This is a genomic window from Thiomonas sp. 13-64-67 (genome assembly GCF_002282795.1).
GTDB classification, from domain to species: domain Bacteria; phylum Pseudomonadota; class Gammaproteobacteria; order Burkholderiales; family Burkholderiaceae_C; genus Thiomonas; species Thiomonas arsenitoxydans.
The window spans coordinates 1-55634 of sequence record NZ_NCKP01000003.1; the positions used below are offsets into that span (position 1 = coordinate 1).

Annotated in this window: 53 protein-coding genes and 2 pseudogenes (1 of these 55 running past the window's edge); 22 read left to right on the forward strand and 33 right to left on the reverse strand. The window is 65.6% G+C overall.

Going from position 1 to position 55634, the window contains the following annotated elements; all coding sequences use genetic code 11:
* Positions 1-121 precede the first annotated feature (121 nt).
* The 7 genes from mtgA to B7X30_RS01355 form a co-directional block, all read right to left on the reverse strand.
* Positions 122-838 carry a monofunctional biosynthetic peptidoglycan transglycosylase gene (gene mtgA / locus B7X30_RS01325; protein WP_156053397.1) on the reverse strand — a complete coding sequence of 239 codons (717 nt, stop codon included), beginning with the start codon at positions 836-838 and terminating at the stop codon, positions 122-124.
* A complete protein-coding gene (gene aroE, locus B7X30_RS01330) occupies positions 835-1701 on the reverse strand; it encodes a shikimate dehydrogenase (RefSeq protein ID WP_286728681.1) in 867 nt (288 codons plus the stop codon). The genes mtgA and aroE overlap by 4 nt, the downstream gene beginning before the upstream one ends.
* 14 nt (positions 1702-1715) lie before the next feature.
* Positions 1716-2600, reverse strand: a complete 885-nt coding sequence (locus B7X30_RS01335; RefSeq protein WP_156053395.1) for a cell envelope integrity TolA family protein — start codon at positions 2598-2600, stop codon at positions 1716-1718.
* A 47-nt stretch (positions 2601-2647) separates the two neighbouring features.
* The gene (locus tag B7X30_RS01340) at positions 2648-4720 is read right to left on the reverse strand and encodes a ribonuclease catalytic domain-containing protein (RefSeq protein ID WP_286728682.1); all 2073 of its coding nucleotides are present in this window, start codon (positions 4718-4720) and stop codon (positions 2648-2650) included.
* Complete coding sequence (gene fabG / locus B7X30_RS01345) at positions 4717-5457, reverse strand: 3-oxoacyl-ACP reductase FabG (RefSeq protein ID WP_156053393.1); 741 nt, start codon at positions 5455-5457, stop codon at positions 4717-4719. Before fabG ends, B7X30_RS01340 begins: the two co-directional genes overlap by 4 nt.
* A 12-nt stretch (positions 5458-5469) precedes the next feature.
* Positions 5470-6102 carry a YqiA/YcfP family alpha/beta fold hydrolase gene (locus B7X30_RS01350; protein ID WP_156053392.1) on the reverse strand — a complete coding sequence of 211 codons (633 nt, stop codon included), beginning with the start codon at positions 6100-6102 and terminating at the stop codon, positions 5470-5472.
* 66 nt (positions 6103-6168) lie between these two features.
* Positions 6169-6663, reverse strand: coding sequence for a CBS domain-containing protein (locus B7X30_RS01355; RefSeq protein ID WP_156053391.1), 495 nt, complete (start codon positions 6661-6663; stop codon positions 6169-6171).
* 113 nt (positions 6664-6776) lie between these two features.
* Between B7X30_RS01355 and B7X30_RS01360 the strand changes: the two genes are divergently transcribed.
* A complete protein-coding gene (locus tag B7X30_RS01360; RefSeq protein WP_156053390.1) occupies positions 6777-7550 on the forward strand; it encodes an alpha/beta fold hydrolase in 774 nt (257 codons plus the stop codon).
* Here B7X30_RS01360 and B7X30_RS01365 read toward each other — a convergent pair.
* Positions 7466-7843 (reverse strand): DUF2917 domain-containing protein, encoded by a 378-nt coding sequence (locus B7X30_RS01365; RefSeq protein WP_156053389.1) that lies wholly within the window; start codon positions 7841-7843, stop codon positions 7466-7468. The genes B7X30_RS01360 and B7X30_RS01365 overlap by 85 nt on opposite strands.
* Positions 7844-7995: 152 nt before the next feature.
* On the opposite strand from B7X30_RS01365, the gene B7X30_RS01370 reads away from it, so the two are divergent.
* Positions 7996-9009, forward strand: coding sequence for a LysR substrate-binding domain-containing protein (locus B7X30_RS01370; protein ID WP_156053388.1), 1014 nt, complete (start codon positions 7996-7998; stop codon positions 9007-9009).
* A gap of 27 nt (positions 9010-9036) precedes the next feature.
* On the opposite strand, the gene B7X30_RS01375 is transcribed toward B7X30_RS01370, so the two are convergent.
* From B7X30_RS01375 to B7X30_RS01385, 3 genes are all read right to left on the reverse strand, one after another.
* Entirely contained in the window at positions 9037-9969 is a 933-nt protein-coding gene (locus B7X30_RS01375) for a transcription factor jumonji JmjC domain-containing protein (protein ID WP_156053387.1), read from the reverse strand.
* A 104-nt stretch (positions 9970-10073) separates the two neighbouring features.
* Positions 10074-12275, reverse strand: a complete 2202-nt coding sequence (gene mnmC1, locus B7X30_RS01380; protein ID WP_286728683.1) for an FAD-dependent 5-carboxymethylaminomethyl-2-thiouridine(34) oxidoreductase MnmC1 — start codon at positions 12273-12275, stop codon at positions 10074-10076.
* Positions 12272-12892: a 5-formyltetrahydrofolate cyclo-ligase gene (locus B7X30_RS01385; protein ID WP_013106803.1), complete on the reverse strand. Its 621-nt coding sequence runs from the start codon at positions 12890-12892 to the stop codon at positions 12272-12274. Before B7X30_RS01385 ends, mnmC1 begins: the two co-directional genes overlap by 4 nt.
* A 22-nt stretch (positions 12893-12914) precedes the next feature.
* Between B7X30_RS01385 and B7X30_RS01390 the strand changes: the two genes are divergently transcribed.
* The 5 genes and pseudogenes from B7X30_RS01390 to B7X30_RS01410 all read left to right on the forward strand — a co-directional run bounded on the left by B7X30_RS01390 (position 12915) and on the right by B7X30_RS01410 (position 21140).
* Entirely contained in the window at positions 12915-15014 is a 2100-nt protein-coding gene (locus B7X30_RS01390) for a lytic transglycosylase domain-containing protein (RefSeq protein ID WP_286728684.1), read from the forward strand.
* 143 nt (positions 15015-15157) lie between these two features.
* The gene (locus B7X30_RS01395) at positions 15158-16150 is read left to right on the forward strand and encodes a complex I NDUFA9 subunit family protein (protein ID WP_286728685.1); all 993 of its coding nucleotides are present in this window, start codon (positions 15158-15160) and stop codon (positions 16148-16150) included.
* A gap of 117 nt (positions 16151-16267) precedes the next feature.
* Positions 16268-16918 (forward strand): annotated as a pseudogene (locus B7X30_RS01400) (glutathione S-transferase family protein); the annotation flags it as partial.
* Between the two features lie 432 nt (positions 16919-17350).
* Complete coding sequence (locus B7X30_RS01405; RefSeq protein WP_286728686.1) at positions 17351-19360, forward strand: ATP-dependent helicase; 2010 nt, start codon at positions 17351-17353, stop codon at positions 19358-19360.
* 109 nt (positions 19361-19469) lie between these two features.
* Positions 19470-21140: a long-chain-fatty-acid--CoA ligase gene (locus B7X30_RS01410; protein WP_286728687.1), complete on the forward strand. Its 1671-nt coding sequence runs from the start codon at positions 19470-19472 to the stop codon at positions 21138-21140.
* A 176-nt stretch (positions 21141-21316) separates the two neighbouring features.
* On the opposite strand, the gene B7X30_RS01415 is transcribed toward B7X30_RS01410, so the two are convergent.
* A complete protein-coding gene (locus B7X30_RS01415; protein ID WP_156053380.1) occupies positions 21317-23839 on the reverse strand; it encodes a sensor domain-containing protein in 2523 nt (840 codons plus the stop codon).
* A gap of 215 nt (positions 23840-24054) precedes the next feature.
* Here B7X30_RS01415 and B7X30_RS01420 point away from each other — a divergent pair, with 215 nt between their 5' ends.
* Positions 24055-25323 carry a multifunctional CCA addition/repair protein gene (locus B7X30_RS01420; protein ID WP_286728688.1) on the forward strand — a complete coding sequence of 423 codons (1269 nt, stop codon included), beginning with the start codon at positions 24055-24057 and terminating at the stop codon, positions 25321-25323.
* 5 nt (positions 25324-25328) lie between these two features.
* Entirely contained in the window at positions 25329-27692 is a 2364-nt protein-coding gene (locus tag B7X30_RS01425; protein ID WP_286728689.1) for a thioredoxin domain-containing protein, read from the forward strand.
* A gap of 55 nt (positions 27693-27747) precedes the next feature.
* Here B7X30_RS01425 and B7X30_RS01430 read toward each other — a convergent pair whose 3' ends face one another.
* Positions 27748-28206 carry a LapA family protein gene (locus tag B7X30_RS01430; protein WP_286728690.1) on the reverse strand — a complete coding sequence of 153 codons (459 nt, stop codon included), beginning with the start codon at positions 28204-28206 and terminating at the stop codon, positions 27748-27750.
* 120 nt (positions 28207-28326) lie between these two features.
* Between B7X30_RS01430 and B7X30_RS01435 the strand changes: the two genes are divergently transcribed.
* Positions 28327-29358 carry an isocitrate/isopropylmalate dehydrogenase family protein gene (locus B7X30_RS01435; protein ID WP_286728691.1) on the forward strand — a complete coding sequence of 344 codons (1032 nt, stop codon included), beginning with the start codon at positions 28327-28329 and terminating at the stop codon, positions 29356-29358.
* A 33-nt stretch (positions 29359-29391) separates the two neighbouring features.
* On the opposite strand, the gene B7X30_RS01440 is transcribed toward B7X30_RS01435, so the two are convergent.
* From B7X30_RS01440 to B7X30_RS01490, 11 genes are all read right to left on the reverse strand, one after another.
* Positions 29392-29832 (reverse strand): sulfide dehydrogenase, encoded by a 441-nt coding sequence (locus B7X30_RS01440; protein WP_286728692.1) that lies wholly within the window; start codon positions 29830-29832, stop codon positions 29392-29394.
* A gap of 15 nt (positions 29833-29847) precedes the next feature.
* On the reverse strand, positions 29848-31125 hold the full coding sequence (locus B7X30_RS01445) for a molybdopterin-dependent oxidoreductase (protein WP_286728693.1): 1278 nt from the start codon (positions 31123-31125) through the stop codon (positions 29848-29850).
* 143 nt (positions 31126-31268) lie between these two features.
* Positions 31269-32036 (reverse strand): SDR family NAD(P)-dependent oxidoreductase, encoded by a 768-nt coding sequence (locus B7X30_RS01450; protein WP_286728694.1) that lies wholly within the window; start codon positions 32034-32036, stop codon positions 31269-31271.
* Entirely contained in the window at positions 32036-32614 is a 579-nt protein-coding gene (locus B7X30_RS01455) for a DUF3833 domain-containing protein (RefSeq protein ID WP_197737900.1), read from the reverse strand. The genes B7X30_RS01450 and B7X30_RS01455 overlap by 1 nt, the downstream gene beginning before the upstream one ends.
* Before the next feature lie 15 nt (positions 32615-32629).
* Entirely contained in the window at positions 32630-33970 is a 1341-nt protein-coding gene (locus B7X30_RS01460; RefSeq protein WP_286728695.1) for an MFS transporter, read from the reverse strand.
* A complete protein-coding gene (locus B7X30_RS01465; RefSeq protein ID WP_286728696.1) occupies positions 33967-34578 on the reverse strand; it encodes a chalcone isomerase family protein in 612 nt (203 codons plus the stop codon). Before B7X30_RS01465 ends, B7X30_RS01460 begins: the two co-directional genes overlap by 4 nt.
* On the reverse strand, positions 34562-35833 hold the full coding sequence (locus tag B7X30_RS01470) for an SAM-dependent methyltransferase (protein ID WP_286728697.1): 1272 nt from the start codon (positions 35831-35833) through the stop codon (positions 34562-34564). The genes B7X30_RS01465 and B7X30_RS01470 overlap by 17 nt, the downstream gene beginning before the upstream one ends.
* Positions 35830-36648: a DUF1365 domain-containing protein gene (locus B7X30_RS01475; RefSeq protein WP_286728699.1), complete on the reverse strand. Its 819-nt coding sequence runs from the start codon at positions 36646-36648 to the stop codon at positions 35830-35832. Before B7X30_RS01475 ends, B7X30_RS01470 begins: the two co-directional genes overlap by 4 nt.
* Positions 36645-37949, reverse strand: a complete 1305-nt coding sequence (locus B7X30_RS01480) for an NAD(P)/FAD-dependent oxidoreductase (RefSeq protein WP_286728700.1) — start codon at positions 37947-37949, stop codon at positions 36645-36647. Before B7X30_RS01480 ends, B7X30_RS01475 begins: the two co-directional genes overlap by 4 nt.
* A gap of 21 nt (positions 37950-37970) precedes the next feature.
* A complete protein-coding gene (gene folE2 / locus B7X30_RS01485; RefSeq protein WP_286728701.1) occupies positions 37971-38786 on the reverse strand; it encodes a GTP cyclohydrolase FolE2 in 816 nt (271 codons plus the stop codon).
* A 41-nt stretch (positions 38787-38827) separates the two neighbouring features.
* A complete protein-coding gene (locus tag B7X30_RS01490) occupies positions 38828-39433 on the reverse strand; it encodes a glutathione peroxidase (RefSeq protein ID WP_286728702.1) in 606 nt (201 codons plus the stop codon).
* A 248-nt stretch (positions 39434-39681) separates the two neighbouring features.
* Here B7X30_RS01490 and B7X30_RS01495 point away from each other — a divergent pair, with 248 nt between their 5' ends.
* A complete protein-coding gene (locus B7X30_RS01495; protein WP_286728703.1) occupies positions 39682-40659 on the forward strand; it encodes a MerR family transcriptional regulator in 978 nt (325 codons plus the stop codon).
* An 8-nt stretch (positions 40660-40667) separates the two neighbouring features.
* Here the strand turns inward: B7X30_RS01495 and B7X30_RS01500 are convergent, their stop codons facing one another.
* Entirely contained in the window at positions 40668-42038 is a 1371-nt protein-coding gene (locus B7X30_RS01500) for a chloride channel protein (protein WP_286728704.1), read from the reverse strand.
* Positions 42039-42256: 218 nt separating this feature from the next.
* Here B7X30_RS01500 and rfaE2 point away from each other — a divergent pair, with 218 nt between their 5' ends.
* The 11 genes from rfaE2 to B7X30_RS01555 all read left to right on the forward strand — a co-directional run bounded on the left by rfaE2 (position 42257) and on the right by B7X30_RS01555 (position 49410).
* A complete protein-coding gene (gene rfaE2 / locus B7X30_RS01505; RefSeq protein ID WP_013124006.1) occupies positions 42257-42733 on the forward strand; it encodes a D-glycero-beta-D-manno-heptose 1-phosphate adenylyltransferase in 477 nt (158 codons plus the stop codon).
* Entirely contained in the window at positions 42730-43224 is a 495-nt protein-coding gene (locus B7X30_RS01510) for an HAD family hydrolase (RefSeq protein ID WP_286728706.1), read from the forward strand. The genes rfaE2 and B7X30_RS01510 overlap by 4 nt, the downstream gene beginning before the upstream one ends.
* A gap of 91 nt (positions 43225-43315) precedes the next feature.
* Positions 43316-43618, forward strand: a complete 303-nt coding sequence (locus B7X30_RS01515; protein WP_013106777.1) for an ElaB/YgaM/YqjD family protein — start codon at positions 43316-43318, stop codon at positions 43616-43618.
* Positions 43619-43630: 12 nt separating this feature from the next.
* On the forward strand, positions 43631-44026 hold the full coding sequence (locus B7X30_RS01520) for a phage holin family protein (RefSeq protein ID WP_286728707.1): 396 nt from the start codon (positions 43631-43633) through the stop codon (positions 44024-44026).
* 31 nt (positions 44027-44057) lie between these two features.
* The gene (locus tag B7X30_RS01525; RefSeq protein WP_276708118.1) at positions 44058-44441 is read left to right on the forward strand and encodes a hypothetical protein; all 384 of its coding nucleotides are present in this window, start codon (positions 44058-44060) and stop codon (positions 44439-44441) included.
* Between the two features lie 35 nt (positions 44442-44476).
* Positions 44477-44767, forward strand: coding sequence for a hypothetical protein (locus tag B7X30_RS01530; protein WP_286728708.1), 291 nt, complete (start codon positions 44477-44479; stop codon positions 44765-44767).
* A gap of 474 nt (positions 44768-45241) precedes the next feature.
* Positions 45242-45514, forward strand: a complete 273-nt coding sequence (locus B7X30_RS01535) for a type II toxin-antitoxin system TacA family antitoxin (RefSeq protein WP_156053358.1) — start codon at positions 45242-45244, stop codon at positions 45512-45514.
* Positions 45511-46005, forward strand: a complete 495-nt coding sequence (locus B7X30_RS01540) for a GNAT family N-acetyltransferase (protein WP_286728709.1) — start codon at positions 45511-45513, stop codon at positions 46003-46005. Before B7X30_RS01535 ends, B7X30_RS01540 begins: the two co-directional genes overlap by 4 nt.
* A 335-nt stretch (positions 46006-46340) precedes the next feature.
* Positions 46341-46703 (forward strand): hypothetical protein, encoded by a 363-nt coding sequence (locus tag B7X30_RS01545; protein ID WP_286728710.1) that lies wholly within the window; start codon positions 46341-46343, stop codon positions 46701-46703.
* Positions 46700-47035 carry a hypothetical protein gene (locus B7X30_RS01550; RefSeq protein ID WP_286728711.1) on the forward strand — a complete coding sequence of 112 codons (336 nt, stop codon included), beginning with the start codon at positions 46700-46702 and terminating at the stop codon, positions 47033-47035. The genes B7X30_RS01545 and B7X30_RS01550 overlap by 4 nt, the downstream gene beginning before the upstream one ends.
* Positions 47032-49410, forward strand: coding sequence for a TOTE conflict system archaeo-eukaryotic primase domain-containing protein (locus B7X30_RS01555; RefSeq protein ID WP_286728712.1), 2379 nt, complete (start codon positions 47032-47034; stop codon positions 49408-49410). Before B7X30_RS01550 ends, B7X30_RS01555 begins: the two co-directional genes overlap by 4 nt.
* 202 nt (positions 49411-49612) lie before the next feature.
* Here the strand turns inward: B7X30_RS01555 and B7X30_RS01560 are convergent, their stop codons facing one another.
* The 8 genes and pseudogenes from B7X30_RS01560 to B7X30_RS01595 all read right to left on the reverse strand — a co-directional run.
* Positions 49613-50140, reverse strand: a complete 528-nt coding sequence (locus tag B7X30_RS01560; RefSeq protein ID WP_286728713.1) for a nitrate reductase associated protein — start codon at positions 50138-50140, stop codon at positions 49613-49615.
* A gap of 23 nt (positions 50141-50163) precedes the next feature.
* A pseudogene (locus B7X30_RS01565) lies at positions 50164-50534 on the reverse strand (carbonic anhydrase); the annotation flags it as partial.
* Positions 50535-50586: 52 nt separating this feature from the next.
* Positions 50587-51237 carry a nitroreductase family protein gene (locus B7X30_RS01570; protein WP_286728714.1) on the reverse strand — a complete coding sequence of 217 codons (651 nt, stop codon included), beginning with the start codon at positions 51235-51237 and terminating at the stop codon, positions 50587-50589.
* A gap of 28 nt (positions 51238-51265) precedes the next feature.
* Positions 51266-51946, reverse strand: coding sequence for a peptidylprolyl isomerase (locus B7X30_RS01575; RefSeq protein ID WP_286728715.1), 681 nt, complete (start codon positions 51944-51946; stop codon positions 51266-51268).
* Positions 51947-51963: 17 nt separating this feature from the next.
* On the reverse strand, positions 51964-52650 hold the full coding sequence (gene narI / locus B7X30_RS01580; protein ID WP_156053347.1) for a respiratory nitrate reductase subunit gamma: 687 nt from the start codon (positions 52648-52650) through the stop codon (positions 51964-51966).
* A 4-nt stretch (positions 52651-52654) separates the two neighbouring features.
* Positions 52655-53410, reverse strand: a complete 756-nt coding sequence (narJ, locus tag B7X30_RS01585; RefSeq protein WP_156053346.1) for a nitrate reductase molybdenum cofactor assembly chaperone — start codon at positions 53408-53410, stop codon at positions 52655-52657.
* A 2-nt stretch (positions 53411-53412) separates the two neighbouring features.
* A complete protein-coding gene (narH, locus tag B7X30_RS01590) occupies positions 53413-54936 on the reverse strand; it encodes a nitrate reductase subunit beta (RefSeq protein ID WP_013106762.1) in 1524 nt (507 codons plus the stop codon).
* A gap of 24 nt (positions 54937-54960) precedes the next feature.
* On the reverse strand, positions 54961-55634 hold the 3' end of the coding sequence (locus tag B7X30_RS01595; RefSeq protein ID WP_286728717.1) for a nitrate reductase subunit alpha. The gene runs 3181 nt beyond the window's last position; only the last 674 of its 3855 coding nucleotides appear in the window; the start codon falls outside the window, past its right edge; its stop codon occupies positions 54961-54963.

Below are 55634 nucleotides of genomic sequence, written 5' to 3' on the forward strand. Positions count from 1 at the left end.
CTGGCGCCGAGCATGTACGAAGCGGGTTTCGTCTCCGCGGCGCACGATGATGCGGTGATCGAGGCCACGTTGCAGGCGGCCGACGGTGCGTTTGCGGACATGAGCAAGGGTTGATTGGCGCTTAGCGCGGCACTTGAACATCCCACAGCCGCGCGGCGATTACTGCGGTGCGGCCGTTCATGTACGGCGAGTACAGGCGCTTTTGATAAATGCGCGGGGCGGGCAGCATGACGGCCAGCCTTGCGGCCTGCGCCGGGCTGAGGCGGGCGGCGCTGGTGTGAAAGTAGGTTTGCGCGGCGGCTTCGGCGCCGTAGATGCCGTTGCCCCATTCCACGCTGTTGAGGTAGATCTCCAGAATGCGGCGCTTGCCCAGAATGCCTTCGAGCATGAAGGTGATGATCAGCTCCTGGCCTTTGCGCAGATAGTCGCGCTCGGGCGAGAGAAACAGGTTTTTGGCGAGCTGCTGGGTGATGGTAGAGCCGCCGACGACTCTTCCGCTGCGCTCGAAGCGGCGACTGTGGTTGCGATCCCAGGCGTTTCGAATGGCGTCCCAGTCCACGCCGTCGTTGGTGAGAAAGGTTGCATCTTCCGAGGCGACAACGGCGCGTTTGAGGTAAGGGCTGATGGCGTCGTAAGGCGCCCAGTCGTGCTTCCAGGGCACGGTGTCGCCGCTTTTGAGGATGCGCAGTTGGGCCGCGCGCATGAAGGTGGTACTGGACGGCGGAATGACTGTCCACAGCGCGATGCGCAGGGCGAAATAGCCTTGCAGCACTAGGCCGGAAAGCACGAATAGCCACAGCAGGCGGCGCCACAGCGGCGCGGGTCTGTCTCGTTTCATGCTGAGTGTTGGCGGGCGGCGGCGAGTTCGGCGCGCAGCGTGGCCAGCACCGGGGCGGTGGCCGGCGCTTCGCCGTGCCACAGGGTGTAGCTCTGCGCGGCTTGTTCCACCAGCATGCCCAGCCCGTCCCAGGCGCTGGCGCCCGCGGCGTGGGCCTGCGCGACAAAGGGGGTGTCGTGCGCGCCGTACATCATGTCGTAGGCCCACTGCGCGGGGCGCAGCACGCCGTCCGGCAGATCGAGCGCGCGGCCGTCGAGACTGGCGGCGGTGGCGTTGATGACGCCATCGGCCCAGTGCGTCGGCGGCTCGAGCACCACTTGCAGATCGGCGCCGTGCTGCGCGGCCAGGGCGCTGTGGCGTGCGGCCAGGGCTTGGGCCTTGTCGGCACTGCGGTTCCATAGGGCGATGGCGCGTGCGCCTGCAGCGATCAGCGGCCCGAGTACGCCGCTGGCCGCACCACCGGCGCCGAGCAGCAGCACGCGCTGCCCCTGCAGCGGGCGGTGGGTATCGGCGGCCAACACGCGGGCCAGATCGCGCACCAGGCCGATGCCATCGGTGTTGTCGCCCCACAGACCGCCTTCGTCCCAGCCGAGGGTGTTGACCGCCTGCGCCAGTTGCGCCGCCGGGCTGCGGCGGACGCACAGACGCCAAGCGTCGAATTTGAACGGCACCGTGATGTTGGCGCCCCGGCCGCCTTCGGCATAGAAGGCGTCGAGCGCGGCTTCGAAGCCATCCACCGGGGCGAGCCGCGCCTCATAGCGCAGCGCCACGCCGGTTTGCTCGGCGAACAAGGCGTGAATGCGCGGCGAGCGGCTGTGCGCGATGGGATTGCCGAACACGGCGTAGAGCGGGAGCGAAGTCATGGAGGCGTCTGCCGTCAGGGTGTGGCTTGCGCCGGGCTTTGCGGGGCCTGCACCGCGGTCTCCAGGCCCTGCGTGCGGGTGAAGCGGAAACGCGAGATCACCACGATTTGATCGGCCTGCCTGAGCATGCCCTCGGTGAACCGGCCATAGGGCTGCGCGGCCTCGACAATGGCGCGCGCCTGTCGGTCGAGCGTGGGGTTGCCCGAGCTTTGGACGATTTCGGTGGAGACCACCCGGCCACTGGCGTCGATGGTGATGGACATGATGAGGCTGCCGTACAGCTTGTTGCCCCCGCTTTGCGGAAACTCGCGCGTGCCCAGGGTTTCGATCTTGGTGCGCAGCTTGTCGTAATACAGCGCGTAGGCGGCTTCACGGGTGGACGGGCCGATGAAGCGGCGGCGCGGCTTGGCGTTCTGCTGCTGAATCTGCCGCTCGATGGCGCCCAGCATATCGAGCAACTGCCGCCGTTTCTGTTCCAGCGCCTGTTGTTTCGCCGGATCGTTTTCCTGACGCACGGTCTGCGCTAGTTGCACGATCTGCTGCCGCACCTGGGTGAGCAACTGCTGCTGCTTTTGCTCCAGCGCCGAGAGGCTGCGCTGCTGGTTGACCGCCGCGTCGCCGTGCGAGACATCGGCGGTGAACGGCAGCGGCGTGGTGGCCAGGCCCTTGTTGGCGTCGCCGCCGCCGTCGAGGTTGGCCTGGGCGATGGCTTGCGGTTTGGCCGGGGCGTCGTCGGTGCGCTGGTTCACCAGCACCACGTCGAGCGGCGCGTTGTCGAACATGCGGTTGAAGGTTTCGGGCGCTGCAAAGCGCAGGCTCAGCAGCGCGAGATGCACCCCGACCGAGGCGATCAGAGCCCAGTGCAACGGGGTGAGGGAGCGTAGGCGGAGGGGGGGCACGGAGGGGCAGGGCAGATCGGGCAGCGGCGGATCGGGCAGCGGCGATTTTACGAAGCCTGCTGCGCGGCGGGGGTGGCCGATTCGGCGTCGGGCTCATCGGTATCGACCGCCACGCTGATGGGCGCGGCCAGGGCGACGGCTTCGTCGCCCTCTTCGTCGTCCTCCTCGCTGACTTCAGCGCTGGCTTCGGTGTCCGTGGCCGCGGCTTGCTGCGGGGCGTCGAGCTGGCTGAGCACGCGGCCAAACACCTCCAGGGTGATGAGATCGGTGCCGGTGATCTGCACCTGCACCCGCGTGTTGCGCGGCAGGTCTTGCGCGCCCACGGCGGTGAACACCAGCGGCAGGCCGTCCACGCGCACCGCGCCTTCGCGCAGCACGCTGGCCTCAAACGTGTCGAGCCCTTGCTGGGCCAGATAGCGCAGCGTCCAGTAGCGTTCCAGCGCCGACTGGTGGGTGGAGTAAGCCTTGTAGGTGTCTTCGAACGATTCGACGATGGCGTACAGCAGCGGGTCGCGCGGCTTGAACGGCGCCTGCAGCAGCGCGGTCTTGCCGAAGCGGGCACAGGCGATAAGCTGGCCCTGGTTGAGCAGATCGACATAGCGCCGCAACGGCGAGGTGCACCACGCATATTGCGCCACGCCCAGCCCCTGATGCGGCGCGGGTTTGAGGCCCATGCGGGTGCGCAGATTGGCGCCAAAGCCGCTCTGGCTGCGGTAGATGCCGGGCATGCCCAGCTCGGCGAGCCAGCCGCCCCAGGTGGCGTTGGCCAGAATCATCAGCTCGGCGACGATGGTGTCCAGCGGCGCGCCGCGTCGGCGCGGTTCGATGCGCACCGTGGCGGCTTCGGCGCCTTGTTCCAGGCCGTCGATGCGGAAGGTGTAGTCCACCCCGCCGACGCGTTCGGGTTTGCCGCGCACCTGTTCTCGGCCGCGCTTGAGTTGCTGCGCGAACGTCCACAGCCACGCCAGCTCTTTGGCGTGGGGGTAGCTTTGCGTTGCCGGATCGGCCGCGAGGGCTTCTTCGGTGACCAAGGCGTCGAGCTGGTCGTGGCGCAGATTGCTGGCCATGCGCACCTGCTCCACGCGGGTTTCGAATTCGGCGGCCTGCAGATCGCTGCCGACGGTGCAGTAGAGCGACAGCGCGGGGCAGTCGCGCCCGGATTGCAGCGTGAAGGTCTGCACCAGGGCGTCGGGCAGCATGGTGATCTTGTCGCCCGGCATATATACGGTGGACAGGCGGTTGCGCGCGACCTGCTCCCAGTCGGAATCGCGGACCAGCGCAAGCGCCGGGGCGGCGATGTGGATGCCCAACCGCGCCCGGCCATCGTCCAGCCACTGCAGCGAAAACGCATCGTCGATCTCGGTGGTCGCCGAGTCGTCGATGCTGAACGCCGCAGCGGCGGCCAGCGGCAGCGCGTCGTTGAACGACGGCATCGGCAGCGCCGGGAAGGCCGTGCCCTTGGGAAAGCGTTCCAGCAAAAAGCGCTGCATGTGAAACGCCCACGGCGAGGCGATGGCCCCGGCGTCGCGCAACAGGGTGAGCGCGCCATGCCCGGTCTGCTTGACCGCCAGCGCCACGGCCTTGAACTCCGGGCTGTTTTTGTCGGGCTTGAACAGGATTTGATAGAGCTTTTCCGCGATGGGCTGCGGGCAGCGACCCGCGGCCAATTCGGCGGCGAAGGCGTCGATCTGGCGGAGCTGCTCTTCCTTGCGGGCGATAGCCGCGAGCGCGGCCTGCACCTGCTGCGAGGGTGCCTTGCGGAACTGGCCGCCGCGCCCGCGCCGCTGGAAGTAATGCGGCGCGCCGAACAGCCGCAGCAGAATGGCCGCGCGCTGCCCGGCGCCCGGCGTGCCGCCGTAGTAGTCGGCCGCGACCTGATCGAAATGGAATTCGTCTTCCGGGGCGAATTCCCACAGCAGATCGAGGTCGATGCCTTCCTGCTGCGCCTGCGCCCAGTCCATGAGTTCGGCAGGCGCCGGTTTGTCGAAGCGCACCAGCGCCTGCGCCGCCTTGATTTTCTGCCGCTTGCCCGAATCGAGCTCGACCTGCAGACTGGCCTCGGCCTCGCTCATGATGCGACCGGCGTGGAACTTGCCACCATCCTCGAACAGCACATTCATAGAGTCATACCGCCGTCAACCTCGATGACCGCGCCGCTGATGTAGGAGGCTTCGCTACTGGCGAGAAAGGCATAGACGCTGGCGATTTCTTCCGCCTTTCCCAGGCGGCGTAGCGGCACGCGCTCGGCCATTTGCTCCATGACCTTGTCGGGAATGGTGGCGAGCATGGGCGTCTGGATGAAGCCGGGCGCCACCGCATTCACCCGCACGCCCTTCGGGCCGAGTTCGCGCGCCCAGGTCTTGGTCATGGCGATGATGCCGGCCTTGGTCGCGGCGTAATTGGTCTGGCCGAAGTTGCCGTACAGCCCCACCACGCTGGACGCGCTGAGAATGGCGCCGCGGCCGCGCTCGATCATGTGCGGCGCGACGATCTGGGTGCAGCGGAACACCGCGCGCAGGTTCACGTCGATCACGGCGTCGAACTGCTCGTCGGTCATTTTCACCAGCCGCGCATCGCGGGTGATGCCCGCGTTGTTCACCAGGGTGTCGATTTTCCCGAACTGGGCGATGGCGGCATCGACCAGCGCGGTAAACGCGGCGCGGTCGGACACGTCGAGCGCCTGCGCCAGAACCTGGGCGCCGCTGCTGCGCAGTTCTTCGGCCACGGGGGCGAGGGTGGCTGGGTTGCGGTCGCATAGCACCAGGTGCGCGCCTTCGGCGGCGAATTTGCGCGCCGTGGCCAGGCCGATGCCTTGCGCCGCGCCGGTGATGAGGGCGATATGGTCTTGAAGTCGCATGAGGAGAGTCCTTTAAAAGTCGTTTGAAGCGGGGTTGAGGCACCACCGCAGAACCGGGTCGAGATGCTGCTGCGCGTAATCCGACAGCGCATGATCGCCTCCGGGCAGCACGCTGCACTTCGCGCCGCGATAGCGTTCGGCCGCCTCGCGCCAGTCCAGCACCTCGTCGCCCTGCGCAATGATGACCAGGTAACGTTGCGGATCGGGGACGGGGGCGCGCAGATCGCCCACTTCCAGCGCGTGGAGTTCGTCCACATGCTGCGCGGTGAAGTTGAATTGCAGCGCCGGGTCGTGCCAGGCCGTCAGCGTGCCGATCTGCCCGCGCAGATCGCGCGCCGGATCGACCGCCGGGTTGAGCAGCGCCGCGCGGGCCTGCAGGCTGTGCGCCAGATACGTGGCGTAAAACCCGCCGAGCGAACTGCCGATGAGACAGAGATCGTCGCCGCGCACCTTGCCCAGCAAGTCGTGGCACAGCGTCATCGCCTCGCGCGGCGAGGGCGGCAGTTGCGGGCAAAGCCAGCGCAGCGGCGGCTGACCTTGGCGGGTGCGCTGCTGATTGATTTGCTCAACGCGCTGCGCTGTGGCGCGCGCCTTGGCCGATTGCGGCGACGAACGAAAGCCGTGGAGATAGAGCAGGGTGGGCATGGGGGCGGATTCAGCGCGGCGCGAGCGGGCGCCGCCCCTGAATGCTACCCGCCCATAGACCGGGGTTCAGCTTCGCGCCGGAGTCGAGGCCGACATGGGCGCCCCGGCCGTTTCGGGCTGGCCTTCGTCTTCCGGCCAGTCGCGGATGTAGGCCTTGAGCATCTGGTTCTCGAAATCTTGCTCGCGCACCACGGCCTGGGCTACGTCGTGAAAGGAAATCACGCCCAGCAGCGCATCGTCCTGCATCACCGGGATGTAGCGCACGCCGGCCTCCAGCATGGTGCGGCGCAGGGTGTCCAGCGTGGTTTCGGGGCCGCAGACTTCGTAGTGCGTGTCCATGCGTTCGGCCACGATGTGATCGCCCAGCACGCCTTCGCCCTCGGCGACCGCGGCCATCACTTCCGAAAAAGTGAGCAGTCCGACGAGCTTGCCGTGCGCCATGACCACCAGCGAGCCGATGTCATGCTGGGCCATGGTCTGCACCGCCTGCAGCAGGCGGGCCTCGGGCGCTATGGTGAACAGCACATGACCTTTCACCCGCAGAATGTCGCTGACTTTCATGGCGTTCTCCTCTGTTTTTTCAGTAGGTGAAATATAGTCAGTCCATTGCGTACAGACCAGAGGTCATTCCCGCAGGTCTTGCGCTTGCTCAGCCCATTTTTGAACCAAACGCCATGTCCGCCCATCATCCCTCCTCCATTCCCCTCGTATTGCTGCACGGCGCGGGCGGCGACGCCAGCGTGTGGGCGGCGCAGACCGACTGGTTGACGGCGCGGGGCTGGCATTGCCTGGCGCTGGAGTTTCCCGCGCACGGCGCCACGCCCGCGCCGCCGCTGGCCCGCATCGAGAGCATGGCCGACTGGGTCTGGTCGCAGCTCGACGCCCGTCAGATCGGCCCGGTGGTGCTGGCCGGTCACAGCATGGGTTCGCTGGTGGCGCTGCATGCCGCGGGCCAGCGTCCCGGTCAGCTCAGAGGGCTGGCGCTGCTGGGCATTTCCTGGCCCATGCGGGTGTCGCGCAAGTTGCTGGCGCAGGCCGAGGAGGCGCCGCAAGAGGCCATCGACAACGTGGTGAAGTGGTCTTACGCCCAGGCGGAGCCGCTCACCCCCGCGCCGGGTTTTCAGTCGCCGCAGGCCTACCGCGAGCTGTTGCTGCGGCAGCAGGCCCATTGGGCCGAGGGCAGCCTGCTGGCCTCCGACCTCACCGCCTGCGACGGTTATTCGGCGGGCGAAGCGGCGGCGCACTCATGGGGCGGGCCGACCCTGTTTTTGCTCGGCGAGCATGACCGCATGACGCCGCCCGCCCAAGCCGAAGACCTGCGCGCGGCGTTGCCGCGCCAGCGCACGGTGATGCTCGAATGCGGTCACAACCTCATGGCCGAAGCGCCGCACGCCGTGGCCCACGCGCTGGCTGACTGGATGGAGCGCGAACTTGGTCTGGCTGCCTGATCACACCTCGCGGCCTCGGTGCAGTCGCCCAAGCGCAGCCGCGCTGTTCCGCACCACACGGTGAGCACCACCCGACCTGAGCCGCGTACCGTGTAGCCGTCTCCAGCGTGCAGAAACACGTCGTCCGGCTGGCCTTCTTCGGTGAGCCAGACGCGCACCGGGCCGGGCCGTGACGCCAGCGGCTGTGCCGATTGCAGCCGCACGATTTGCCCTGCGGCGTTGCGCAGCGTCAGCGAATCGCCGGGCTGCAACTCGATCCAGTCGCGCTGGATGGACACTTCGGTCTGCGGCATGATGACCTCCCGTTGGCTTGTCGCGATAGCATGTCAAAAAAGCATGAAGGCGGGGAGCGGAAAATAGTCTTCGATTTACTCTCGGCCTTCAGGTTGATTGAAGTCTAGGCGGCCGATCGGGTTGTAAAAAGCGCAAATACGGAAGGTTCATCATGCGAAAAATGGATGATGGCGCGCAACCCCAAGCGGCCGCTTCGGCCGTGCTGATGCCGCGCAGCCGCCAGGTCGATGCGGGCAATTTGCGCGGCTTCGAGGCGGCGGCGCGGCTGGGCAGCTTTACCGCCGCGGCCGATGCCCTGGCGCTGACGCAGTCCGCGCTCAGCCGCCAGATCCAGACCCTGGAAGCCAGCGTCGGCGTGCCGCTGTTCGTGCGCGAGGGGCCGCGCGTGCGCCTGTCACCCGCTGGCGAGCAGTTCGCGGTGGTGGTGCGGCAGGCGCTGCAGCAACTCGACGCCGCGGTGGAGGGGCTGCGCGCCAGCCAGGGGCGGCCACGGGTGCAGATCACCACCTTTGCCTCGCTCGCCAGCCAGTGGCTCATTCCCCGGCTTGGCGAGTTTCAGAGCGCCCATCCCGACATCGACATCGCCGTCGAGACCTTCGACAACCTCAGCGATCTGGAAGTCGGCGGGCTGGACATCGCCATCCGCCGCCTGCGCGACGACAACCCCTTGGCCCGCGCGCCGCACACCACTTTTCTGTTCGGCGAACAAATCACTCCGGTGTGCAGCCCCGCGCTGGCGCAGACCGGCCGCGCGCCCGGCGCTCTGGACGATCTGCCCCGCTGCGTGTGGATCGACGATGTGCGCATCCACAGCGCGCCGCCCATCGCCCGCGCCAATCTGCAGGCGCTGTCGTGGGGCGGCTGGTACGCGGGGCTGGGCTTGCCGCAACCTGAGCCGCAGCGCTGGCTGCGGTTCAACTACACCTATCAGGTCATTCAGGCCGCGGTGGCCGGGCAGGGCGTGGCGATGGGGCAGATCGGCCTCATCCGCGATCTGCTGGCCGCGGGCACGCTGATCGCCCCGGTGGGCCGACGGGTCGATGCCGGCTACGGCTACTACCTGGCGGTGCGTTCCGGCGCGCAGCAGCGCCCGGAAGTGGCAGCCATGCTGCACTGGCTGCAGCAGCAGTTCGAGGCGTGGCGGGCCATCGAGATCGGCGGCTGAGAGGACATGCAGGGGCGCAGTCTTGCGTCAATGTTCGGCGCGCTGCAGCGGGTGGCGCAGGCGCTGCAGGGCGTGCAAGGAAGCGGCCTTGGCGCCGTCCACCCAGGCGCTTTCACCCACGGGTTTGGGGTTTTGCAGGCCAATGCGGCGCAGGCGGGCATTGAATTGATGCGCGGCGGTGTGGCGGTCGGACTGCCGGGTGCGGAAGGTGAAGGCCAGCGAGACGGACAGGTTGGAATGCGTCCACACCCGATGCGGCGCGATGAAAGGGTGATGCAAACCCAGGCCGGGTCGCAGCGAGAAGTGCAGGGCGCGCTGCTCGAACTCCGGTTTGTAGGGCGGCCGCGTGCCCTCGTAGGCCAGCAGCCGGTCTTTCTGCGCCGGGCTCATGATGAGCGGGTCGGTCTGGCTCCATAGATCGGCGGTTTTTTCGCCGCGAATCTGCAGCAGAAAATTCATCTCCCGATCCATGTGATACGGCGTGACGGCGCCTTGCGCCGAGATGAACACATAGGTCGAGTACCAGGTGATGTGCGGGTCGAGCGGGTGCGTGTGCGCGGTGATCTCCGCCAGCAAGCTCTCGATCTGCGGCCGGTAAATCGCATCCTGCTCGGGGTTGCTGATGCAGATATAGCCGTGCAAGGGCTCGAAGTGCGTCAGCAAATGGTCGAGCGTCAGCTCCGTATCCGTGCGGACAAAAGAGGCTTCGAAGTCGGCATCCGGCGCAATGTCGCCGCGGCGGAACAACACCTTGTTGGCCGGATGGCGGCGGGCCAAATCGAACAAAGGTTCGATGTCGAACATCGGGTGCTGGTTCAGCCGATGCTGCAGCAGAAAAGGGTGGCGGTTGTAGTGGCTTTGCATTTGCGCCGGGTCGAACTGCAGCCAGCCTTCGCTGTCTTGTTGCCCGCGTTGCAGCAGGCGGGCGTACTGCTCGGCACTGACGAATTCACCCAGCATGAAAGCCTCCCGGGAGTGGAGAAAGTGTTTTGTCGCACTTTACAAACGCACCGGGGCGTTGTCCATCCGGGGCGCCACGAGGGGGCTCTGGCTCAATCAGGCGGCTACGTTTGTGCGTGTCGCAGGCGCCGCAAGGCCGTGCGGGCGGGGTCGATGCTGTCGGCTAGGTCGGTTTCGAGGGGCAGCGGCGTGCCTTCGATCTGGGCCAGCAGGGTTTCGGCCAGCAGTGGGGCAAGGGTGAGGCCGCGCGAGCCCATCCCCGCGCACACGGCCACGCCCGGCAGGCGGGGGAGTTCGTGCAATTGTTTGCCGGCGGCGTGCAGGGGGTTGGCCAGCAGCGGCGCGAGATCGGCGATGGGGCCGCAGTAGGGCAGACGGTCAGTGCTGGCTGCGCGCGTGCCGACAAAGTGGCGCAGCGCGGCAGTGTGTTCGGGCAGGGGCGGCGAGGCGGTGAGCGCGCTCAGGCCCGCGCGGTTGTGCGCCCAGGCTTGTTCGGGGGTGAGGGGCTGGTCTTCGGTTTCGAAGGTGGCGCCAATCAGCAGCCAGTCTTGCTCGCCAGACTCTTGCAGCAGGCGCGCCGCCGCGCGCGGCAGGCGCAGCACATAGCCGCTGCCCATCCACGGCTGCGCAAGCCCTTGCAGCGCGGGCCAGAGGTGGGCGGGCAGCGCCTGCGCCTGGCCGCGCAAGGGGTGCAGGGGCAGCCAGTCGGGGCTGGGGATCAGCCCGCTGGCGGCCAGCAGCGCCGGGGTTTGCACGGCAGCCGCGAGCACGATTTGCGGGGCGTGGGCCAGCGCTTGCCCGGCGGCGTCGAGCACGCGCCAGGTGCTGCCGTCGCGTTGGAGCCGGGCCGCCTGCGTGTTGCGGCGCAGGGTGATGCACGGGGAGTCGAGCCAAGCCGCGCACAGGGCCTGATTGGCGAGCACTGCGCTGTCCACCTGCCAGCCGGCTTCGGTCCATTGCGCCATTTCGGCGGGCAGGTGCACGCTCGAGCGCCAGTCTTGCATGCGCTTTTCGTCGGCGGCGTCAGTGGGGGTGAGGGTGGCCGGACCGAATTGCGCGAGATCGTGTCTCAAGAAAACGCCGGGCCGTCCCAAGTTTTCTTGCCCCCCTCGGGGGGCGGGCTGGGCGCAGCCCGGCCCTGGGGGCGCTGGTTCGGACGGCAGGGCGCGGCGCAATGCGGCCATGCCTGCGCGGGTGAGGCGCGAGAGCAGGTTGTCGTCTGCAGAGGGTTGCAGATGCGCCAGACCTGCGGGCATGGCCGAGCCGCCGCCCGCGGGGTGCGGGCCGGATTCGAGGACTTCGACCGTCCAGCCGCGCTGCGCCAAGGCATGGGCGCAGGCGGCGCCGCTCAAACCGGCGCCGATGACCACGGCATGCCGCGGCAGCGCTGCGGGCCAGGGTGCGGGCAGGGTGTGGCGGGTGCGCTTCCAGCGGGGGTTGAAGGTGGCTTGCAGGCGCTGCCGCTTGCCGCCCCAGCCGGGTTGCAGTTCGATGGTGAAACCGGCCTGCTCCAGTCCTTTTTGCACGGCATGCGCCACGGTGTAGCTGGCCGCGCGGGCGCCGGGCTTGACCAGGCGGGCGAGGGCGCGGAAGAGCTCGGGCGTCCACATGGCGGGGTTGCGCGCGGGCGCGAAGCCGTCGAGGTAGAGCGCGTCGGCGCCCAGCTTGAGTTTGGGCGCGAGTTCGGCGGCATCGCCAAAGGCCAGCAGCAGATGCACCCCGCCGCCGGACTGCTCCAAGGCGGGCAACTCCCCCTCCCAAGCTCCCCCACGAGGTGGGGGAGGCGTGGTTACTCCCTCTCCACTTGTGGGGAGGGTTGGGGTGGGGATGGGTTCCCCGGCGGGCAGCGCAGCCGGAGCGTGGGGGGCGTCCAGCCTGTTCGCATCAAGAAGGATGCGGTGCAGACCGCGTACCGGAGCGGGCCATTGCGCGGCCAGTTCCACGGCGAGCGCTTGCAATTCGGGCGGGGCATGGCGCAGCAGATCGGCGGCGCGCACCGGGTGCAGTTCTAGGCTGACGTAGTCGAGCCGGGCGCAGCGCTGCGGGTCGGTGCGCCACGCCGCCCAGGTGGCGAGAAAGTTCACCCCGAGACCGAAGCCGGTTTCCAGCACGGTGAACTGCTCGCGGCCCGCCCAGCGCGGCGGGGCGTCGAGCAGGCCGCAGCCCTGCAGGTAAACGCCGCGCGCCTGTCCGAGCGCGCCGGCGCGGCTGGCGTAGATGTCGCCGTAGCGCGGGCTGGACGCCTGGCCACTGGCGTCGGGGGCGACTTCGGCGTATTCCAGCAGCGGATCGACCTTGGGCTTCAATCGACCAGGGTGAGCGAGAGCGCGTCCAGGCCGTACAGGCCGTCTTCGGTCAGCACCAGGTCCATGAGCTGGTCGTGCGGCTGCATGTCGAGTTGGTGCAGCTCGCAGCAGGCATAGCTCAGGCCCACGGTGTAAACCTCTTCGCGCCCGGCCAGGTAGCGGTCGTAATAGCCGCCACCATAGCCCAGACGCAGCCCGACGTCGGCAAAGCCCACGCAGGGGACGAGCAGGGTGGTGGGGTTGAGCACGGCCTCGCCCGTGGGTTCGGCGATGCCGTAAGGGCCAGGACGCAGCGGCTCGCCCGGCGCCCAGGCGAAGAAGGTCATTTCCTTGGTGGCTTCTTTGACACGGGGCAGGGCGAGGGTGCATTCGGGGTGCGCCGCCAGCCATTGGGTGACGGCAGGCATGGGGTCGAACTCGCCGCGGGTGGCGCAGTAGGCGCCGAGGGTTTCGGGCTCCAGGGCGTCGAGCACCTGCAGCAGACGCTCGGTCAGCTCGGCATCGCGGCGTTCCAGGTCGGGCAGCGCCTGACGTTTGGCGATCAACTCGCGCCGCAGATTGGGGCGCAATTGCTGATCGGTCTCTGGGGACAATGGGTCGTACAGGGGCGGGTTCACGGTAAGCTGACGTCCTATGAGAATGAATCGGTTGTTGCCGCTTATTTTGCGCCGCTTCGTGCGTTGTTTCGGCGGGCTGGGTTTGAGTGTGCTCACACCGCTGGCGATGGCGCAGTCTGCGCCCATCGCCGCCCGTGCGGCGGCGCCCGCTGCGCAGGCCAGCGTGAGCGCGGCGCCGGTGGTCATGCCGGCCATGCCCGTCATTCCGGTCGATCAGGCGCAGTTGCTGCTGGCCGCGCAAAAGGCCTCGCAGCGCGGCGACCCGCAGCCCGCGCTCGATGCCCTGCGGCAACTCAAAGGCACGCTGCTCGAACCCTGGGTGGCTTACTGGGCGATCAAACCCACGCTCTCCGAAGCCACGCAGGCCGATTTCGACGCCTTCGCCCGCAACTACCCGCACACTTATGTGCTCGACCGTCTGCGCAACGACTGGCTGTTAGAGCTGGGCAAGCGCGAAGACTGGACCGATTTCAACCGCGTCTATCCGCACTTCATCATGCGCGACGACCCGCAGGTGCAGTGCTACGACCTGCAGAGCCAGTTCGTCACCCAACATGCCGACGTGACGGCGCAGGTGTTCAAGCTGTGGATGGATCAGCGCTATGGCGGCGTGGGCTGCAACAGTGCGGCCAGCGCGCTGCTGCAAGACGGCGCCATGCCGCGCGAGATGCTGTGGCAGCGTATGCGCCGGTTTTACGAAGACGGCCGCGCCAAGCAGGCGCGCGATCTGCTCGCGCCTTTTCTGCCGACCGGAAGCTGGCGCATTCTGGCGCAGACCGACTCCGACACAGTGCGCTACCTGCTCGATGTGGTGCGGCGGGGGCCGTCTGCGGCGATCGCCAACGCCGATCAGCGGCAATATCTGGTGCTGGCGCTGCTGAGCATGGCGCGGCAAGATCCAGGGCAGGCCGCACGCCTGCTGCAAGACAATTTCTCCGCGCTGCCCGCGCGAGACCGGGCTCAGATCTGGGGACGCATCGGTCTGTCGGCCGCGCTGGGTCTGCAGCCCGAAGCCGCCCGCTGGTATGCCCGAATGGGCCAGGCCGATCCGGCCTTTGTGCCTTCGACCACGGTGCTCGAATGGCAGGTGCGCGCCGCGCTGCGCGCGCAAGACTGGCCGCTGGTGCGCAGCGCCACGCGCACGCTGATCGATCAGGGCGACAAAGACCTGTCTTGGCGCTACTGGCACGCCCGCGCGCTCGAAAAACTCGGCCACCCGATCGAGGGCCGCGCGCTGCTGGCCGAGGTGGCGAATCCCTGGGATTTTTACGGCCAGCTCGCTACCGACGCGCTGGGCATGAAGGTCAGCCTGCCGGCTTCCCTGCCCCCGGCGCCTTTGTCGGTCGTTGCGCAGCAAGCGGCGCGGCCGGGGCTGCAGCGCTCGCTGGCCTTGTTCAGCATCGACCTGCGCAATGAGGCCGTGCGCGAATGGAATTTTTCGCTACGCGGGCTCGACAACCAGCAAATGCAGGGCGCAGCCGAACTGGCCTGCCAGCAACAGCTCTGGGATCGCTGCATCAACACCAGCGAACGGGTGACGGGCGGGGTGGACATCGCCCAGCGCTACGCCATGCCTTACCGTGAAGCCATCGCCAAAGCCTCTCAGGCCGAAGACGTGAACGAGGCTTTTCTCTACGGCCTGATCCGCCAGGAGTCGCGCTTTATCGCCAACATCAAGTCGTGGGTGGGCGCTTCGGGGCTGATGCAACTCATGCCGGCCACCGCCAAACTGGTGGCGCGCAAGATCGGCCTGACCGGTTACAGCCACGACCAGATCGCCGACGTGGGGGTGAATGTGCAACTCGGCAGCGCCTACCTCGGCGGGCTGCTGCAGCAGTTCGATGGCTCCGAGGCGCTGGCCGCCGCGGGCTACAACGCCGGGCCGGGGCGGCCGCTGCGCTGGCGCAATATGGGTCTGCCCGATCAGCCGCTGCTGCCCGGCGCCATCTTCGCCGAGAACATTCCCATTCCCGAAACCCGCGATTACGTCAAGCGCGTGCTGGCCAACGCCACGGTGTACGCCGCCATCCTCAGCGGCAAGCCGCAGTCGCTCAAGGCCAGACTGGGCGATGTGGGCTCGCCCGACGCCATGCTGGCGAGCAATCAGGGCAATCGGCCCTGAGTAATCCGCACTGAGCAGTCCGCACTGAGCGCCCCCACGTTTCCTTCAGAGGCAACATGGGGTGCCGGGGCTTGATGCGGCGCATTCCCCTTCCGGCGGGGTTCTGGCACACTTTGCCCTGTCGCGATCTTTCAGGAACTCTCATGCAGCAGCAGAACATTCTCGTCATCGGCGGCAGCGGTTTCATTGGCAGCCGCCTGGTCAACGCCCTGTCGCTGGCCAATCATTTCGTCACCGTGCCCACCCGCCGCCGTCAGCGCGCCCGTCATCTGGTGCAACTGCCGCTGGTCGATGTGGTCGAGACTGATGTGCATGATGACGCCAAGCTGGCCAAACTGGTGGCCGGGCGCGACGCCGTGGTCAACCTCGTGGGCATTCTGCAAGGCAGGCGCGGCCAGCCCTACGGGGCCGACTTCGCCCGCGCGCATGTCGATTTGCCGCGCCGCATCGCCGCCGCCTGTGCGCAGCAGGGCGTGCGCCGCGTGGTGCACATGAGCGCGCTCGGGGCCGATTCCAACGGGCCGTCGATGTATCTGCGCTCCAAGGGCGACGGCGAGGCGGCGCTCAAGGCGCAGGCCGGGATCGACCTCACTATTTTTCGGCCCTCGGTGGTGTTCGGCCCCGAAGACAACTTTCTCAATACCTTCGCCAAGTTGCAGCGGGTGTTTCCGGTCGTGCCGCTGGCCGGGGCGAAAACCCGTTTTGCCCCGGTGTACGTCGGCGACGTGGTCACGGCGTTTGCCAGCAGCCTCGTGGGCCCGCAGGCGGGTGAAACCCTCGGCCAGACTTACGAACTCTGCGGCCCGGGCACCTACACCTTGGCCGAACTGGTGCGGCTTTCCGGCCAGTGGGCGCGGGTGGGCGGCGGCAGAGGGCGCAGCATCATCCCCCTGCCCGACGCGCTGGGACGGCTGCAGGCGCTGATGATGGAACTCGCTCCGGGCGAGCCGGTGATGAGCCGTGACAACCTCGACTCGATGAAGGTCGACAGCGTGTGCAGCGGGGCCCTGCCCGGCTTCGCGCCGGAGCTCGGCGTGCCGCACCCCGAGTCTTTGGAGGCCATCGCCCCCACCTACCTCGACCCCAAGTATCAGGAGTCGGAATACGGGCCGATGCGGGCGACTGCGGGGCGCTGATTTTCCAAGGGCATCCACCATGCGCCGCCCGCATGGCGGCCATGCGAAAAAACGGTTTGGAAAGCGCGGGGTCGGGCGGGACAATGGCGGCCTTTATCTCCCGCGCAAAGGACCGTCATGTTCATCCTGCACATCGGCAACAAAAATTATTCCTCCTGGTCCATGCGCCCCTGGGTGGCGATGACCGCGTTTGGCATTCCCTTCGAAGAACGCCCGCACTGGCTCGATACGCCCGAGTTTGCCGCGCAGTTGTCGCCCCTCTCGCCCGTGGCGAAGGTGCCGGTGCTCGAAGACGGCGATCTGCGCATCTGGGACTCGCTGGCCATCGGCGAATACCTGGCCGAGCGTTTTCCGGAGCTCGCACTCTGGCCGCAAGACGTCGCTGAGCGGGCGCTGGCCCGCAGTCTGTGCGCCAGCATGCACAGCGGCTTTGGCGCCTTGCGCGAGCACATGGTGATGAACATCGAGGCCGATCTGCCGGGCCGGGGCTGGAACCCGGCCGTGCAGCGCGACATCGACCAGATCCTGCGCATGTGGCAAGGCGCGCTGCAGACCAGCGGCGGCCCCTTCCTCTTCGGCGCATTCGGCCTGGTCGATGCGTTCTACGCCCCGGTCTGCATGCGTTTTGTCACCTACCGCCCCACGCTGCCGGACTGGGCCTGGCGTTATGTGCAAACCGTTGCCGCCCTTCCGGCGGTGGCCAAGTGGATGACGCAAGCCAGGGCCGAGGGGGTTTTCTTGCCCGCGGATGAGCCTTACCGGGCGCAAGGGGCACTGGCCAGTGAGAGTCATGCGGCTTCTCCCATAGCCTGCTTTGATGCGCAGGTTCCGTATTTCGCTGTGATTTTTTCATCCCTTCGGTCCGCGGACGACGCTGGCTATGAGGCCATGTCACGGCGCATGGCCGAATTGGCGCCCCAACAAGCGGGCTACCTTGGGATCGAGAGCGTCCGGCGCGCAGACGGCTTTGGCATCACCGTGTCTTATTGGTCGTCCCTAGATGCGGTGGCCCGCTGGAAACAACAGGTCGAACACCTTGGCGCGCAAGACCTGGGCAAGGCCAAGTGGTATGTCGACTATGCAGTCCGCGTCGCCCGAGTTGAGCGTTCCTACGCCAAGGTGAAGGTTGACCGGGCCGTGGTTTGATTCGCGCTGCGGTGCGGGTCTTACACTCCACCGCTTTGCGTCTTCAACTGCCTCATGCTCAACGCTGCCCAGGAACGTGCCGTCGCCCATCTTTCCGGGCCTTGCCTCGTCATCGCCGGGGCGGGCAGCGGTAAGACGCGGGTCATTACGCACAAGATCGGGCGGTTGCTGCGCGCTGGGCTTGAGCCCGATCAGATCGCGGCCATCACCTTCACCAACAAGGCGGCAGCCGAAATGCGCGAGCGTGCGGCGCAACTGGTGGACAAGCGCGGCGTGGCCAGCAAGCTCGCCATCTCCACCTTCCACGCTTTAGGCGTGCGCATGTTGCGCGAAAGCGGGCAGGCGCTGGGGTTGAAGCCCAAGTTCTCCATCCTCGCGGCCGACGACGTCACCGGCCTGTTGCGCGATGCCGGGGCCACCACCGATAACGCCCAGGCGCGGCGCTGGCAGTGGACCATTAGCCTGTGGAAAAACGCCATGCTCACGCCCGAAGCGGCGGCGCGCGTGGCCGAGAACGACGACGAGCGCGTGGCGGCCAAGGTTTACGCGCGTTATGCCGATATGCTGCAGGCCTATCAGGCGGTCGATTTCGACGACCTGATCTGGCTGCCCGTCACCCTGTTGCAGCAGCACGCCGACGTGCGCGAGCACTGGCAGAACAAGCTGCGTTATCTGCTGGTGGACGAATACCAGGACACCAACGCCGCGCAGTACGACCTGCTACGCCTGCTGGTGGGCGACAAAGGGCGATTTACCGCAGTGGGCGACGACGACCAGAGCATCTACGGCTGGCGCGGCGCCACGCTGGACAACCTGCGCCGCCTGCAGACCGACTGGCCCACGCTCGAAGTCATCAAGCTGGAGCAGAACTACCGCTCGACCAACGCCATTCTGCGGGCGGCCAACGCCATCATCCAGAGCAACCCCAAGCTCTATCCCAAGAGCCTGTGGAGCGAGCATGGCGAGGGTGAGGCGGTGGAGGTGCGCGCCGCGCAGAATGAAGACGAAGAGGCGCAGATGGTGGCCGCACGCGTCCAGGCGCTGCGCAGTGGCCGCAACGCCGAGTTGGCGCACATTGCCGTGCTCTACCGCGCCAATCACCAGTCGCGCCCGCTGGAGCAGGCGCTGCGCCGCGCCAACATTCCCTATGTGGTCAGCGGCGGGCAGAGCTTTTTCGACCGGGCCGAGATCAAGGACGTCTGCGCCTATCTGCGGCTGCTGGCCAATCCCGACGACGATCCCGCCTTTCTGCGTGCCGTTACCACGCCGCGCCGGGGCATCGGGCCGCAAACCCTGGCGGCGCTGAGCACCTTCGCCGGGCAATGGAAAGTGTCGATGTTCGAGGCGCTGTTCCGCGATTCCATGCCTGCCGCGGTGGGCGCGCGCCCGGCCGATCATCTGCGCGAGTTTGGCCGTCTGCTGCACGACATCGAATGGCGTGCCCGCACCGCACCGGCCGGCGAGTTGCTGCGGGAGATGCTCGAAACCATCGGCTTTCGCGCCTGGCTGGAAGAGCACAGCGACAACCCGCGCGAGGCCGAACAGCGCTGGAAGAACGTGGACGACTTCTGCGGCTGGATCGAGCGCAAGGCCGAAGAAGACAAGGTTGGCCTCACGCAGATCGCCCAGACCATTTCGCTCATCACCCAGTTGCAGGAGCGCGGCGACCAGCGCGACGCCGTGACCCTGTGCACCCTGCACGCCGCCAAGGGGCTGGAGTGGCCGCATGTGGTGCTGGCCGGTTGCGAGGAAGGTCTGCTGCCCTTTTTCACCGACGACCGGCCGCTGACCGATGCCAGCCAGGAAGAGGAACGCCGCCTGATGTATGTGGGCGTGACCCGCGCGCGCCAGACCCTGGTGCTGAGTTGGTGCCAGAAGCGCAAGCAGGGGCGCGGCGCAGCGGGGCGCAGCCCCAGCCGCTTCATCGGTGAAATGCAGACTGGGCAGCCCAAGACGAGCAACAAGGACGCCGCGATGGCGCGCATCGCGGCGCTGCGCAGCCGACTGGGTGCGGCGGTGGCCGAGGAAAGCGCTGCCGCTGCTGAAGCTGAAGCGAAGACTTGATCAGGGCGCAGCCCCTAGCCGAATCGCCCCGAATCGGCTATGTTCTCGAAATCGAACGGGCGTGCTTTTTTCCGTTGCGCTGCATTCAAAACAAAGCAGGAGACAGTTTATGGAGCGGATCTGGCTGGCGAACTATCCCGCAGGCGTGCCTGCGGACATCGACCCGGACATTTTTTCCAATGTTGGAGCGCTGCTGGGGGGCAGCTTCAAGGCCTACGCCGAGCGTCCCGCCTACGCCTTCATGGGGCACAAGACGACTTACGCGCAGTGGGAGGCGCAAAGCACCGCGTTGGCGGCTTATCTGCAATCGCTGGGGCTGAACAAGGGCGACCGCGTGGCGATCATGATGCCCAATGTGCCGCAATATCCGGTGGCGGTCGCCGCGGTGCTGCGAGCCGGGCTGGTGGTGGTCAACGTCAACCCGCTCTACACCCCGCGCGAACTCGAACATCAGCTCAAGGACAGCGGGGCGGTGGCCATCGTCATCCTCGAAAACTTTGCCCATACCCTGCAACAGGTCATCGACCGCACCGCGGTGCGACAGGTGATCGTGGCAAATATGGGCGAAACCCTGGGTTTTCCGCTGGGCGCCATCGTCAACTATGTGGTGCGGCACAAAAAGCGGCTGGTGCCGCGCTGGTCGCTGCCGGGCCATGTGGCCTGGAAGGCGGCGCTCAGTCAAGGGTCTGGCCTCGCCTTCAGCCCGCCGCAGGTGGGGGCGGAAGACGTGGCCCTGCTGCAATACACCGGCGGCACCACCGGCGTGGCCAAGGGCGCCACGCTCACCCACCGCAACATCGTCGCCAATATCGTGCAGTCCGCCGCTTGGTATGCCCCGGCGCTGGGCAAGCTGCCTGCAGGCAAGCAGCTCAATACCATTTGCGCGCTGCCGCTCTATCACATCTTCGCCTTCACCGTGATCATGATGCTCAGCGCGCAGGAGGGCGGCATGATGATTCTCATCCCCAACCCGCGCGACCTGCCAGCGACGCTCAAGGAACTGGCGAAGTACGAGGTGCACTCTTTCCCGGCGGTGAACACGTTGTTCAACGGACTGCTCAACCACCCGGACTTCGACACGGTGAACTGGAAGGCGTTAAAAATGTGCCTGGGCGGCGGCATGGCCGTGCAGGAGGCCGTGGCCAAGCGCTGGCTGGAGCGCACCGGCTGCCCCATCTGCGAAGGCTACGGCCTGTCTGAAACCTCGCCCTCGGCCATCTGCAACCCCACCGACACCGACCGCTACAGCGGCACCATCGGCATGCCGATTCCGTCCACCGAGTTGCAACTGGTGGACGAAAACGGCCGCGAAGTGGCGCCCGGTCTGCCCGGCGAAATCGCCCTGAAGGGGCCGCAGGTGATGCGCGGCTACTGGAACCGCCCGGAAGAATCCGCCAGCACCTTTACCGCCGACGGTTTTTTGCGCACCGGCGATATCGGCGAGGTCGATGCGCGGGGCTTTGTGAAAATCATCGACCGCAAGAAAGACATGATTCTGGTGTCGGGCTTCAACGTCTATCCCAACGAGATCGAGGGCGTGGCGGTGATGCATCCCGGCGTGCTCGAAGCCGCGGCGGTGGGCGTGCCCGATGCGAATTCCGGCGAGGCGGTGAAGCTGTTCGTGGTGAAAAAAGATCCGGCGCTGACTGAAGCGCAACTGCGCGATTTCCTGCACGAGCAACTCACCGGCTACAAGCGGCCCAAGTTCATCGAGTTCCGCGGCGAACTGCCCAAGACGCCGGTCGGCAAGATTCTGCGGCGGGAGCTGCGTCCGGAGTAGGCGCCCCCACGCTTCGGCTTCGTCTGCGCTGCCCCCCGGGGGGCAGCCGCCGCCTTGCAGCGGCGGTGTGTTGCCCCCACGCTCCGGCTTCGCCTGCGCTGCCCCCCGAGGGGGCTGCCGCCGCCTTGGGGCGGCCCTGCGGCGGCGGCGTGTTCCTGTCCTGGGTGTGGCGGGCGTCAGTGGGTTTGCTGGGTGCGCAGATCGCGCAGCAGGTTCAGGGTCTGCTGCAGATTGAGGGCGCGGGAGAATACCCAGCCCTGAATCATCGGGCAGCCCGCGCGCTCCATCCACAGCAGGTCGGCGACGGTTTCCACACCCTCGGCCACCGCTTCCAGGTTGAGGGTCTTGGCCATGGTGAGGGTGGCGCGGGCGATGGCGGCTTTGAAGCGGTCGGTGCTCACGCCCGAGGCAATGGCGCGGTCGATCTTGATCTGCGACACCGGCAGGCGGGTGAGATAGCCGAGGTTGGAATAGCCCACGCCGAAGTCGTCGAGCGAGAGCTGCACGCCCATCTGGCGGAATTGCTCGAACACCGCGAGCAGGTCGGGGTTGTGCTCGATTTCCACGTTTTCGGTGAGTTCGAGTACCAGCTTGTCGCGTGGCACGTCGAAACTGGCCGCCATGTCGAAGATGCAGGACACGCAGGCGTTCACATGCAGTTGTCGCGGCGACACGTTGTAGGCCATGGTGCCGGTGAAGCCTTGTTCCTTGCGCAGGCGCGCGAAGCCTTCCAGTGCGACGGACATCATCACCGGGCCGAAGCTGTCGAGCAGGCCGCAGTCGGCCAAGATGGTGATGAACTCGTCGGGCTGCACGCGCTCGCCGTTGCCGCGCGTCCAACGCGCCAGGGCCTCGACCCCAGCGATCTCGTAGGCGCCGCGCAGGATCTCCAGCGTGGCGGAGTCGTCGTGCAGCAGCACGTTTTGCTTGCGTGACCAAATGGGCTGGAAATGCACCTCGAAGCGCCGGTTGGCAATGGCTGCGCGCAGCTCTTCTTCCAGTTGCGAGCGGCGTTCGATGCGCGACTGCAACGCCACCGAGAATGACTCGACGCGATTGCGCCCCAGCATCTTGGACTCATGCATCGCCGCATCCGCGCGGCCCAGCAGTTCGGCCGTGGTGCGGCCGTGCTGCGGGAACACCGCTACCCCGATGCTCGCGGTGGTCTGCAGGGTGCGCTCGGCATGGTGCATGGGCTCGCCGAGCGACTGCTGCACCAGCATGGCCATGCGCAGGGCCTGCGCGGCGTCATGCGCGTCGCGGGCCAGGATGAGGAATTCGTCGCCGCCAAAGCGCGCGGCGGTGTTGTTGGGCCGGGCGAGCTGCACCAGGCGCTGCGCGGTTTCCACCAGGACCTTGTCGCCGACGGCGTGGCCCAGCGCGTCGTTGATCAGCTTGAAACGGTCGAGGTCGATGAAGAGCACCGCGAAGCTCTGTCCCGGCGGGGTGACGGCAATAGCGTCTTCCACATGCTTTTCGAACAGGGTGCGGTTGGCCAGGCCGGTGAGCGTATCGCGATAGGCGGCGAGTTCGAGTTTTTCTTCGGCTTGGTGCGCCTTGGTGACGTCGCGCACCACGCCGCGGTAACCCTGAAACAGACCGAGATGGTCGATCATCGGCGAGGCGTCGATACGCCACCACAGCAAGGCCTGATCCGGCCCGAGGCGGAATGGCACGATGAGATCGCGCACCTCTTCATGTTCTTCCATGAGAAAGCGCAACTGCGCCCATTCCGGTGAAAACTCCTGCCCCGGATAGAGCGAATTGAGGTTGTGCCCCACCAGATTGAGCGTTGCCAGAGGAGACTCGCTAGCGCGGCGCGAGCTGCGGGTGATGTAGATCAGGACATCGTTGGGGTCGGACTCCCAGAACCACTCGCTCGACAACTCCGCCAGCATGCGAAAGCGGCTCTCGCTGCGCTGCAGCCGGGTCTGCGTTTGCCGCAACTCGGTGATATCCCAGGTCAGGCCGAAGATGCGCGTGGCGACGCCATCGGGCCCGCGCTCGCGCACCATGCCGTGGTTCATGGTGGTCACTGTGCTGCCGTCCACGCGGATGAAGCGGGTCTCGACCGTCTGCACAAAACCATCGGGGGCACTGATGCGCGCAATCGCCTGTTCCAGCGCGGGCAGATCGGCTGGCGCCACATGGCCCATCCATTCCGGAATGGTGAAGGTCTTGGGCTCATGCCGGTGCGCCTCGTCGAGCCAGTTCTGCTCGGCGTGCAATTGCCCGGTCTGCAGATCGAGTTCCCAGACCGTCAGTCCCGGACTGGTGCGCAGCAGGTCGAGCGAGGTGTCGCTGGCATGCAGTCGGGTGGTGTCCTGCATGAAGCAGAAATAGCCGAGTACCGCGCCTTGTTCATCGGGCGGAAAAGGCACCAGCCGCACCCGCAGCCATCTTTTCGCCTGGCGTCCTGCGTGATGCCCCTGGCGTTCGTATTGCGCGATCTCGCCGCGCAGCACGGCGGCAATGTGTTGCGTGATGGTGACCAGCGTTTCATGCGGAACCAAGGCATCCAGCGACTTGCCCAGCAGTTCCGTCGGGGTCTTGCCCAGCCAGTTCGCATACGCCGTATTGCAATACAACAAGTGGCTGTGCGCATCGAAACAAGCGGCCATCAGCGGCAAATGCTCCGCCCACTGTGCAATGTCCTCGCACCAGGAGTCGGCAACTCGCGCTTGTGTTTCTTGCCCCATATGCCGGGATGTTCCTGCAGAAAAATGAAGAGGAACGGTCACTATTCAATACGAATTTCGATGACCGGGCTCATATCGCTGTTTGTCGTTGTTTGCGACTTTGTAAAGTCTAAGCGAAGCAGCGTCGCCGCGGGACGCCGCGGTGGATTTGGCGTAACCGTTATTTTTTCGAGTACTGGAAAAGTGGCTGTATGAAAGTTGGACAATTTGACCGTATGTCCTCTTCTCTTGCCCATCCCCCAGGTCAGGCCTATGTCGTCGGCGGTGCGGTTCGTGATGCCTTGCTCGGGCGTCCGCATGGGGACCGCGACTGGGTGGTAGTGGGGGCGACGCCGCAGCAGATGATCGATGCTGGGTTTCTGCCGGTGGGGCGCGACTTTCCGGTGTTTCTTCATCCGCAAACCCACGAGGAATACGCCCTGGCGCGCACCGAGCGCAAGACGGCGCCGGGCTATCGGGGATTTGTCGTGCAGGCGGCGCCCGAGGTCACGCTGGAGGAAGATTTGTTGCGCCGCGACCTCACCATCAACGCCATGGCGCGCGCGGCGGATGGCACGCTTATCGACCCCTACGGCGGCTGGCGCGATCTGCAGGCGCGGGTGTTGCGGCATGTCTCGGCGGCGTTTGCGGAAGACCCGGTGCGCATTCTGCGGCTGGCGCGGTTCGCGGCGCGCTTCGACGATTTTTCCGTCGCCCCCGAAACCATGGACTTGATGCGCCACATGGTGCATGCGGGCGAGGTGGACGCGCTGGTGCCCGAGCGGGTGTGGCAGGAACTGGCGCGCGGCCTGATGGAGCCGCAGCCGCAGCGCCTGTTCGCGGTGCTGCGCGATTGCGGCGCGCTCGCGCGGCTGCTGCCAGAGCTAGACCGGTTGTGGGGCGTGCCGCAGCGGGCTGACTATCACCCCGAGATCGACACCGGGGTGCACGTCATGCTGGTGTTGCAGGCGGCGGTCGCACTCGACGCCCCGCTGGTAGTGCGCTGGGCCTGTCTGATGCACGATCTGGGCAAGGGCACGACACCTGTCGATGTCTTGCCGCGCCATATCGGACACGAGCAGCGCAGCGTGGCGCTGGCGGCCGAAGTGGCGCGAAGACTGCGCGTGCCGACCGACTGCGCCGAGCTGGCCGCCGTGGTGGCCGCCGAGCACGGCAATATTCACCGCTGTCTGGGCTTTGGCGCCGAGGCCACACTGCGTCTGCTGCAGCGCTGCGACGCCTTGCGGCGACCGGAGCGATTCGCGCAGGCGCTGCTGGCCTGCGAAGCCGATCATCGCGGACGCGGCGGCGATTTTCCGCAGCAACCGTATCCGCAACGCGCGCGCCTGCTGGCTGCACTGGATGCGGCGCAGGGCGTGGACGCGGGGGCAATTGCGCAGCAAGTGACGCAATCCGGCGGCAAGGCCACGGCGATTGCGCAGGCGGTGCAGGCCGCACGCGAGCAGGCTGTAACGCTGCGACTGCCACCCCTTATGGCAGGCTGAACGCGATGGTGTCGCAGCATCATCCATCGGGCCGCATGGGCTGGATCGCGTGGTTGCGCGGCGCGGCGCTTTGCTTCCTTTTCGCCGGGGGCGTGACCGCGCAGGCGGCGTCGCCGCGCACCAATCATCTCGCGGATTCGCACGATCCCTATCTGCTGGAACACGCCCATGACCCGGTGGACTGGTACCCGTGGGGGCCGCAGGCGCTGGACAAGGCGAGGCGCGAGAACAAGCCCATCTATCTGTCCATCGGTTACTCCGCCTGCTACTGGTGCCATGTGGCGCAGCGCGAGCTTTACCGCAACCCGCAGATCGCCGCGTTGATGAACCGCTGGTTCGTCAACGTGCTGGTCGACCGCGAACAGCGGCCCGACATCGACCACATCTACATGCTGGCGCGGCAACTCATGACGCGCGACAGCGGCTGGCCGAACAACGTTTTCCTCACCCCCGATCTGCAGCCGTTCTACATCGGCAGCTACTTCCCGCCCAAGGCCACGGCGCAGCAGGAGGGCTTTCCCACCCTGCTCGCGACCTTGCACAAGAACTGGACGCAGCATCCGGCCGAGGTCAAGCGCATCGCCGCGCAGATCGCGCAGGCCATGCAAGCTGCGGCCATTGCGGGCGATGCCTCGGCGCCGATCGACCCTGCGGCCTGGACGCAGACCGCGCAGACCGAGGTGCTGCACCGCTTCGACGCCCTCGACGGCGGCTTCGCCTCAGCCACTTCTGCCGCGCGTTTTCCGCAGCCGCCGCTGCTGGCCTGGCTGTTGGCGCGTGGCGGGACGGGCGAGCCGAAAGCGACGCATGCCGTGGTGTTCACGCTGCAGGCTATGGCGCAGGGCGGGTTGATGGATCAGCTCGGCGGCGGTTTTCGCCGCTACGCCGTCGATCCCGGCTGGTCGGTGCCGCATTTCGAGATGATGCTGTCGGACAACGCCCAACTGCTCTCGGTCTATGCGCGGGCCTACGCGCAGACCCGGCTGCCCGACCTGCGCTGGACGGCGCAGCGCACCGCGCGCTTTTTGCTGCGCGATCTGCGCCTGCCACAAGGCGTGTTCGCCACGGCCATCGCCGCCGAGACCGGCGGGGTGGAAGGCGCCACCGATCTGTGGACGACGGCCCAGATCGATGCCGTGCTCGGCCCGCGGCAGGCGCAGGCGTGGTTTGCGCTCTATGCGCTGGCGCCCGTGCACCCGGGAAGCGAATCCGGCGTGCTGCGCCAGCGGCGCGACGTGGCCGAGCACCTGCTGCGGCAGGGGCAGTGGGTCGCGCGGCTGGAACAACTCGCGCCTCAGCGCCGCGCCCTGCTGGCCGCGCGCAACCATCGCCCGCAGCCGCGGCGCGATGACAAGATCGTCACCGCCGACAACGCGATGGCCATCCGCGCGCTGGCTCAGGCGGGCATGGTGCTGGACGACCGCGCGCTGACTGAGGCGGCCATGCGCGTGGCCGATTGGGAGTGGCAGCACGCCTGGAACCCGTATCAGCGTCTGCTGGTGCATCAATGGGCGGGCGGGCACGTCGGCAATCCCGGTTTTCTCGACGATTACGCCGAGCTTGCCCGCGCCTATCTCACCCTCGCCAGCGTGCAGCACGATGCGCGCTGGAGCCAGCGCGCCAGCGATCTGGCCGCGGCCATGCTGCAGCGGTTTGCCGCGCCAGATGGCAGCCTGCGCTCGGCGCCCACATCCGATGCCTTGCCCTTCCCCACGCCCTTGCAGGGTGATGTGCATCGGCCTTCGGGGCAGAGCGCGGCCATTGCCGTGCTGCTTGAATTGGCGCAGCGCACCGGGCAGGCGCATTGGGCTGATGCGGCACGCCGCGCGCTGCGGCCTCTGGCGCTGCAAGTGCAGGCGCGCCCGCTCGATTGGCCCGATCTGCTGCAGACGCTGGGTAGCGCTGCGGGGCGCGCGGTGTTTGCGTCGCTGCCGCAGACAACCCACATCCGGCCTGCAGATTGCGCTGGGCTGCCGCAAGGCGCGTGTTCCTCAGACCGTGTGCAGGTGAAATGGTTGGCGAGCGATCGGATGCAACTGCACATCGCGCCGGGGTTTCACATCAATGCAAACCCGGCTTCCGAACCGAATCTGATCGCCGCCACCGTGCTGGTCGGCGGCCAGCCGTTGCCGGGTGTGCGCTATCCGCCGCCGCTGCTGTTTCGTCCGGCCTTCGCACCTCAGGGCATTGTGGTCTGGGAAGGGCGGGTGACGTTGAATCTACCCGCCCTGTCGCCCGCTCAGCGCGCCGCGCTGGCGCTGCGGGTGCAGGCCTGTAATGCCACAACCTGTCTGGCGCCTAGCGTGATGCCAATCTCCGCGCCGACATCCTCCCCACCCCAGCCCTCCCCACAAATGGGGAGGGAGTAGCGCGCCTGTTTTTACTCCTCCTCCACGCAGTGGGGGAGGTTGGGAGGGGGAGTGTTCACCCCATCAGCCGCGGCGTGCCCGTGCATTGCAGGCGGTCGTCGATTTCGCCCAGAGCGGCGCTGAGGCCGTTGGCATTGGCCTCGATGGCGCTGCGCAATTCGCGGTCGAGTTGGTCGATGCGCGCGATCAGCTTGTCCATGTCGGTGCTGTGCAACTGGCGCAACTCGTCGAAGCGCGAGGCTTCGGCCTTGTCGGCCAGTTCGCGCTGGGCCTTGAGCTCCTTGGCGACGCGGCGCGATTCGCTCATCATCGCGGCTTGCAGCACGACGATGTAGATCAGGAACACCGCCGCCAGCGCCACGATGAGCCCGAGCATGATCAGCCCCAGCGGCGCCTTCGCCGTGGTGAAGCCCAGCGATAGTTCGGTGTGCGCCATCAGCACGCTCCAGTTCAGTGCGGAAAAGATGGCGATGAGCACGATCACCAGGATGACTAGGCCGCTGCGCAAATTCATGTTCGCTCCCTTGTTGTCGAATGCGTTCGCTACAGTTTAGGGTCTACACCCGCCCTAGCAATCATGCGTTGCGGCACGCACCTTGCTTGCTGAATCAGCGCCCCATCAACGGAGACTTCGATGACCCCCAGCATTCCCGCCACCCTGATCGCCGGAGACGGCATCGGCCCCGAAATCATGGAGGCCACCCTGGCCGTGCTCGACGCGCTGGGCGATCCCTTCGACTGGGACGCGCAGGTGGCGGGCCTGGGCGGGGTGAAGACCGCGGGCGACCCGCTGCCCGCGGCCACGCTGGCCAGCATCCGCACCACGCGGCTGGCGCTCAAGGGGCCGCTGGAAACGCCCTCGGGCGGCGGCTATCGCTCCAGCAATGTGCGCCTGCGCGAGGCATTCAAGCTCTTCGCCAATATGCGCCCGACCAAGACGTTGATTCCCGGCGGGCGCTATGACAACATCGATCTGCTGGTGTTTCGTGAGAACGTCGAAGGCCTGTATATGGGCTATGAACACTACATCCCGATCGACGGCGATCCGCACGCCGTGGCCATCGCCACCGGGGTGAACACGCGGCAGGGCGCGCGCAACATCCTCGACTACACCTTCCGCACCGCGATCGCCCTGGGGCGCAAAAAGGTGACCGTGGTGCACAAGGCCAACATTATGAAGGCGCTCACCGGCATCTTTCTAGAAACGGCCTACATGCTGCACAAGGAGAAGTACGCCGACCAGATCGCGCTCGACGACGTGATCGTCGATGCCTGCTGCATGAAGCTGGTGATCAACCCGTGGCAGTTCGACACCCTGGTGACCACCAATCTGTTCGGCGACATTTTGTCGGATCTGGCCGCAGGGCTGGTGGGTGGACTGGGCATGGCGCCCGGCGCCAACATCGGGGAAGATGCAGCCATTTTCGAGGCGGTGCATGGCTCGGCGCCTGACATCGCGGGCAAGGGCATCGCCAACCCCATCGCATTGATGCTGGCCGCTGCCCTCATGCTCGACCATGTCGATCTGCACGACAAAGCCAACCGCCTGCGACAGGCGATCTCCGACACGCTGAATGTGGACCACATCCGCACCGGCGATCTGGGCGGGCGGGCCAATACCCAGCGCTTTACCGACGCCATCGTCAGCCGCATCAAGAACGGTTGACGACGCGCGGTAACGCGCAGATCAACTGCACTTTCACTCCTTGCGGGTGTCTGGCGTGTAGTGCGTCTGCAGGTAGGTGATGATCTCCTTGGCCGTCGCTTCCTGGATGGGTGCGCCGAAAGCCTTGATCATCTTGTGCACCTCGGCTTCCCACGTCGCCGCAGGCAGCGGGGGCTGCTGGGTGATGTAGGTCACGCTGTGGCACATGCTGCAGTTGCCCAGCGTGGCATCGCGCCCGGGACCTGCGGCTAGCTCGGCGGTGTAAGTGGGCCACTTGCCGACGCGATACACCGCACCGTTGCCCGGCTGCACGCGCGCGGGCTGCAGTTCCGAGCCCAGTGGCCCTCCGGCATAGTCGCCGGCACTCAACAGCCCGGGGCGCGGGGTTTCGGCTAATGCCGATGGCAGGGACAGCGTCAACAGCGCCAGCCCAGCGGCGGCAGCGAGGGTGAGCAGGTTGAGGGTTTTTTGCATGATCTTCTCTCCCGATCAGGCGCCGAGCACGAGCACTTGCTGGCGCTCGATCTTGTTCCACAGATAGCCGCCGGGGTTCCACACCCCAGTATCGGGCTGCACATGTCCGCCGGTGTCGGTGGCGCGCACCGCCAGCGTCTGCAAGCCGGGTAGTTCGGGCTTCCATGCCAGTTCAAACTCGCGGAAGGAATAGCGGCCTAGATCGCGTCCGAGCTTGGCCGCCTTCCAGGTCTGGCCGCCGTCGGTCGACACCTCGACCTTGCGGATACCGCCCATGCCGCTGAAGGCGATGCCGCGGATCACCGTGGGCAGGCCGTGTACCACGGGCGCGCTGTCGTCCGGGTCGATGATGAAGGAGCGCACCGGCATGTTCACATGACCGATGGGCACCAGCTTGACCTTGCCCGCTTTGAGTTCTTCCGGCGTGGTGCTGCCGTTGGGGGTGTCCGGAATCTGATAGGCCGGGTACATCCAGAAGTTGGTGTCCGGCGTGGTGAGCGCGCGGATGTGGGTGAGGTGCTTGGTCCAGTACGTGGCGAACTTGCCCGGCATGACCAGCCGCACCGGAAAGCCGTTGAGCATGGGCAGCGGCTCGCCGTTCATGGCGTAGGCGATGACCGCCTCGTCAAGAATGGGCTCGTGGACGTCCCACGACTTGATGAAGCGTTGCGATCCTTTGCCCTCGGGGCCCGGTCCGTGGTCGAGACCTTCGAACTGTATCTGCACCGTGCCCTTTTCGATACCGGCGCGGGCCAGCACGTCGCGCAGGCGCACGCCCGTCCACATGGCATTGCCCATCGCGCCGTTGCCCCACTGACCTCCTGGCACGCGCGGCTGAAAGTAGCTACGAGAATTGCCCGAGCATTGGTTCACCGCGGCGATATCCACGCTGCGGAACTCGCGCAAGAGCTGATCGAAGCTCAACTGCAGCGGGCGCTTGAAGTTGCCGGTGAGCTCCAGACGCCAGGTCTTGAGGTCGATCGCGTTGGGAATATCGGGCAAGTGATAGCGCACATAGAACGCCTCGTTGGGCGTGATGGCGCTGCGGAAATAGGCGCGCGGGGTTTCGAGCTGGATCGGGCGGTCGGTCAGGCGCAGCAGCGGCGATTTCTGCGGGTAGGTCACATACGGCCCCACGCTGTTCCAGAACGGATTGGCGCCTGGTCCGGTGAAGCTTTGCAGCGGGGTTTCGGCCTGTGCCGCGACCACGGCCCAGGCCGGGCGCGCGATCAAAGCCGCGGTGCTCGCGGCGGCCAGCGTCAGCCACTCGCGACGATGCAAGGTGCGATCCATCAAGTTCTCCTCGGGTTGGGCCATCGCGCGATGGGGGGCGTGGCCGTTGCTTTTCGACACGAATCTAACGTGTCTTCACCCTAAGGTCATGCGTGTTTTCATACAGACGGGAGCATGGCGGCGGGTCGCGCCCGCCGCTGCGTTCAGAGCCCGGTGAAGCGACTGACGATGCGGAAATACAGCCCGCGCGGCAGCAGCCGCAGCAGCTTGAGCCACAGGGTGAAGCGGCGCGGAAAGTGGATGTCGAAGCGGCCCGCTTCCAGTCCGGCGAGGATGGCGGCGGCCGCCTGCTCCGGGGTGATGAGCGCGGGCATGGCGAAGGTGTTCTGCGCGGTGAGCGGCGTTTCCACAAAGCCGGGGTTGATCACGTGCACGCCGATGCCCAGCGGGTGCAGATCGAGGTAAAGCGTTTCGGCGAGATTGATCAGCGCGGCCTTGGTCGGCCCGTAGGCCAGCGCCTGCGGCAGCCCGCCAAAGCCGGCCACGCTGCTGACCAGGGCGATATGCCCCGCGCGCTGGGCGTTGAACAGCGGCAGCGCGGCATCGAGGGCGTGCAGCGCACCGCGGTAGTTCACATCGTCATGCTGCAAGGCGCTGGCCAGATCGAACTCGGTGGCGCGCATGGGGCGGTAGGTGCCGGCGCAGTAGAGCAGCAGATCGAGGCCGCCCCAGTCGCGCTGCAGACTTTGCATCGCGGCGCGTAGGGCCTGCGCATCGGTCACGTCCAGCGGTATGGGCAGGGCGCCGTCGATCTGCTGCAGCGCCTGCGCATTGCGCGCCGACACCGCCACCCGCGCGCCGCGCTGCAGCAGCGCGATGGCGGTGGCGCGGCCGATGCCGGTGGACGCGCCGATCACCCAGACGCGCCGTTCCTTCCAGCCAGTGATGCGCGGGTTGAGCGGCATGGTCATCAGGGCTTGTTGAACGACAGGAACACGCTGCCCACCTTGAAGCCGAACTTGGTGATGACCGAATGGTTGAGCAGCACATGATCGTCCATCAGATACATCCAGTCGTCGAACTGCACGTTGTAGACCGTGCCATCCACCGGCAGCGCCAGGGTGTAGTGCCAGTTCAGCGCATTGCCCGCCGCCCGGCCGATGGCCTCGCCGATCACATCGCCCGCGGTGCCGATATAGCGCTTCTCGCCATCTTTTTCGGGCAACTCGCGGATGGTCCAGATGCGCTCCTGCTTGGCGCCATCGTTGTAGACAAAGTGTTCGTCCAGCGTGCCCACGTCGCCCTTCCAGGAGGCGTCGATGGTCACATGAAAGCGCCGCGTCATCTTGCCCGAGCGGTCGAACACAATGCCCACCGCGGTGAGCCGTCCGTTGAAATACTGCTTGAGATCGAACGTGGGCGTCTGACCCCGATAAGCCAGCGGCGTGACGCTGGCGCAGCCCGACAGCAGACTGATGCCCAGCACCGCGGCCAGCAGCCAGCCGCGACGAAACGACATCCAGGAGTGCAAAGCAGATTTGAACGACATGGGAAGACTCTCCATTCAGGAAGCAAACGCGGCCGGGCCTGACCGACCGCGAACGAAAAATTGCCAAAGCAGCCCGGCAGACACGAGCTTGAGCAAAGACGGCAACAGGCAGTACGCCACCACCAGCGGGGGCAGCACGCCGGTTTCCAGCGTGCCCGGTCGGTAGCCGAACAGCGCCAGCAGCGGCAAAGCCAGCCCGGCAGCCAGTGCGAGGTTCAGCTTGGTCGCAAAGTTCCACACGCCGAAGTAACTCCCTTCGAGCCGGTTGCCGTGCCCGCCCGCGCGGATCACCCCGGCGAGCAGCGCGGGCGGCATCACCAGATCGGGTCCGAGCGCCGCACCCGACAGCACCACCACCAGCGCATAGCCCCAGCGATCGCCCGGCTGCAGCAACGCCGCCCAGACGAAAGCCGCCACCGCCAGCCCCATGCCCAGCAGCCAGCAGCGCGCCGCGCCCCAGCGCCGCACCGCGCGCAGCCAGATCGGCACCAGCAGCCCGGCCGCGGCGAAATAGGCGAACAGATACGCGCCCGACAGCGCCGCCGCATCGAGCCGGTCGCGGATGAAAAACAGCACCAGCGTGGCCGGAATGGCGGCTGCGATGCCGCTGGTGACGAACACCGCAAGCAGGGCCACGAAGCGCCGGCTGTGCAGTGGCGCCAGCAAGCTGCGCCAATGCAGTTTGGCGTGGGCGACGGCATGGTGGGGCGCGGGGTCAGGCGCGCGCCGCAGCAGCGCCAGGCTGAGGATCAGGGCGACGGCGAAGACCGCGACCAGCGCAGTCGCGCCACCGAGCTGCGGCACGACGGCCGCGAGCAGCACCCCGGCCAAACCCAGCCCTTCGCGCCAGGCCACGGTGCGGGCGAGCTGTGCCTCGTCGGCGCCCAGGGTGGCGCCCCAGGCCTGATGCACGATGGACGCGGCGCTGAACCCCAGATAGGTCAGCAGCAGCGCCGCGATGAATAGCAGGGTGAAGCGCCATTCGCCCGCCGCAAAGGGAAGCAGCGCGGGCAGCGCGAACAATGCGGCAAACCCCGCGAACATCAGCGCGCAGGCCGCGAGCAGCGCAGGTTTGGCCCAGCCGCGCCGCAGCAGATGATCGGCCAGCCGCCCCAGCCAGGGGTCGAACAGCGCGTCGGCAAAACGGGTGAGCAGCAGTACGCCGCCGAGATAGCCCAGCGGCACCGCATAACGCGTGGCGTAATGCTCCGGCAGATAGACGTAAAGCGGCAGGGCGACGAAGGCAAACGCCAGACTGGGCGCGCCGTAGCGCAACAACGCCAGGGCGTGCAGCGGCGCGGCGGCGGGCGTGAGCGCAGCCGCTGCGGCGGGTAAGACGGCGGGCGGCGCGTTCATGGCCGAGTGGACTGTTCGCCCAGATTGGCCAACAGATCGCGGCGCAGCCCGGGGGCGGGGGTTTGCGGCGACAGCCAGATGGAGAAAAACGCGCGGGCGAAGGCCACGCCGTTTTCAGCCCCGCGCAACGCGCCGTTGAAGTAGAAGCGGGTCTGCGCAGGCAGGGCGCCCGCGGGGGTGAACACGCCGGTGAGGGTGTCGCCATCGGTCACGTCGGGGAAAAGCCGTTGCATGGCTTGCAGCCAGGCGGCGCGCTGCTGCAGCGTGCCTTCACCGAGTTTGCGCATCTCCTCCTCGGAGCGCGCCGCGATGTCGGCGCCTTTGAGGCTGCGGGCGTAGCGCAATTGCAGGGCGAAGGGGGTATCGCCGAGTTCTGCGCCCAAGCCTTGCGGGCCGACCCAGAGCGTGGCGTGATAGACCAGAAAACCGAAGTAACGAAAGTCGCCGCTGCCCGCGCGCCGGGCCTGCGAAATCGCGGCGCTGACTTCACTTGGAACGCCTGCAGCAGCTTGCGCCCACGCGCGCCGGGGCAGCGCCGAGGCGGCTACGGCCAGCAACACCGCACGGCGTGACAACCCGTGCAAGTTGGGTTCAGCGCGCGCGGGCATGGCGCAGGGTGAACTGCCACACATCGGTTGAGCCCTGGCTGAAACCCGCCTCGCAGTAGGCGAGATAGAAGGTCCACAGCCGTAGGAAGCGGTCGTCGAAACCCTGGGCCTTCACCGCTTCGAGCTGGGCGGTGAAGCGCTCGCGCCATAGCGCCAGGGTATGGGCGTAGTCGGCGCCGAAGGCCAGCTCTTCAACGACCTCCAGCCCTGCGGCCTTGGCTTGCGCGATGAAAGCGCGGCGCGAAGGCAGCATGCCTCCGGGGAAGATGTAGCGCTGGATGAAGTCGGTACCGCGCCGGTAGTCGTCGAACAGATCGTCGGCGATGGTGATGGTCTGGATGCAGGCGCGTGCGCCGGGTTTGAGTTGGCGCGCCACGGTGCGGAAAAAGCCGGGCCAGTAAGCCTCGCCCACGGCCTCGAACATTTCGATGGAGGCGATGCCGTCGTAGCCGTCTGGCGGGGCGATGCGGTCGAGATCGCGGTAGTCGCACAGTTCAAGCCGGGCAGGCGGCGCGGCCTGGGCGAGCCGGGCGCGGGCGTAGGCCAGCTGCTCGGCGGACAAGGTGATGCCATCCATGCGCAGCCCCCGCTGCGCACCGACTTCGGCCAAGCCGCCCCAGCCGCAGCCGATTTCCAGCACCCGCGCGCCCGGCTGAAGTTGCAGCTGGTCGAGCACGCGGGCGTATTTGGCGGCCTGCGCCTGTTCCAGCGTCTGCGCGGGGTCGCCGTTGAACAGGGCGCTGGAGTAGGTCATGCTCGGGTCGAGCCAGAGCGTGTAGAAGGCGTTGCCGATGTCGTAATGCGCGTGGATGTTGTCGCGGCTTCCGGCGCGGCTGTTGCGGCGCAGAAGATGGCGGATGCGGTCGGGCAGCCGGCCCAACAGGCTGCCATGCAGCGCGCGGGCGATGATCTCGCGGTTAGCCACCAGCAGCTTGAGCAGCGCGGGCAGATCGGGTGTGTCCCAGGCGCGGCGCATCCAGGCTTCGGCAAAGGCGATGTCGCCGCGCTTGAGTACTTCGCCCATGACCGCCCAGTCGTGCAGCGCGACTTCGGCATGCGGGCCGTTGTCGTCTTGGCCGAAGTGCCGCCAGACGCCATCCGGGCCGTGAAAATCGAGGCGGCCGATCTGCAGGCGTTCCAGCAGCCGCAGCACGCCGCGCGCGGCCAGCGGGGGTTTGCGCGGCTTGCGGGTTTGGCCTGCGGCGAGGGTCGGGTCGAGAGAGAGCGGTGACAGGCTGCGGTCGCTGGCGTTCATGATCGGCTCGCGAAATGGTCAGGAGGAAGGGGCTTGGAATGAAACGGCACGCGCTTGCGCCAGAGCTTGAAGGCTTGCCAGTGGATGCGCGCAATGACGCCGAAGCTGTGCATGGGGTGACGCAGTAGGGCCATGCGGGCGCGGGCAGCGGTGAGCGGCTGCAGGACGCCGCTGATGCTGGTTTCGATCAGCGGGCCTTGGGCGTCGTCATGGTCGATGCGCAGAAGCATGCGGTCTGTGCCCGCGCCCGTGCTGCGCATGAATCGGAAGCGGTAGCCGCCCTCCACCGTGCAGAACGGCGAGACGTGGAACACCTTGCTGGCGCGATATTCGGCGCCCCATTGCAGGCTGCGCTCGCCCGCCGGTGGGGTGAGGATGTAGCAGTGCCGTTCGCCGAAGGTGTTGTTGACCTCGGCCACGGCGCAGCGCAGGCTGCCGTCGGCGCGCTCGCACAGCCACAGGCTCACCGGCTTGAACACATAGCCCCATATGCGCGGAAAGGTCTGCAGCCAGACCTCGCCATCGGCGTCGAGAATGCCTTGCGCCGCGAGCAGGCTTTGCAGCCAGGCAAGGCTGTCGGTGCCGCCGTCGCCGTGGTCGGCATCGAAAAAGCTCATCGCGCCAAAGCGGTTGCGGGCAATGGGCAGCAGCGCTGGGTCCCGCGCTAAGCTGCGCATGGGCAGCAGCAAAAACATCGCGCGGTAGCTGAACGCATGCACCGCCGGGCGCAGGCGGCGGTGGCGTACCGGGCCGCTGCCGATGAGCGGCTGGTGCGGGTGGGGCGATGCAGCGGTGGACATGGCGCTGGCTTTCATGCGGCCAGGGCGCGGTCGGCGGGCTGCGCGTCCACATGGGTCAGCAGGGCTTGCGCCGCGGCGTAGCCCGACTTCAGGCCATCTTCATGAAAGCCGTAGCCGCACCAGGCCCCGCAGAAGTAGCTATGCCGCTGGCCTTGCAGTTCGGGCACGCGCTGTTGGGCATCGATTGCCGCTTGGTCGAAGATCGGATGGGCGTAGCTGATCTCGCGCAGCACGGTGTGCTCGGCGGGCTCGCGCAGCGGGTTGAGCGACACCACGATGGGGCGTTGCGTGGGCAGGGGCTGCAGCTTGTTGAGCAGGTAGTGCAGGCAGACGGTGGGCTGCTCGCCGTGCGCGTTCACCGTGCTTTCGTAATTCCACGCGGCCCAGGCTTGGCGCGCCTGTGGCAACAAGCGGGTGTCGGTGTGCAGCAGCGCGCGGTTGGGTTGGTAGCGGATGGCCCCGAGCACTTCGCGCTCGGCCGGGCTGGGGGAGTCGATCAGCGCGAGGGCCTGATCGCTGTGGCAGGCGAAGATCACTTCGTCGAACCAAATGGCGCCGCCTGTCGTGTGCAGTTCAACCCCGTTGTCATGCCGCACCACCCGCTGCACGGGAGTGCGTGGACGCGCGTCGGGCAGTTGGGCGAGCATTTTCTGCACATACTGCCGCGCGCCGCCACGCACGGTGAACCATTGCGGCCGATTGTTGACCTGCAGCAGGCCGTGGTTGTCGCAGAAGCGCACCAGCGTGGCCAGCGGAAAGTCGAGCATCTGCCCCGGTGGGCACGACCAGATGCAGGCGGTCATCGGCAGCAGATACCAGTGCAGAAACGGATCGCAATAGCCTTCGCGACGCAGGTAGTCGCCCACGGTCTGGTTGAGGTCGAGTTCGGCGTCGGGTTTGCGCGCCAGCGCCGTGGCCTCGCGGTTGAAGCGCAGGATGTCGCGCAGCATCCGCCAGAAGGACGGTCGGGTCAGGTTGCGGCGCTGGGCGAAAACCGTGTTCAGGTTGGAGCCGCTCCATTCCAGCGTGTTGCCGCCGGGCAGCGGGGTCTGCACCGAGAACGACATGTCGGAGGTCGCCAGCGGCACGTCCAGCTCGGCGAACAGCGCCTGCAGCTTGGGATAGGTGCGCTCGTTGAGCACGAGAAAACCCGTGTCCACGGCGAAAGGCACTTCGCCGGGCAGATCGACATCCACCGTGTGGGTGTGGCCGCCAAAGTGCGAACCGGCCTCGAACAGCGTGATCTGCGCCCGATGACGCAAGGCCCACGCCGCTCCGAGGCCTGAGATTCCCGTTCCGATGATGGCAATGCGCATGGTTTTGGCTCCCTGGCCGCGTTAGGTTTTGCGGCCTTCTACCAAGGCATACGCCGAATGGTTGTGGATGGATTCAAAATTCTCCGATTCCACGGTGTAGGCGGCCACGCGCTCATCGCGCTCCAGCGCCACGGCGACATCGCGCACCAGGTCTTCGACGAACTTGGGATGGTCGTAGGCGCGCTCGGTGACGTACTTTTCGTCGGGCCGCTTGAGCAGGCCCCAGAGTTCGCACGAGGCCGCCGTCTCGGCGATGCGAATCTGCTCGTCCAGCCCCATTTCACCGCGCAGCGTGGCGCCGATGGTGACATGCGAGCGCTGGTTGTGCGCGCCGTAATTGGAGATTTCCTTGGAGCACGGGCACAGGCTGGTGACCGGCACCTGCACCTTTTGCGTGAGCGTCAGCGCGCCCACCTTTTGCGCCGCGTGCAGGGTGACTTCGTAATCCATCAGGCTCTCCACGCCCGACACCGGCGCGGTCTTGCGGGCAAAGTAGGTGAACTGCGCGGTGATGGCGCCTTCGCTGGCCTGTAGGCGAGTCAGCATGTGCTGCAGCAGCACGCCGAGTTGCTGGGCGTCCAGCGGCTCGCGGTGCGCTTCGAGCATTTCGATGAAGCGCGACATATGCGTGCCCTTCACTTCGGGCGGCAGCGCCACCGTCATCTCGAAGGTGCCCACGCTGGGCTGCACGCCCTGCGCTGAGCGAATCTGTACGGGATAGCGCACACCGCGCACACCCACTTGCTGAATGGCGATGTTACGGCGGTCAGGCGTGGCCTGCACATCGGGCAGGGTGGCTGCGGCAGCCTGGGCAAACAGTTTTTCCGGGGCGTTCATGGCGGGCCTTTCTGTGGCGGTGGCGGGGGAGGAGAAATGACTCAGGGCTTCTGCGCGAGCAGAGTCTTGATCTTGGCGACAAAGTCTTTGTTGTCTGGCGAGACCAGGCTGGGATAGACGCCCACGACCTTGCCGTCGCGGCCGATCAGGTATTTGTAAAAGTTCCACTTGGGCTGATCGCCGGTGGCGAGGATGAGCTGTTCGAACAGCGCGTTCGGCTTGGGCTCGGTGACGTGCGAGGGCGCGAACATCGGGAATTGCACGTTGTAGGTGTCTTTGCAGAACGCGGCGATTTTGGCGTTGTTATCCATTTCCTGATGGAAATCGTTGGACGGAAAGCCCAGCACCACCAGGCCCTGCTTGCCGTACTCGCGGTACAGCGCCTCCAGCCCCTTGTATTGCGGGGTGAAGCCGCAATAGCTGGCCGTGTTGACCACGAGGATGACTTTGCCCGCGTATTGGCAAAGGCTCTCGGGCTTGTCGTCCTGCAGGCGGGGGAAGGTCTGGTTGAGCAGGGTAGGGCAGGTGGCCGACGCTGCGGGCGCCGACTGAGCTGCGGAGGCGGACGGGCTGAACAGCTGGGCGCCAAGCGCGAGCAGCGCGGCTGCTGCGAAGCGAGAGATCGGGTTAAGCGTAGTGCGGTGCATGGACAACTCCTGTAGACGGGTGGGTGTTTGTCTAGGACAATGATGCTTGAGTTCAACTTCAGTACCAAGTATTTTCAAATTTGTCCTAGACATAAGTAGGGTTATCAGTCTGGGGTCAGACGGCTTACCATACTGTTACGCTGAGAAAGCGCTAATGGATTCAACCTTGGATCCAACTTCTCTACCTACTGCTGGACAAGCAAAGAAATGCAAACCGAAATGCTTTGTCCAAGACGACGATCTTTCCGATGAACGACCGCACCGTGAATACCGCCTTGCAACTCAGCATTGCCGCTGTCGAGCGCGACACCGGCATCGGCAAGGACACGCTGCGGGTCTGGGAGCGGCGCTACGGTTTTCCTCAGCCCCACCGAGATGCGTCGGGCGACCGGCTCTATCCGCTCGATCAGGTCGAGCGCTTGCGGGTCATCAAGCGTTTGCTCGACGGCGGGCACCGTCCCGCGCAGGTTGTGGCACTGCCGATCGACGAACTCGATGCCTTGGCGCGCGGCCGCAGCTCGGCCGAGATTTCGCCCGATGCCGCCGCTGCGTCGGCAAGCGAGCAAATGCCGACGGAAAGCGCCGAAGTGCACGCCTACCTCGCGCTGCTTAAACGGCACGATGCCGAACTGTTGCGGCGTGCGCTGCTGCAAGACGCGATGCGCATGGGCATCAGCCGATTTGTCACTGAAGTGGTCGCTCCGCTCAATTCCGGCGTGGGGCAGGCGTGGATGCGAGGCGAACTGGAGGTGTTTGAAGAGCACCTGTATTCCGAGGTCATTCAGCGCGTGCTGCGCACCGCCATCGACGCCATTCCGCTGGGTGAAGCGGCGCAGTCGCGTCCCAAAGTGTTGATGACCACCGTGCCGCAGGAGCCGCATGTGCTGGGTCTGCTCATGGCCGAAGCCATGCTGGCGCTGGAGGGTTGCCGCTGCGTTCAGCTCGGCGCGCAACTGCCGCTGGGCAATATGCTCATGGCCGCTCAGGCGCACGCGGCCGATGTGCTGGTGCTGAGTTTCTCTTCCCTGCTGCAGGCCGCGCAGGTGTTCGACGCCCTGGCCGAACTGCGCGACCGTCTGCCGCGTGCCGTCGAACTGTGGGCGGGCGGCTCCAATCCGGCGTTGCGCAAGCGTCTGCCCGAGGGCGTGCGGGTGACCGCAGCTTTAATGGACTTGGCGCATAGCGTTCACGACTGGCGCGAACGGCATCGCGTGAGCGGTTTCTGATCCAAACCCTAATCGCGCGACTGATCGACGTTGCGCGGATTGAGCGGCGGCGGCGCTTCGCTGTCGCCAACCGACGCATTGGAGACGGCGTGCTGGCGCCCGGTGATGGCGTCGAACAGCGAGGTACGGCCGCTGGCGCCCTCCTTCAGTCCCAGGGCTTCGGCATACACCGAGCGCTCGCGCAGCAGGCTGCCGATCACCGAGGCCACCACGCAGGCCGGCATGGCGGCCAGCACCACGTTGTAATTGCGCGTGATTTCGAACACCATGATGGCCGACATCGCCGGCGCATGGGTGGTGGCCGCCAGCAGACTGCCCATGCCCACCAGCACCCACAAGGCCTGCGCGTGCGTGGCGTCACCCAGCAGCAGGGTGTGCTGCACCATCAGGCCGATGGCGCCGCCGAGCATCAGCGTGGGCGTGAGCACGCCGCCCGGAATGCCCGCCGCGCTCGCTGCTGTCACCGCAATGATGCGCAGCACGAACACCAGCACGAGGGTGGACAGCGCCCAATGATCGACCAGCATGGATTGCACCACGCTGTAGCCATTGCCCCAGACCTCCGGGCGGATCATCGACAGCAGGCCGATGAGCAGGCCCATCAGCCCCATGCGCAGCGGCAGAAAATTGATCAGCGGCTGATAGCGCTTGCGTGCCGTGTCGAGCAGCCAGAGGAAGGCGGGCCCGAGCAGCCCGGCGATCACGCCGATGAACACGGCATCGACCAGGTCAGAAAACCCCACCACCGGGATAGCGTGAGACAGGTATAGCGGCCCGGTGGCGAACAGCGCTTGCGTGGTGAGTTCGCCCATCACCGCGGCGACCAGCACGGCCGCGATTTCACGCAGCGCCAGACCGCCCAGAATGATTTCGGCAACGAACAGCGTGCCCGCGATCGGCGCGTGATACGCCCCGGCGAAACCAGCGGCCGCCCCACACGCCACGATGAGCCGACGATGCGCCGCATCCGTCTTGCCGATGCGGCCCAACAAAGACGACACCAGCGCCGCGAACTGGATCATGGTGCCCTCGCGGCCGATGGTGATGCCGCTGCTCACCCCGACCAGAGACGACAACGTGCGCGTGAGGTTGGGGCCTAGAGGCAACCGACCATCGCCCACCAGCACCGCCTCCATGTATTCCGGCCCGCGCGGACGCTTGATCCAGCGGTGCCCGGCCCACATGATCAAGCCTCCTAGCGTGGCGCCTACTGTGGGGATGACCACCCGCGCCCAGAGCGGCAGCCCCGCGGCGGCGGCCACGAGATGTTCTTGTTCGGTGTAAAGGCGCATGACCGCGTACATGGCCTGGCGGAATCCCTCTACCGCGATCGCAGCGATGAAACCCACAGCAGCGCCGACCAGCGTCATGGGCACCATCGGATCGATGTTCCGCCAAAACAGGCGCAGTCGGCCGAACAATGCGGAGGTCACGGCAACAGACTCACTTTCTCGAAGCGCCCGACATGCAGGTCAATCGATGAATGGATGGAAATAGATTGATCAAAATCATATCGACTTCCGTTTGGCGCAGGCGTGAACAAAAGTGAACGCGCCTGCAGAATCTAGCGTCACCCACAGCCGCTAAGCTTTGCCCCATGCATTTTCTTGAAAAAATCGTGGCTTCAGAGCACCTTGAAGCGCGGCTGGCCGCCTTGCCGCGGCCGCTGGTGTTCACCAATGGCGTGTTCGACATCCTGCACCGGGGCCATGTGGTGTACCTGGCCGCCGCCCGCGCGCTGGGGGGCAGCCTGGTGCTGGGGCTGAACTCCGACGCTTCGGTGCGCCTGCTGGGCAAAGGGCCGGAGCGCCCGCTCAACGCGCAGGACGACCGCGCCGCCGTGCTCGCCGCGCTGGAAAGCGTCAGCCTCGTCACCCTATTCGAAGAGCGCATGCCCTTGAACCTGATCGAGCGCGTGCGCCCTGATGTGTATGTCAAAGGCGGCGATTACGACATGGCCACGCTGGCCGAGACCGCGCTGGTGCAGACCTGGGGCGGCCGCTCGGTGGCCATTCCCTTTGTCGAGGGACGTTCGACCACCGCGCTGGTGCAGCGTATCCGGGAGTCGTCATGACGCTTGTCCGCGCCGCTTTGCCCGGGCTGGCCGTTGCCATTCCCGGCGCCGACAGGCTGGCTCTGCGCCACCTGCTGATCGACTTCAACGGCACCCTCGCCTGCAACGGCGCGCTGATCGACGGTGTGGCCGAGCGCCTGAGCGCGCTGAGCCAGATCCTGGAGATCGAGGTGCTGACCGGAGACACCTACGGCACGGTCGCGCAGACGCTTTCGGGCCTGCCGGTACGTCACGCCGTCGTGCTTACCGGTGCAGACAAAACCGCTCGCGTGCGCACCCTGCTGGCCGAAGGCGGCGGCGTGGCCGCCCTGGGCAACGGACGCAACGATGTGGACATGCTACGAGCCGCTACCCTGGGCATCGCCGTGCTCGGGCCGGAATGCACTCATGCGCTCACGCTGGCGGCCGCGCAACTCGTCGCTCCCGACATTCACGCCGCCCTCGACTTGTTTTTGCAGCCCCAGCGCCTGATCGCCGCCTTGCGCCCTTGAGCGATGTGTTTGCAGCGCGTCAACTGCGGCGCTGCATTGCGGGCTAACATGTTCCGCAGCGTTTCACGTTTTTTCCATTCAGGAGTTCACCATGACCAAGTCAGTCCAAGAGATCAAATCCGATGTCGCGCTCGTGATCGACCACGCAGAAGATCTGCTCAAACAGGCTGCAGCCAGCAGTGGCGAGCAAGCCGCTGAACTGCAGCGCCGCGGCATGAAACTGCTGCGCCAAGCCGCCGAGAAAGCGCAAGACCTGCAGGACGCCGTGGTCGAGCGCAGCAAGGCCGCCGCTCAGGCCACCGACGACTATGTGCACGACCACCCCTGGAAGGCCATCGGCATGGCCGCAGCCCTGGGCCTGGCCGTGGGCCTGCTGATCAACCGCAGCCGCTGATTTCGTCAGCTCATGACCAAAGACGCGCAACCCGGACAGTCCGAAGGCCTGGGCGCGGCCGGTCAGCGTTTGCTCAGCAGCGCGGCTGCGCTATTGCAAAGCCGCATCGAGCTCGCCAGCATCGAGCTGGCCGAAGAGCGCCAGCGCCTGGTGGCGCTGATCGTGCTCGGCGCGGTGGTCATGCTGTTCGGTCTGCTCGCCGTGGGCAGTCTCACCGCGCTGCTCGTCATTCTGTTCTGGGATCGCAGCCACTGGCTGGTGCTGGCTTTGCTCTGCCTGCTCTACATCGCCGTGGCCGCGTATGGTGTCTACCGCATCCTCGCCGCCATCCGGCATGCCCCTGTGCCCTTCGCCGCGACCCGCGCCGAACTGGCCAAAGACGCCGCAGTGTGGCGCTCCCGAGCCTGACCTGCGTTTCCTGCACTGTCGCACCATGGCCATGACTCAGCCTTCAGCCGACTTCACCAAGCAGTTGCCGACCTCGGTACGCAAGCAGCTTTTGGTGGCGCGCATCGCCGTCGAGCGCGTTGAGTTCGTGCAGGCGGCGGAACAGTTTCGCGAGCGGGCGCAGCCGGCTCGGTTGATCAAGGCCGCTCTCTCTGGCTCGGTACTCGGCGCGCTCAACCCGGCCAGTTCGGTGCTGGGTCTTTTTCGCTTTACCCGCAGCCACCCCTACGTCGGCTCCATCATGGGCTCCGTCGTCTCGATGCTGCTGCGCAGGCGTCTTTCGCGCTTGCTGCTCGGACGTCTCCTGAAACTGGGCCTGGCTGGCGGCGCGATCTACGGCATCACGCAGTTTCTGCGCAAAGACCGCGCCGGTTGAAAGTCTCAAAGCGGCTGACCGACGGCAGCTAAACCATGCCGTGCGACTCAGACGACGAGAAAATTTACCGGGCTGCCCACGAATACATGACCCAGAAGGGATTTGGGCCGCAGCAAAAAGTCGGCACGCTGCTCGACCAGTTTGCCTTCATCGAAAAATCGCCCGCACTGAACCGGGTTCATCCCGAGCTCAGGATGACGCCCCTCAAAGGGTTTGCCGGCATTCTCCAGGCGAACGTGCAGAAAGTCGTCACCGACTCTTCCATGAGCGCCTTTGATGTGCTCGGAAACTTCTATCATGAGTTCCTCGCGTGCGGAGCAAGTTGACCGACGGGCCAGGCATTCTGCGTCGTCGCCTAGAACGACAACCTTCAGGTTAAATTTGAGCTTGGAACTTCCATGTCAATAGTCACAGGGATTTATGTGATGTGCGCCGTCGCCGTGATCGGTGTAGGCGCATTGACGGGCTTAGTTTTCTGGTTGTCGCGCAATGCCAGCAAGGATCGACGCAGGCGCGGCTAAGGACAACAGCTTGGCAGCATACGAGGGCGTCGCAACAACGTTCCCGCGTCCTGGTGTGACCCATGCTTGAGGATGCTTGGCGGCGCAACGCGCAGCACCGGGTGGTCGCCTCGAAGCTGGAAGTATTCGGTCCATGCCGGGTCTAACGGGTCAGCATAGTGTCGAACTTTCGTGTGGCTCTCGTGTGGCGCTTGATGGGCGGGCTAGCGTATTGACAACTGCTACACGCTGCATCACAATTTGTATATCTTTTGTGTATGCACAAATAGGAGAAAACCAATGCGTGACGCCGCCATCAACCTGCGGGCCCTGCCTGAGCAGCGCGACCTGATCGATCACGCCGCCAGCCTGCTCGGAAAGAACCGATCAGACTTCATGCTTGAAGCAGCCTGCGACCGCGCCCAGTCAGTGGTGCTCGATCAGGTCTTTTTCAGCCTGGACACTGACAAGTTCAAGCAGTTCACCGCGATGCTCGACGCACCTATCGGCCCCAACCCCGGGCTTGAACGTCTCATGTCCGTCAAGGCGCCCTGGAGCACCGATACGGCATGAGCTTGCACTTAAGCGCACCGAATCCGCTCGTCGCCATCCACATCCTGGACGATTTCGCTTGCGGTGAAGCCAGTCTCGATGAATGGCTCAAGCGCCGGGCACTAACCAACCAATTGAGCGGCGCCAGCCGCACCTTCGTGGTCACGGATCAGGAAGCGCGAGTCTTCGGCTACTACGCGATGGCCGCAGGTGCGGTTTCACATCAGGCGGCAACCAGCAGCGTGCGACGCAACATGCCCGATCCTGTTCCAGTGATGGTTCTGGCCCGACTGGCCGTCGACCATCGAGCGCAGGGCGTCAAGCTCGGAGCGTCTTTGCTGCAGGACGCAGTCGGTCGCGCCGTGAGCGTTTCGCAGAACGCTGGCGTGCGGGCGCTGCTCGTCCACGCCCTGCACGACCGCGCCAAGCAGTTCTATGAGCACTACGGCTTCCAGGAGTCGCCGCAGCATCCGATGACGCTGATGCTGCGCTTGAACTCCGTCAAGCCTTGATCCAGCGGGCAGCAAATGCCGAGCTTGGCTTCTTCGCTGGCCTGCCCACGCACCTAGGAGCCTGCGACTGGGCGAACAGCGGCACCTAACCCTCTTTTCTCAGATACAAGTGATGGCGCGTCATGTAATCAAAATGATGATATGCAAGGTGCCATGATGAGTGGTGAATCCAAATCTCGCGGTCTTTCGGTCGTGATGCATGGATCAGGAGTCTCTGACCATGCACTCTCAGCGTGTCGAAAGTTTGAGCCAAGCCCAACGCGAGCGCTTGGCGTATATCGACTTTCGTCTGTACTACATGGGTGAAGTTGGGCGGCCTGACTTGACAAGCCGCTTTGGCGTGGCACCCGCAGCACTTTCGCAACCCGATCTCTGTAGCCAAGGCCAAAAAGGCCATCAGCGATTACAAAAAGGCGGTTGGTCAGCCCGAGGGCTTGGCCGAACTCACGGTGTTTTACTGCGAGGAAGTGTTCGATTTTCTGGCCGGATGCGGCATGGACGACGATGGCTTTTATGACGCGCTGGTGCGGATGTTCGAGCAGGCGCTCAAATACGTGCTGGCCTTGCCCAAGGCGCAGCAGAAAGCATTCCTCGCCCGGCTCGACCGAGTGCGCCAACTCGGCCAGGACGTCGGCTGGGGCGTGGGTGATGACTTTAATCACATCTGGTCGGAGGCCGGATTGGAGGGGGACGAATGAACAAATCCGAGAAGGCTGTGCTGGGCGCCTGGCGCATTACCGGCATGGAAGTCTGGGACGCTGACTACTTTGATAGCGAAGTTCCGGCGCATATCACGCTCCGTGACGATTTGACGGGCGCGTTCCAATTCGGCTTGGTGCAGGGCGACATCGATGCTCGTGTCGGCGGGGTTGGCGGCGTGGTGCGTGTTGAATTCTCCTGGTCGGGCGCTGATGAAAACGACCCGGTGAGCGGGCGCGGCTGGCTGGAGGTGACGGGCGATCAGGCGCAGGGGCGCATCTTCATTCATCTGGGCGACGACTCGGCTTTCACTGCGGTTCGCGCCGGATGAACGGCCCGGAGGTCGATCTGGCCTTGGAGCTGGAAGTCCTCCAAGCCGAAAACGCCCGCCTGATCTCACTGCTCGAATCTCATGCGATCGAATGGCGGGCGCTGCCACAATTGATTGTTGTTGCCGTACAGGAGCCCGAGTCATCCCGGTTGTCCACTGCTGAGAAGGTGGCACTGTTCCGCCGTCTATTTCGCGGGCGAACAGATGTGTACCCGATCCGCTGGGAGGGCAAGACCTCTGGCAAATCGGGCTATGCCCCAGCCTGCGCCAACGAGTGGCGTGCCGGTGTTTGTGAGAAGCCGCGTATCAAGTGCGGTGACTGCGGCAACCGTCTGCTGATCCCGCTGTCCGATGCGGTGATCTACGACCATCTGGCTGGCAAGCACACGATCGGCGTCTATCCTCTGCTGGAGGATGACACCTGCCACTTTCTTGCAGTCGATTTTGACGAGGCCGACTGGCGTGATGATGCTCGAGCCTTCATGCAATCCTGCCACGAACTGGGGGTTGCGGCTGCGCTGGAAATCTCTCGCTCTGGGAATGGCGCGCATGCGTGGGTGTTTTTCGCCCGCCGCGTTTCGGCTCGTGACGCAAGGCGCCTTGGCACTGCCATCATCAGCCACACCTGTTCGCGTACCCGGCAATTGAAGTTGGAATCCTATGACCGGCTGTTTCCGAACCAGGACACCATGCCCAAGGGCGGGTTCGGCAACCTGATCGCCTTGCCGCTGCAGAGGGGGCCGAGGGAGCAGGGTTTTAGCGTCTTCGTCGATGCGGGTCTTCGACCGTACCCCGATCAATGGGCGTTTCTCGCGTCGATCCAGCCGATGGACGCGCACGACATCGAGCCCACCATCCTGCGGGCCACGGGTGGCGTCCATCCGCTGGATGTCAACTTCATCGATGACGAGGACCTGGCCACCCCTTGGAGGCGCGAGAACATATCGACCAAGAAGCTGGCCGGGCCGATGCCGAAGGCACTGACCGTCACGCTGGCCAATTTGATCTATTTCGAGAAGGCCGAGTTGCCGCAGGCTCTAGCCAACCGGCTGATCCGGCTGGCGGCTTTCCAGAACCCTGAGTTCTACAAGGCCCAGGCGATGCGGATGTCGGTGTGGGACAAGCCGCGCGTCATTGGCTGCGCCGAGAGCTATCCCCAGCACATCGCCCTGCCGCGGGGGTGCTTGGATGCCGCGCTGTCCTTGCTGCGAGAGAACGGCATTGCCTGTGATCTGCGAGACCAACGCTTCGGCGGCCAGCCGCTGGACGTGTCGTTTGTCGGCAGCCTGCGCCTCGATCAGGAGGCCGCAGTTGCCGGACTGCTCCCCCATGATGCCGGGGTGCTGTGCGCGCCAACCGCCTTCGGCAAGACGGTCACAGCCGCCGCGATGATTGCCCGGCGGGGCGTCAACACCCTGGTGCTGGTGCATCGCACGGAACTGCTCAAGCAGTGGCAGCAGCGCCTGCAGGCCTTTCTGGGCGTCGCCAAGGGCGTGGTCGGCGCCATTGGCGGCGGCAAGGACAAACCTACGGGCAAGATCGATGTCGCCGTGATGCAGTCCCTGTCCCGCCAGGGCGAGGTGAACCCACTGGTCGAGGACTATGGGCAGGTGATCGTCGACGAGTGTCATCACGTCGGCGCGGCGTCTTTCGACGCCATCCTGAAACGGGCGAAAGCGAAATACGTGCTGGGCCTGACAGCGACGCCGATCCGCCGTGATGGTCACCAGCCCATCATCTTCATGCAGTGCGGTCCGATCCGATACACGGCGGCGACGCCAGCCAGTGCACCGCACGATCTCGAGGTGCTGCCGCGTTCACGCTTCACACGGATGGATCTGCCAACCGATGCAGGCATTCAGGACGTGTTTCGGCATCTCGCCAATGACCAGGCCAGAACAGAAGCCATCGCCTCCGAGGTGCGTGAAGCCGTCGCGCAGCGACGCAAGGTGCTGGTTCTGACCGAACGCACTGAACACCTCGATGCGATCAAGGCGGCGCTCGATGGGTTGGAGCCGGCGCCCTTCGTTTTGCACGGCCGAATGTCCAGGAAGCAGCGAGCGGCGCTGGTGGCTGATCTGGATGCACTTGCGCCCGATGCGCCGCGCGTCCTCCTGTCCACCGGCAAGCTGGTTGGCGAGGGATTCGATCACCCGCCGCTCGACACCCTGGTCCTTGCGACGCCGGTGTCTTGGAAGGGGACGCTGCAGCAGTATGCCGGGCGCCTGCACCGTGACCACGCCAGCAAGACTGACGTGCGGATCATCGACTTTGTGGACACCGGTCACCCGGCGCTGCTGCGGATGTGGGACAAACGCCAGCGTGGGTACAAGGCGATGGGGTATCGACTCGGTGGCAACGTATCGGTGGCGTGACGCCACTGGCATGGGCGAATCACGCGATCGGGGCCAACCAAGGCGACCCGTCAGGCATCAAATCTGCCACACTGTTGCAATCAGGTTCGGGTTGGCTTGTTGCATGGGCGTTCAGGCATCGGTGCCAACAGCGCATCGGCCGTGGTCGAGCAGCCCCTCTCTTTGGGCGCACCGAGATGTGGCTCGCCCCTGTTGCCGTCGGTTAGGTCTGCACAGACTGAGCGCACAGGCCGAACTCCCGCAGGGCAAGAGGGAAGTTGCGATTCCTGTGACCCGGCCGGGTCAGTTTGAACAGGGCGAAGCGTTGCAGGGCGTTGAGTTCTGACCAGGCACGCGGGCCATCAAGTCGCAGGGCCTTATCCACAGCGGCTTGCCGCACGCGATCCGGCAGACACAAGCAGTTCCATTCCAATTCCTCCTGGCTTGCAGGCATTCTGACCACCCGGGTCTTGGCCTGATGGACGATGGCCTGCACGAGCAGGTGCCGATAGCGTCTCTTCCCTCCAAGTGGATCGAGGTTCTCGGTGATGAGTCTTTTGCGCGTTGCCAGATCGAGGGTTTGCCAGTCTTGCAGCGAGAGTTTGATCCGGCACTCATCAAGCCTGTAGCGCACGAGCATGGGCATGCAGCACAAGGTCTTTGCGTAGTCCGATTCGAAGTTGAACAGCAGCGAACTGATCTCTGCAATTGGGGGCAGGATGTCGAGCTGCGCCGAAATGGACTGGCGCACCGCGTCGCCTAGATCTGCGATATTCATAGGGCGTGGGGCAGAGCTATCGGCTGGCCGTCATCGGCGGGAGCGTCGGCATAGGGGCCCGTGCCGCTATGGGCCGATTCGGAGGAAGGAATGAAGCGACCTCCGCGCACATCGAACACATGCACCTGACCCTCTTCGATCACATCGTGCCAACCGTGCAGACTGGGCAGACTGAGGTTGTGTTGCTCGACGCGCCGACGCACCATGGGGTAGTCCATCAAGCGTTCGAGTTGCAAAACGACCGCTCGCTGCTCTGTGCGGCGCGGTACTTCGGGCCCAGGGTCGGCGGCGGGCAGGATGGTCTCTTTCCCCAACCCCCGCCAGGATTTAGATTGCGGGCATCGGTCGGGGCTTCTCCATACAGCGCGCCTCCGGCCTCGCGCCCATGAGCAGATGTGGCACGACGCGCGAGCAGGTCATCAGGCATGGCCGTTCGCGCAGTTCAATTCGGATACGAACAGGGCCGGGTCGGGCCGTGGGCGGATGGGCTTGCGCCGGTCTGCAGTACCGATGGCGACGAAGCACACGGCCTGCTCGTTGTGCCCCAAGGCAAACAAACGGCGCAAGCGGGCGGTCTGCATGGCCTGACCGCTGACCAGGCCAGAACCAAAACCATCGGCATGGGCACTGAGCAGCAGGTTTTGAATCGCACAGCCCAGAGAGATTAACCGTTCGTGCAAAGGAATTTCGGGGTGATCGTCTGTGGCGTCACGCACGATGGCCAGGGCGACGAATGGCCCGCGGTGCGCCTTGTCGCGGGCCTCTGCCAGTTCTTTGTCACTGGCGCTGGCGTCGCGCTCCCGCAGGGCCTGAGCGAAAACCTCGCCAAGCGCAGCTCGGCTTGCTGCGGGCACCACAACGAAGCGCCAGGGAAGAATCTGCCCATGATCCGGCGCCGCCGCTGCGGCTTGAAAATAGGCGTGAATCTGCCGCGCATCCGGCCCTGGCGCGAACAGGCGCTTGGGGGCGAGCTGCTGCCGGGTTTGAATCAGCGTTGCCGTGAGGTCGGCATAGGCGGTGCGCCCCACGGTGCCCGGTACGGGCGTGTCGAGTATCGAGAGGGCAGACATGGTGTGACTCCGGCCGGTCTGGAGGCCTTCAGTTTTGCAGGCTGGGACAGGCAACGGCCGACGTAGAGCCCTCTGACGGGGGGGCATGCTGCTCCAAGTCTTCAGCATAGAGTTGCAGTGCCCTTACCAGTGATTGTTGTCTGAGGGTCTGTGCGATCTGCGCCTGCACCGCCTCGAACGGAGGCAACTGTCCCCGAGCGATACGGGCAATACGCACAATATGCAGGCCAAACCGAGTGCGCACCAGTCGCGGCAGCAGACCCGGCTCAGCATGTTCCATCAAGGCTTGCCAGAACTCGGGCACGCATTGGTCGGCGGTGAGTTGGCCCAGGTTGCCGCCGATCTGGGCCGACGGACAGTTGGACAAGCCGCGCGCCATCTCGGCAAAGCCGCTGCTGTCGGCCATCAGGGCGTAGAGGGTATCTTCGGCCTTGTGGCGCAGGGCGTCGATGGGGGTGGACGGTGTGACGGCAAACAGAATGTGGTCGGCCTCAACCATATCGCCCTGGCGCAGGGCGTCAGCGTGCTGCACGTAATAGCGTTCGCATTCAGCCACGCCTGGCTCCGGCGTTTGCACATCATGCTGCAGCACCGCTTCAAGCAAGGTTTCATCGTCATCGGCCTGGATGCCGAGTTCGGCGGCGCGCTGGCGCAGGCGATCCAGCACGACTTCGGTTTGCATGTCGGGTGCGGAAATTGGGGTGTCCATTCGAGTCTCCTCAGGTCTTAGCGCTTGCTGCGAACCAGTTGCCAGGGGCGCAGCAGATAGCCCACGGAAGCGAAGCCGCTCCAGATATGTACCAGGCGGGTGAAGGGGAAGATCAGAAACAGGGTCAGGCCGAAGAAAATGTGCACCTTGAAAATCAAGGATGCATGTTCCATGTAGGCGGCTGCGGCAATGCCCTGGAAGGTGACGATGTGCTTGGCCCAGGACATGAGCGCGAGCATTTCCACGCCGTCGGTGTGCTGCGCCGACTCGATGATGGTGGACAGACCCAGCAGCAAGGTCGCCAGCAGCCACAGCAGCGTCACCCAGTCCATCGGTTTGGTGTTGGCGGCGATGCGCGGATCGCTGATGCGGCGCCAGATGAGCAGCACCAGACCGATGAAAATCAGCACGCCCAGTGCGCCGCCGGTGACCATGGCGATGATCTGCTTGGTATGCGGCTCCAGCCCGAGCGCCTCAAAAAAGGCGAGCGGTGTGAGCAGGCCGAAAAGATGGCCGAAGAACAGGCCGATGATGCCGACGTGAAACAGATTGGAGCCCCAGCGCAGCGTGCCGGTGCGCAGCATCTGGCTCGATTCGCTGCGCCACAGATACTGCTCGCGGTCGAAACGCACCAGGCTGACGCCCAGAAAGATGGTGCCGGCGATGTAGGGGTAGACGCCGAAGAAAAAGTCGTTCCAGTTCATGATGTCAAACTCCTGCAGAGTGAGGTTGCGCAGCGCGTGGCATGAACTGCACGGTCTGCACGGAAGGCTTTGCCTGCTGCGGGTTACAGGCGCCGAGAAAGTCCACCGGCTCCTCGGCCCACACCGCATCGAGTCCGGCGGGAGTCCAGTCGGCGGGCAGCCCTTCTTTCTGGATGTCGCGCGGGCCGGGGGTAGGCGGCCGTGTCTCTTGTCCCATCTGCTGTTCCACCAAGGCGCGCCAGTCGTTCACACCGCAGAGGCGGCAAACAGCGGCCGTAACGGCCACCCAGGGGGATTCCCGACGGTCGAGCGCGACGGTGAGATGCGCCACCAGGAGCGCGACCTCTTCCAGCGCTTCCCGCGCCGCGCTCGGGTCGAGAACCGAGCAATATTCGAGATAGACCGGCAGGTAATCCGGCAGCTCTTTGGCCTGCAGGTCGAGGCCGACTTCCTGGTATTGCGCCAGCAGGTCGACCATGGCCTGGCCGCGATCACGCGAGTCGCCATGCACCTGCTCGAACAGATTGAGCGAGGTGCTGCGACCGCGGTCGAAGGTGTCAACGAACTCGGCTTGCAAGTCCATCAGATCGGCGGCGGTCATATGGTCGATCAGGCCACGCAGCGATTCACGCGGGGCAGGCTGGTCGGGCTCAAGTGCGCCCAGCACCGAGGCGAGATCGGCGAGATGCGTCTGCATCGCCTCGCTCGGGTAGTCGAGCAGCAGCGCCAGAGCGCGTAATTGTCGGGATAGATCGTGCATGATTACATCTCCGCTTTGATGGCAAAGGTGCGGCGCTTCTTACCGCTGAACAGCGAGGGCGCGGACTCTCCGTCCGAGCAGCCGTTGCCGAAGGTGAAGCCGCAGGATCCCTTCAGGTCGAAGGCGTTTTCGGCATATTCGCGGTGGGCAGTCGGAATGACGAAGCGGTCTTCGTAATTGGCAATCGCCAGGATGCGGTACATGTCTTCCACCATGGCTGCAGGCATGCCCACCTGCTCGATGGCCGCCACATCGGCCGCGCCATCGACATGCTTGCCCCGCATATAGGCGCGCATGGCCAGCATGCGTTCGAGCGCCCGCTTGACTGGGGCGATGTCGCCCGCGGTCAGCAGGTTGGCGAGGTATTGCAGCGGAATGCGCAGTTGCGACACATCGGGCAGCGCGCCGTTGTCGCTCACCATGCCGCTTTGCACCGCGGTCTGGATGGGCGAGAGCGGCGGCACATACCAGACCATCGGCAGGGTGCGGTATTCCGGGTGTAGCGGCAGGGCGATCTTCCACTCCATCGCCATCTTGTAAACCGGCGAACGCTTGGCGGCCTCAAGCCAGGCATCGGGCACGCCGTCGCGCCGGGCCTGATCGATGACTTGCGGGTCATGCGGATCGAGGAAGATGCCGAGCTGCGCTTCGTAGAGATCCTTCTCGTTGGCCACGCTGGCAGCTTCTTCGATGCGGTCGGCGTCATACAGCAGCACGCCCAGATAGCGGATGCGGCCCACGCAGGTTTCCGAACACACCGTGGGTTGCCCGGCTTCGATGCGCGGGTAGCAGAAGATGCACTTCTCGGACTTGCCGCTTTCCCAGTTGTAGTAAATCTTTTTGTACGGGCAGGCCGAGATGCACATGCGCCAGCCGCGGCACTTGTCCTGATCGATCAACACGATGCCGTCTTCCTCGCGCTTGTAGATCGCCCCGGATGGGCACGAGGCGACGCAGGCCGGGTTCAGGCAGTGCTCGCACAGCCGCGGCAGATACATCATGAAGGTTTTTTCAAACTCGCCGTAGATGTCCTTCTGCATCGCCTCGAAGTTGGCGTCGCGGCTGCGTTTGGCGAACTCGCCGCCGAGAATCTCCTCCCAGTTCGGGCCCCACTCGATCTTTTCCATTCGCTGCCCGCTGATCAGACTGCGCGGACGTGCGGTAGGCGCGGCCTTGAGTTCGGGCGCCTTGTGCAGGTGCTCGTAGTCGAAGGTGAAGGGCTCGTAATAGGCGTCGATTTCCGGCAAGTTGGGGTTGGCGAAAATCTTCATCAGGATGGACAGACGCGAGCCCTGCCGGGGCTGCAGCTTGCCGCCTGCCGTGCGAGTCCAGCCGCCCTTCCATTTGTTCTGGTTTTCCCATTCCTTGGGGTAGCCGATGCCGGGTTTCGTTTCGACGTTGTTGAACCAGGCATATTCCATCCCGGGTCGTGTGGTCCAGACCTGTTTGCAGGTCACGGAGCAGGTGTGGCAGCCGATGCATTTGTCGAGGTTGAGCACCATGCCGATCTGGGCGCGAACTTTCATTGTGTTTCTCCTGTTGGCGTGGGGTCAGGCTTGCGGTTCGATGTGGTGCGGGCGCTCGTGGCTGTAGGTCGGGCCCGCAGGCTCGTCCATCCAGTCCACCTTGTCCATCTTGCGCACGATGCAAAAGGCATCGCGATTGGAGCCGATCGTGCCGTAGTAATTCAGGCCAAAGGAGAGCTGCGCATAGCCGCCGATCATGTGCGTTGGTTTGAGCACCACGCGGGTGACCGCGTTGTGCACACCGCCCCGGGCCTGGGTGATCTGCGACGCCGGGGTATTGATCGTGCGCTCCTGGGCGTGGTACATCATGGCCATACCTGGTTTGACGCGCTGGCTGACCACGGCGCGGGCGACGAGCGCGCCATTGGCGTTGAACACCTCGATCCAGTCGTTGTCGACGATTCCTGCCTCTTTGGCATCGTCCTCGGAAATCCACACGCAGGGTCCGCCACGGCTGAGCGTGAGCATGATCAGGCCATCGGCATAGGTGCTATGGATGCCCCACTTTTGGTGCGGCGTGATCCAGTTCAGCACGATTTCCTTGTTCCCGGCGAACTTGCCAAGCACAGGCTGGACGGCCTTGAGGTTGACCGGGGGGCGATACAAGGCAAAACCTTCGCCGAAGGCCCGCATCCAGGCGTGGTCCTGGTAAAAATGCTGCCGCCCGCTCAGCGTGCGCCAAGGAATGTTTTCATGGA

Bases quoted from the DNA above. Each gene is read 5' to 3' on its own strand.
- mtgA (WP_156053397.1), bottom strand. From the start codon at position 838: ATGAAACGAGACAGACCCGCGCCGCTGTGGCGCCGCCTGCTGTGGCTA.
- aroE (WP_286728681.1), bottom strand. From the start codon at position 1,701: ATGACTTCGCTCCCGCTCTACGCCGTGTTCGGCAATCCCATCGCGCAC.
- B7X30_RS01340 (WP_286728682.1), bottom strand. From the start codon at position 4,720: ATGAATGTGCTGTTCGAGGATGGTGGCAAGTTCCACGCCGGTCGCATC.
- fabG (WP_156053393.1), bottom strand. From the start codon at position 5,457: ATGCGACTTCAAGACCATATCGCCCTCATCACCGGCGCGGCGCAAGGC.
- B7X30_RS01350 (WP_156053392.1), bottom strand. From the start codon at position 6,102: ATGCCCACCCTGCTCTATCTCCACGGCTTTCGTTCGTCGCCGCAATCG.
- B7X30_RS01355 (WP_156053391.1), bottom strand. From the start codon at position 6,663: ATGAAAGTCAGCGACATTCTGCGGGTGAAAGGTCATGTGCTGTTCACC.
- B7X30_RS01360 (WP_156053390.1), top strand. From the start codon at position 6,777: ATGTCCGCCCATCATCCCTCCTCCATTCCCCTCGTATTGCTGCACGGC.
- B7X30_RS01365 (WP_156053389.1), bottom strand. From the start codon at position 7,843: ATGCCGCAGACCGAAGTGTCCATCCAGCGCGACTGGATCGAGTTGCAG.
- B7X30_RS01370 (WP_156053388.1), top strand. From the start codon at position 7,996: ATGCGAAAAATGGATGATGGCGCGCAACCCCAAGCGGCCGCTTCGGCC.
- B7X30_RS01375 (WP_156053387.1), bottom strand. From the start codon at position 9,969: ATGCTGGGTGAATTCGTCAGTGCCGAGCAGTACGCCCGCCTGCTGCAA.
- B7X30_RS01390 (WP_286728684.1), top strand. From the start codon at position 12,915: ATGAATCGGTTGTTGCCGCTTATTTTGCGCCGCTTCGTGCGTTGTTTC.
- B7X30_RS01395 (WP_286728685.1), top strand. From the start codon at position 15,158: ATGCAGCAGCAGAACATTCTCGTCATCGGCGGCAGCGGTTTCATTGGC.
- B7X30_RS01405 (WP_286728686.1), top strand. From the start codon at position 17,351: ATGCTCAACGCTGCCCAGGAACGTGCCGTCGCCCATCTTTCCGGGCCT.
- B7X30_RS01410 (WP_286728687.1), top strand. From the start codon at position 19,470: ATGGAGCGGATCTGGCTGGCGAACTATCCCGCAGGCGTGCCTGCGGAC.
- B7X30_RS01415 (WP_156053380.1), bottom strand. From the start codon at position 23,839: ATGGGGCAAGAAACACAAGCGCGAGTTGCCGACTCCTGGTGCGAGGAC.
- B7X30_RS01420 (WP_286728688.1), top strand. From the start codon at position 24,055: ATGTCCTCTTCTCTTGCCCATCCCCCAGGTCAGGCCTATGTCGTCGGC.
- B7X30_RS01425 (WP_286728689.1), top strand. From the start codon at position 25,329: ATGGTGTCGCAGCATCATCCATCGGGCCGCATGGGCTGGATCGCGTGG.
- B7X30_RS01430 (WP_286728690.1), bottom strand. From the start codon at position 28,206: ATGAATTTGCGCAGCGGCCTAGTCATCCTGGTGATCGTGCTCATCGCC.
- B7X30_RS01435 (WP_286728691.1), top strand. From the start codon at position 28,327: ATGACCCCCAGCATTCCCGCCACCCTGATCGCCGGAGACGGCATCGGC.
- B7X30_RS01440 (WP_286728692.1), bottom strand. From the start codon at position 29,832: ATGCAAAAAACCCTCAACCTGCTCACCCTCGCTGCCGCCGCTGGGCTG.
- B7X30_RS01445 (WP_286728693.1), bottom strand. From the start codon at position 31,125: ATGGATCGCACCTTGCATCGTCGCGAGTGGCTGACGCTGGCCGCCGCG.
- B7X30_RS01450 (WP_286728694.1), bottom strand. From the start codon at position 32,036: ATGACCATGCCGCTCAACCCGCGCATCACTGGCTGGAAGGAACGGCGC.
- B7X30_RS01455 (WP_197737900.1), bottom strand. From the start codon at position 32,614: ATGTCGTTCAAATCTGCTTTGCACTCCTGGATGTCGTTTCGTCGCGGC.
- B7X30_RS01460 (WP_286728695.1), bottom strand. From the start codon at position 33,970: ATGAACGCGCCGCCCGCCGTCTTACCCGCCGCAGCGGCTGCGCTCACG.
- B7X30_RS01465 (WP_286728696.1), bottom strand. From the start codon at position 34,578: ATGCCCGCGCGCGCTGAACCCAACTTGCACGGGTTGTCACGCCGTGCG.
- B7X30_RS01470 (WP_286728697.1), bottom strand. From the start codon at position 35,833: ATGAACGCCAGCGACCGCAGCCTGTCACCGCTCTCTCTCGACCCGACC.
- B7X30_RS01475 (WP_286728699.1), bottom strand. From the start codon at position 36,648: ATGAAAGCCAGCGCCATGTCCACCGCTGCATCGCCCCACCCGCACCAG.
- B7X30_RS01480 (WP_286728700.1), bottom strand. From the start codon at position 37,949: ATGCGCATTGCCATCATCGGAACGGGAATCTCAGGCCTCGGAGCGGCG.
- folE2 (WP_286728701.1), bottom strand. From the start codon at position 38,786: ATGAACGCCCCGGAAAAACTGTTTGCCCAGGCTGCCGCAGCCACCCTG.
- B7X30_RS01490 (WP_286728702.1), bottom strand. From the start codon at position 39,433: ATGCACCGCACTACGCTTAACCCGATCTCTCGCTTCGCAGCAGCCGCG.
- B7X30_RS01495 (WP_286728703.1), top strand. From the start codon at position 39,682: ATGAACGACCGCACCGTGAATACCGCCTTGCAACTCAGCATTGCCGCT.
- B7X30_RS01500 (WP_286728704.1), bottom strand. From the start codon at position 42,038: ATGGTGCCCATGACGCTGGTCGGCGCTGCTGTGGGTTTCATCGCTGCG.
- rfaE2 (WP_013124006.1), top strand. From the start codon at position 42,257: ATGCATTTTCTTGAAAAAATCGTGGCTTCAGAGCACCTTGAAGCGCGG.
- B7X30_RS01510 (WP_286728706.1), top strand. From the start codon at position 42,730: ATGACGCTTGTCCGCGCCGCTTTGCCCGGGCTGGCCGTTGCCATTCCC.
- B7X30_RS01515 (WP_013106777.1), top strand. From the start codon at position 43,316: ATGACCAAGTCAGTCCAAGAGATCAAATCCGATGTCGCGCTCGTGATC.
- B7X30_RS01520 (WP_286728707.1), top strand. From the start codon at position 43,631: ATGACCAAAGACGCGCAACCCGGACAGTCCGAAGGCCTGGGCGCGGCC.
- B7X30_RS01525 (WP_276708118.1), top strand. From the start codon at position 44,058: ATGACTCAGCCTTCAGCCGACTTCACCAAGCAGTTGCCGACCTCGGTA.
- B7X30_RS01530 (WP_286728708.1), top strand. From the start codon at position 44,477: ATGCCGTGCGACTCAGACGACGAGAAAATTTACCGGGCTGCCCACGAA.
- B7X30_RS01535 (WP_156053358.1), top strand. From the start codon at position 45,242: ATGCGTGACGCCGCCATCAACCTGCGGGCCCTGCCTGAGCAGCGCGAC.
- B7X30_RS01540 (WP_286728709.1), top strand. From the start codon at position 45,511: ATGAGCTTGCACTTAAGCGCACCGAATCCGCTCGTCGCCATCCACATC.
- B7X30_RS01550 (WP_286728711.1), top strand. From the start codon at position 46,700: ATGAACAAATCCGAGAAGGCTGTGCTGGGCGCCTGGCGCATTACCGGC.
- B7X30_RS01555 (WP_286728712.1), top strand. From the start codon at position 47,032: ATGAACGGCCCGGAGGTCGATCTGGCCTTGGAGCTGGAAGTCCTCCAA.
- B7X30_RS01570 (WP_286728714.1), bottom strand. From the start codon at position 51,237: ATGTCTGCCCTCTCGATACTCGACACGCCCGTACCGGGCACCGTGGGG.
- B7X30_RS01575 (WP_286728715.1), bottom strand. From the start codon at position 51,946: ATGGACACCCCAATTTCCGCACCCGACATGCAAACCGAAGTCGTGCTG.
- narI (WP_156053347.1), bottom strand. From the start codon at position 52,650: ATGAACTGGAACGACTTTTTCTTCGGCGTCTACCCCTACATCGCCGGC.
- narJ (WP_156053346.1), bottom strand. From the start codon at position 53,410: ATGCACGATCTATCCCGACAATTACGCGCTCTGGCGCTGCTGCTCGAC.
- narH (WP_013106762.1), bottom strand. From the start codon at position 54,936: ATGAAAGTTCGCGCCCAGATCGGCATGGTGCTCAACCTCGACAAATGC.